Below are 56,548 nucleotides of genomic sequence, written 5' to 3'. Positions count from 1 at the left end.
GGACAATGGCGTGATGAAGATGCGCCCGCTGGACAAGGGGCTCGTCATTGATCCCGGCAAGACCGTGAGGCTTGCGCCCGGCGGCAATCATTTGATGCTCCAGGAGCTGAAGGGCGCGTTCAAGCAGGGCGACAAGGTGCCAGTGACGCTTCAGTTCGAGAAGGCCGGCAAAGTCGCAGTCTCCCTCGACGTGCAGGGCGTCGGCGCGCAGGCGCCGGGCGATGCCGAGCATTCAGGTCATATGGACATGAAGAAAATGCCGGATCACTCGGGGATGAAGATGAAGTGAGACGGATCCGAACTCTCGGGAGGCTGAACATGTCGAAGCTATTCCGCCTGATCCTGATTGCTGCGTTCGCCGCCTCGCCGGCGGCGGCGCACGTGTCGCTCGAGACCAAGCAAGCCACGGTCGGTGCGTCTTACAAGGCTGTGTTCACAGTGCCCCATGGTTGTGCGGGTTCGCCCACGGTGAAGATCCGCGTGCAGATCCCGGAAGGGGTGATCGCAGTGAAGCCGATGCCGAAGGCAGGCTGGACCATCGATGTCGTCGAAGGCAAATATGCCAGCGAATATGACTATCACGGCAATAAGGTCTCGTCCGGCGTCAAGGAGGTGGCGTGGGCCGGCGGCAAGCTGCCGGACAAGAACTATGACGAGTTCGTCATGCATACGGTCCTCACCGACAAGCTCAAGCCGAACACGACGTTGTATTTCCCCGTTGTCCAGGAATGCGAGACCGGTGTCAGCCGTTGGATCGAGATCCCGGCTGAGGGGGCCGGGCATTCGCAGGAGGGCAAGTCGCCCGCCCCGGGTGTGAAGCTGCTGCCGAAACCCTGATGCGCCTGCTCGCCGCGCTCGCGACGCTGCTCCTGGTCGTCGGCTTTGCGACCGGGGCCTCGGCGCATGCGGCACTCGTCTCGGCCGAGCCGGCGAGCGGCAGCAGGCTCATGGCCGCGCCGGAGGCTGTGGTGCTGCGCTTCAACGAGGCCGTCACGCCCGGCGCGATCCGGCTGATCGATGGCGCGGGCAGGACACGGGACGATGTGCGCATCGACGCGTCGGGGGAGGCCATTTCGGTTGCGATGCCGCCGGACCTGCCGCAGGGTACGGCGGTCGTCAGCTATCGCGTGATTTCGCAGGACGGCCATCCCGTGGCCGGATCGGTGATCTTCTCGATCGGCATGCCGACGGGGACGAAGCCTCTCGCGAATACGGATAGCGGATTGAGCATACTCATCTGGCTGGCGCGGGTTGGTCTTTATATCGGGATGTTTGTTGGTGTCGGCGGTGCGTTGTTCGCGCGCTGGATCGCGTGGTCGACGACCAGCATGATCGTGCCGCGGGTGGCACTCGCGGTCGGCCTTCCGAGCGCGGTGATGTCCCTCGGTGCGCTGGGTGTCGATCTCCTCGGCCTGCCACCGGCAGCTCTTGCGACGGCCGCGCCTTGGAAGGTCGCGTTCGCGACCAGCGCAGGCCCCGCCTTGCTGGTCGCCGTCGCTGCGATGCTGCTGGCCCTGATGGCGCTGCGTGCTGCCTGGTACGCGCGCGCTCTTGCGTTTATCGCGTTCATCGGCGTCGGCCTGTCACTGGCCATGACCGGACACGCCGCAACGGCGCCACCCGAAATGTTGACGCGGCCGGCAGTCTTCCTCCACGGTCTCGGCGTCGCGTTCTGGATCGGGGCGCTCGCGCCGCTCGTTGTGCTGGTGTCAAAGCCGGCGGCCGCGGCCTTGCCTGTCGTAAACCGCTTCTCGCGCATCGCCGTGCCGGTCGTCGCCACGCTGGCCTTGACCGGCCTTGGGCTCGCTATCGTCCAGCTCGAAAGGCCTTCAGCGTTGGTCGAGACCCGCTATGGCCTCATCCTTTCCATCAAGCTCGCGCTCGTCCTCATGCTGCTCGCACTCGCCGCGCTCAACCGGTTTCACCTGAGCCCGGCGCTGGCAAGCGATCACAAGGCCGCCTCCGCCCTCAAGCGCTCGATCCTGTTCGAATGCGCGATCGCACTCGTCATCGTCGCGGTCGTCGCCGGGTGGCGCTTCACGCCGCCGCCGCGGACCATGCTTCCCGAGGCGCCGCTCGCGATCCACATCCACAGCGACAAGGCAATGTTCCAGGTGCTGGTCTCTCCTGGGAAGCCCGGCGTGGACGATTTTGTACTCCAACTCATGACCGGCGAGGGGACGCCGCTCGCGGCCAAGGAGGTGACGTTGACCTTGAGCCTGCCCGAGCGCGGCATCGAGCCGATGGAACGGGGTACCTCGCTGGGGCCGGACGGCTATTGGCATGTGCGCGAGGTCGAACTGCCTTTCGCAGGCCGCTGGCATATCCGGATCAATGCGCTGGTGAGCGACTTCGAAAGCATTACGCTGGAGGATGAACTCGAGGTGGCGCCGCCCTAGGCTCGCCGGCTTTGCATGGCATGCTGCTCCTCAAGCCAAACCTGAAGTCAACGGAAAATGACAGGAATTCCGCCGCGTTAGCGGCTTTTCCTCACTCGCGGTCTTGTGTTTTCGCTCCCAATCCGGTTTCACTGCAACCCGTCACTGATTCCTAGAGTGTTGCCATGCGGTTGTCGCGATTCTTTCTGCCCATTCTGAAGGAAAATCCGAAAGAAGCCGAGATCGTCTCGCATCGGCTGATGCTGCGCGCCGGCATGATCCGGCAGGAGGCCGCCGGCATCTATGCCTGGCTGCCGCTTGGCTTCCGCGTGCTCAAGAAGATCGAGCAGATCGTGCGCGAGGAGCAGGACCGCTCGGGCGCAATCGAGGTGCTGATGCCGACGCTCCAGCTCGCCGACCTCTGGCGCGAGAGCGGCCGCTACGATGCCTATGGTCCGGAGATGCTGCGCATCGCCGACCGCCACAAGCGCGAGCTGCTGTACGGCCCGACCAACGAGGAAATGATCACCGAGATCTTCCGCGCCTATGTGAAGTCCTACAAGAACCTGCCGCTCAATCTCTATCATATTCAATGGAAATTCCGCGACGAGCAGCGTCCGCGGTTCGGTGTGATGCGCGGCCGCGAATTCCTGATGAAGGACGCATACTCCTTCGACCTCAACGAGGCGGCGGCGCGGGTCGCCTACAACAAGATGTTCGTCGCCTATTTGCGAACCTTCGCGCGGATGGGGCTGAAGGCGATCCCAATGCGCGCCGAGACCGGCCCGATCGGCGGCGATCTCAGCCACGAGTTCATAGTGCTGGCAGAGACCGGCGAATCCGGCGTCTTCATCAATCGCGACGTGCTGGACCTGCCGGTGCCGGGCGAGGACGTCAATTATGAGGGCGATCTGACACCGATCATCAAGCAGTGGACCTCGCTGTATGCTGCTACCGAGGACGTTCACGATTCCGCACGGTTCGAGCGAGAGGTGCCTGCGGACAAACGAGTGAACACCCGTGGCATCGAGGTCGGCCAGATCTTCTACTTCGGTACCAAATATTCCGAACCGATGAAGGCGCTGGTCGCCGGTCCCGACGGCGTCGAGGTACCGATCCATGGCGGCTCCTACGGTGTCGGCGTCTCGCGCCTGCTTGGCGCCATCATCGAGGCCTGCCATGACGATGCCGGCATCAAATGGCCGGAAGCCGTCGCCCCGTTCCGCGCTGTGGTGCTCAACCTCAAGCAGGGCGATGCCGCGGTCGATGCAGCCTGCGAGAAGCTCTATGAGGAGCTCACCGCCAAGGGCGTGGATGTCCTCTATGACGATACCGACCAGCGCGCCGGCGCCAAGTTCGCCGCCGCCGACCTGATCGGCATCCCCTGGCAGATCATGATCGGGCCGAAGGGGCTTGCTGACGGCAAGGTCGAGATCAAGCGGCGAGCCGACGGCGCACGCGAGACCATGTCGCCTGCGGACGCGGTCGCCCGCTTGGTCGGCTGAATATTGTTCATCGCGCGATATTGCGGCCGCCAATCCGGCCACAATTGACCCCGAATCATGGGATTATCGAGCGATGGACGAGACCATGACCGAAACCGTGCAGACCGCGCCTTTTGCGCCATTCGAGTGGATGCTGTCGGGGCGCTATTTGCGAGCGCGCCGCAAGGAGGGATTCATCTCGGTCATCGCCGGGTTCTCCTTTCTCGGCATCATGTTGGGCGTGGCGACGCTGATCATCGTCATGGCCGTCATGAACGGCTTCCGCAAGGAGCTGCTCGACAAGATTCTGGGGCTCAACGGCCATATCCTGGTCCAGCCGCTGGAATCGCCGCTGACCGACTGGAAGGATGTCGCCGACCGCCTCAGCCAGGTCGAGGGCATCCGGCTCGCTGCTCCCGTGGTGGATGGCCAGGCGTTGGCGTCATCGCCATGGAACGCTTCGGGCGTCCTGGTGCGCGGCATCCGCTCCGACGACCTCAACAATCTCACCTCGATCGCCAAGAACATCAAGCAGGGCTCGCTCGAGGGCTTTGACGAGGGGCAGGGCGTCGCGATCGGCCGCCGGCTCGCCGACCAGCTGTCGCTGCATGCCGGCGACAGCGTGACGCTGGTGGCGCCGAAGGGCGCGGTCACCCCGATGGGCACAACGCCGCGCATCAAGCCGTACAAGATCGTCGCCGTGTTCGAGATCGGCATGTCCGAATACGATCTCGGCTTCGTGTTCATGCCGCTGGCCGAGGCGCAGGCCTACTTCAACCGCAGCAACGACGTCACTTCGATCGAGGTGTTCACCACCAACCCCGACAAGATCGACGCCTTCCGCAAGGCCGTGACGGAGGCTGCGGGCCGCCCGGTGTTCCTGGTCGACTGGCGCCAGCGCAACTCGACCTTCTTCAACGCGCTCCAAGTCGAGCGCAACGTGATGTTCCTGATCCTGACCATGATCGTGCTGGTTGCCGCCCTCAACATCGTCTCCGGCCTGATCATGCTGGTGAAGGACAAGGGCAGCGACATCGCGATCCTGCGCACCATGGGTGCCTCGCAGGGCTCGATCATGCGCATCTTTCTGATCACGGGCGCCTCGATCGGCGTGGTCGGCACGCTGGTCGGTTTCTTCGTCGGTCTCGTGATCTGCCTCAACATCGAGTCCATCAGACAATTCCTGTCCTGGCTCACCAGCACCGAGCTGTTCTCGCCTGAACTCTATTTCCTGTCGAAGCTGCCCGCCGAGATCGACGTCGGCGAAACCACGGCGGTCGTCGTCATGGCGCTGACGCTGTCGTTCCTGGCGACGCTGTACCCGTCGTGGCGCGCCGCGCGCCTCGATCCGGTCGAAGCGCTCCGGTACGAGTGAGGGGCTGATGGAGCAGCAGCATGGGGCGGATGATGTACCGGTCATTTATCTGCACGAGATAAAGCGGCAGTACGTGCAGGGCGAGATGCCGCTGACGATCCTCGACGGCGCCAAGCTGGCGTTGTGGCGCGGGCAGTCGGTCGCGTTGGTGGCGCCGTCGGGGTCCGGTAAGTCGACACTGCTGCACATTGCGGGGCTGCTCGAGGCGCCGGATTCCGGTGAGGTCTATGTCTCGGGCGCGCCGACCTCGCAGCTGCCCGACATCGAGCGCACCCAGCTGCGCCGCACCGATATCGGTTTCGTCTACCAGTCGCACCGGCTGCTGCCGGAGTTCTCGGCGCTGGAGAACGTGATGCTGCCGCAGATGATCCGCGGCCTGAAGAAATCCGAGAGCGTCAAGCGCGCCAAGGAGATCCTGGGCTATCTCGGCCTCGGCGACCGCATCACCCATCGTCCGGCGGAATTGTCGGGCGGCGAGCAGCAGCGCGTCGCGATCGCACGTGCGGTTGCCAACGCGCCGCGCGTGCTGTTTGCGGACGAGCCGACCGGCAATCTCGACCCCGGTACCGCCGAGCACGTGTTCCAGGCCTTGATGCAGCTGGTCAAGGCGACGCAGGTGTCGATGCTGATCGCGACCCACAACATGGAGCTCGCCGGGCGCATGGACCGGCGCGTCTCGCTGTCGAACGGCCAGGTGGTCGAGCTCGACTAAAATGCGAAAACAACCCCATGCACAGTAGCCAAGTGCTTGGCCGGACTTGCGAAAAGAATCGGCGACGGCGCTCGGCCGCGCCCCTGGGGCTCAAGGCCGGATCACCGTCAGTTTGAACGGCGCGCCATTGGCGGCGGCGTGTTCCACGGCTCCGTTGGCGTGGTCGAGATCGAACGCCGTCACCTCGTATTCGTCGAGCCTGAGCAGCCCGGCGCGCACCAGCGCGATCAGGCGGGTTGCTGCGTCCGGCGGGTACATCCAAACGCCGTGGATGCTGATGCAGTTGCGCATGATCCATGGGTAGGGCAGCTCGAGCCCTGCACCGCCCGCCATGCCGACGCCGCCCATGAGCACGACGCGGCCATACGGGCGCACCGTCATGACCGCCGCGCGCACCACATTGGTGCTGACCGAGGGCGGCATGATGTCGAGCACGCAGTCGATCGGACCTGATGCCGCGTGCTTCATGCTCTCGCGGTCGTCGTCCTCAACGCCGGCGAGCTTGACCGGCTTCACGCGGCTGCCGAAGCGGCGGACGAGGTCGGCCAGGGTTGTTTCGTTGCGGCCGGGCGCGACCACGCAGGCCGCGCCCATTGCCAGCGCGACCGAGACGGCCGCGCTGCCGAAATTGCCGGTGGCCCCGCTCACCAGCACGGTCTCGCCTGGTCGCAGGTTCGCGGCGAGGAAGCCGCCATAGGGCACGAGCAGTGTCCCAAGGGCGCACCATTGCGCCGCTGCCTCCGGTGTGATCGCGCCGAGACGTGTGACGTTCTCGGTGGGCACCCGCATCTGCTCGGCAAACGAGCCGTGGCGAAAATGCTGTTGCAGGCGCATGCCGCCAGGGCCGGCGGCCGTGAGCCCTTGCAGGGCAATGTCGGGCGCAACGGCATCGTCGCGCGAACGCACCGTCGGATCGCAGAACACCCAGTCGCCGATCGCAAGCCTGGTTGCGTCCGGGCCGACCGCGCGCACCCGGCCGATGCCGCCGGGGCCGGGGATCATCGGCAGTTCGAGCGCATAATTGCGTGTCCCGTCGAAGACCTCGTTCATGTAGGACAGCACGCGCGTGGCAACGACATCGACGATGACCTCGCCGGTTCCGAGCACCGGTTCGGGGGCATTCTCGATCACCAGTGGCGAGCCGAAGGATTTGAGTACGGCAGCTTTCACGATGTTTCACCTCTCAAGGTCGGGTGAAGCGCATATGCGCTGCCTTGGAGGGGACAAGAAGGCCTGGTATTATCCTAGTATTGCAAGGACCCTCCATGGCGGGAACGACATCATGGCCGACCCACGCCGCGTCGAATTCGGCGACTTCCTCAGGTCCCGCCGCGAAAAGCTGTCACCGAAGGCAGTAGGCCTTCCGGCGGGCCGGCGGCGGCGCACCGCGGGGCTGCGGCGTGAGGAGGTCGCGCAGCTCGCCGGCATCGGTGTCGACTGGTACATCCGCCTCGAACAGGGCCGCACCGTCAGCCCCTCGATCACCACCGTCGATGCGCTCGCCCGCGCGCTGCGTCTCAGCAAGACCGAGCATGCGCATCTGAAGGCGCTGGCGCGCGACGGCGCGAGGGCTGCCTTCGTGCCCGAGATCGTGCCGCCGCCGATCCGGCGGATGATCGACAGCTTGACCCAGCCCGCCTATGTCACTGGGCGGCGCTGGGACGTGCTGGCCTGGAACGCGGCGGCCGAGGAGATCTTTGGGTTCGGCCAGCTGCCGGAGCAGGATCGCAATACGTTGCTCCTGGTGTTGACGAACAAGCAGACGCGAAAATTCTACGGCGCGAGCTGGACCGACGTGGCCAAGAGCATGGTCGCAATGTTTCGCGCCACCCACGACGTCTGGGCCGGCGATCCCGCCTTCACCGAGCTGCTCACGCGGCTGCGTCAGGGCAGTCCGGAATTCGTCGATTGGTGGGAGGCGCACGAGATCCGGAGCACCGCCTCGGGCCTGAAGACCATGAACCATCCGACCAAGGGCGTGCTCCGGTTCGAGCACACGAGTTTTCAGGCCAACGACGATCCCGCGCTGAAGCTCGTGATCTATACGCCGGTGTAGGGCGGGATCCGCAAGCCAAATGCGTGTACGCGCATCCGCAACACGCCCTGGCAAAGCTGAGAGACGCCAGACCATACGATCGCTGGATTAGCCGGCGCCAGCGGCGGCGCGGCTCGGTCGGCGAGGGGACGCCGATTTCTTTGGCGGGAAATACGGATTCACGACACAGCCCGTCGAACGTCCGACGGCGAGATATCTGCACTGCTCGAGCGAACTGTAGCGACAATCGAAATAGCCGACGGGGCCGTAGATCTGCATGCAGACCGGATAGCGCGGATCGTAGGTCTGCGCGTGCGCAAGAGTGCTCGTAAGGAGCAATCCGATTGCGACGAGCATGGTCCACGCGCCGCGTATTTCAGCGCGGCAAGGCATAGCCCGGCGTCTGCGCGCGCGGACGATTTTGATACGCGTAGGGATCATCGCTCTGGCCTGCGAAGAACGGATTGGCGATGCAGGTCAGCGCGCGGCCGGATGCGCTCGCCTGACACTGCGCGTAGGTATCGAACCTGCAATTGCTCAGCCCCGGCCATTCGTCGCCGGTGAGGCAGAATGGATGGTGCGTGCCGAAGGCGCGCGCCGGCGAGCTCGCGCTGAGCCCGAGCGCAAATGTGGCGAGCCCGAGCGAAAATGTGGCGACAATGGGGAGAGTAGGCTGGACTCGCATCTGAATTCTCCAATCACGCGAATGTGCCCGCGACGTTGTTACGCGCGCGTGCAGGTTACGTCGTGTAGTCGACATTGGAACTCGTGAAAACACTTGTTTCAAAGGGTTTCCGGTGCGCTGCGCTAAATGTTCATTAATGAAGCGCGGCCCTTTGGCTCTAACTGTTGCGTCGCGGTTACAGCAATTCCGTCGATCGCTGATATGACGACGGCACGGCCCGGGGGCCTACTGAAGAAACTGGAACGGGAATCAAATGAAGAAGAATTTGTTGCTTGCCGCTGTCAGCCTGATTGCGCTCAGCGCGGCTGCGCCGGCGGTGGCTGCTGACCTGGCGGCGCGGCCTTACACCAAGGCTCCGCCGGCGGCGATCGCCGCAGTTTACGACTGGAGCGGCTTCTACATCGGCATCAACGGCGGTGGCGGTTCGGCTCGCACCACCTGGGACTTCGTTGGTGTCGGCCGCGAAGGCTCGCACGATGCGACCGGCGGCACGGTCGGTGGCCAGATCGGCTATCGCTGGCAGTCCGGCCAGTTCGTGTTCGGCGTGGAAGGCCAGGGCAACTGGGCTGACTTCACGGGCGACAACGTCAGCGCGCTGTTCGCCACCCGCAACCGGACCAAGATCGATTCGTTCGGTCTGATCACCGGCCAGGTCGGCTACGCCTGGAACAACGTGCTGCTCTACGTCAAGGGCGGTGCGGCTGTGGTCGGCGACAAGTACGAGATCTATGGCCTCGGCGGTCCCTTGCTCGCCTCATCGAGCGACACCCGCTGGGGTGGTACGGTGGGTGCCGGCCTCGAGTTCGGCTTCGCCCCGAACTGGTCGGTTGGCGTCGAGTACAACCACATCTTCCTGGCCGACAAGGACGTGACGTTCGCTGGCTTCGCTGGCACCGAGCGCATCCGTCAGGACGTCGACATGGGCCTCGTCCGCCTGAACTACAAGTTCGGCGGCCCGATGGTTGCCCGCTACTAAGACAAACCGCTTCGTTCAGGAAGCGTTCGTCGAAAAGCCCCGGCCATGCGCCGGGGCTTTTTTGTTATCAAGTTCAACGAGTTAACCATTCCCTTTCGGAATGATTGAGCTGGCTTGACTCCTGAGAACGAAATGAGAACAATGTTCTTCATACGTTCTAGCAAAAGGAGCGAGACATGTTCAGGGTTTTCGTGGAAGAAGCCGCCGCACTGGCCTCGATCACACTGTTCGTCGGGATGATCGCGATCTGGGCCCAGGTAATTCCGCAGCTCTAAAGGACGCGGTTGGGGAAAAGCGGGACGACGCGGCGGATTGGCCGCTCCGGCGTGGACTCTCGCGGCGCCACGCCGCACCATTGGGAGGCGAGTCGGCCGGGCGAGTGCATGATGCCTTGAGAAGCCGGCGACCGCTCCATCCCCCCTGCAAGAGGCCGTCACGCGACCATGCCGAGCGCCGGATTTGTCCACCTTCACGTTCACTCGGCCTATTCGCTGCTCAAGGGCTCGATCAAGATCGCCAAGCTCGCCGAGCTCGCCAAGAAAGACCACCAGCCGGCCCTGGCGCTGACCGACACCGACAACATGTTCGGTGCGCTGGAGTTCTCCGACAAGATGGCGGGTTCTGGCATTCAGCCGATCGTCGGCTGTGAGCTGGCGGTCGATTTCGGCGACCAGGATCCGAATGCGCGCAACGCGCTGGGGCCGTCGCGCCTGGTGCTGCTGGCGGCGCAGGAGCGCGGTTATCGCAGCCTGATGCGGCTGAACTCGCGGGCGTTCCTGGAGACGCCTGACACGCACGCGCCCCATATCAAGTTCGACTGGCTCCAAGGCGAGACCGAGGGGCTGATCGCGCTCACGGGCGGTCCGGATGGACCTGTATCGCTGGCGCTCGCCACCGGGCAGGCCGAAATTGCGGCGTTGCGCTGCGAGCGTCTCGCCAGCCTGTTCGGCAACCGCCTCTACGTCGAATTGCAGCGCCACAACACCGACAAGGAGCGGCGCATCGAGAGCGGCCTGATCGACATCGCCTATGCCAAGGGCCTGCCGCTGGTCGCGACCAACGAGCCGTATTTCGCCGCGACCGACGATTACGAAGCGCATGACGCGCTGCTGTGCATCGCCGGTGGGCGCCTGATCGCCGAGACCGACCGCGAGCAGCTCACGCCCGATCACCGCTTCAAGACCCGCGCGGAGATGGCGGTGCTGTTCGCCGACATTCCGGAGGCGCTGGCCTCGACGGTGGAGATCGCCGAGCGTTGTTCGTTCCGCCCGATGACACGCAAGCCGATCCTGCCGTTCTTCACCGTCGGCGCCGCATCGAGCTCGGATGCCGCCGCGGTCGAGGCCGCCGAATTGAAGCGGCAGGCGGAGGAGGGGCTCGCCAACCGCCTGCGCGTCCACGGACTGTCGCAAGGCACGACGGAGGAGACATACGCCAAGCGGCTTGCCTTCGAGCTGGACGTCATCACCCGCATGAAATACGCGGGTTACTTCCTGATCGTGTCGGACTTCATCAAATGGGCGAAGTCGCAAGGCATTCCGGTCGGGCCGGGCCGCGGCTCCGGCGCCGGCTCGCTGGTCGCCTGGGCGTTGACCATCACCGATCTTGATCCGATCAGGTTCGGCCTGCTGTTCGAGCGCTTCCTCAATCCCGAGCGCGTCTCGATGCCGGACTTCGACATCGACTTCTGCCAGGACCGTCGCGGCGAGGTGATCCAATACGTGCAGCAGCGCTACGGCCGCGACCAGGTCGCGCAGATCATCACCTTCGGTACGCTGCAGGCGCGGGGCGTGCTGCGCGATGTCGGCCGGGTGCTGCAGATGCCCTACGGGCAGGTCGACAAGCTGACCAAGCTCGTGCCGCAGAATCCGGCCGCGCCGGTGACGCTGGCGGCTGCGATCGAGAGCGAGCCGAAGCTCCAGGCGTTCCGCGACGAAGACCCGGTGGTGGCGCGCGCCTTCGATATCGCCCAGCGCCTCGAAGGCCTGACGCGTCACGCCTCGACCCATGCGGCCGGCATCGTGATCGGCGATCGCCCCTTGAGCGAGCTCGTGCCGCTCTACCGCGATCCCAAATCCGACATGCCGGTGACCCAGTTCAACATGAAGTGGGTCGAGCCGGCGGGCCTCGTCAAATTCGACTTCCTCGGCCTGAAGACGCTGACCGTGCTCGACGTCGCGGTGAAGCTCTTGAAACCGCGCGGCATCCACGTCGATCTGGCCACGCTGCCGATCGACGACGCCGAGAGCTACCAGATGCTGGCGCGCGGCGACGTGGTCGGTGTGTTCCAGGTTGAAAGCCAGGGCATGCGGCGCGCGCTGATCGACATGCGCCCCGACCGTTTCGAGGACATTATCGCGCTGGTGGCGCTCTATCGCCCGGGTCCGATGGCGAACATCCCGACCTATTGCGCGCGCAAGCACGGCGACGAGGAGCCGGAATACCTGCATCCCGTGCTGGAGCCGATCCTCAAAGAGACCTTCGGCGTCATCATCTACCAGGAACAGGTGATGCAGATCGCGCAGGTGATGTCGGGCTATTCGCTCGGAGACGCCGACCTCTTGCGCCGCGCCATGGGCAAGAAGATCCGCGCCGAGATGGAGAAGCAGCGCGAGATCTTCGTCGCGGGCGCGGTGAAGAACGGCGTGCCCAAGGGCCAGGCCGAGACCATCTTCGAGCTGCTCGCCAAATTCGCCGACTACGGCTTCAACAAGAGCCACGCGGCGGCCTATGCGCTGGTGTCCTATCACACCGCCTACATGAAGGCGCATTATCCGGTGGAGTTCATCGCGGCGTCGATGACGCTCGATCTCAACAACACCGACAAGCTCTCCGAATTCCGCTCCGAGGCGCAGCGACTCGGCATCAAGGTCGAGCCGCCGAACATCAATCGCTCGGGGGCGACCTTCGAGGTCGGCGAGAAGACGATCTATTACGCGCTCGCCGCGCTCAAGGGCGTCGGCATTCAGGCGATCGATCAGATCATTGCGGAGCGGACCAAGAACGGCCTGTTCACCTCGCTCGCCGATTTTGCCGCGCGGGTGTCGCCGCGCGCGATCAACAAGCGCATCATCGAGAGTCTTGCCGCCGCCGGGGCCTTCGACACGCTGGAGCCGAACCGGGCGCGCGTCTTCGCCGGCGCGGACGCGATTCTGGCCGCCTGCCAGCGCGCGCATGAAGCCGCGACGATTGGCCAGAACGACATGTTCGGCGGCTCGGCTGATGCGCCCAGCATCATGCTGCCGCAGGTCGAGCCCTGGCTGCCGGCCGAGCGGCTGCGGCGTGAATACGACGCGATCGGCTTCTTCCTGTCCGGACATCCGCTCGACGATTACGCCACCGTGCTGAAGCGCCTGCGGGTGCAGAGCTGGGCGGAGTTCTCGCGCGCGGTAAAGACCGGCGCGACTGCCGGCAAGGTCGCGGCCACCGTGGTCTCACGCATGGAGCGGCGCACCAAGACCGGCAACAAAATGGGCATCATGGGCCTGTCCGATCCGACCGGCCATTTCGAGGCCGTGCTGTTCTCCGAAGGCCTTGCGCAATATCGCGACGTGCTGGAGCCGGGCGCCGCCGTGCTGCTCCAGCTCGGCGCCGAGCTCCAGGGCGAGGACGTCCGCGCCCGCGTGCTGCATGCCGAGCCGCTGGATGATGCCGCCGCCAAGACGCAGAAGGGCCTGCGCATCTTCGTGCGCGACACCAAGCCGCTGGAATCGATCGCCAAGCGTCTCGCCGGGCCAGAGATGGCGCCCGCGAACGGTGCCGCGCCAAAGATCGGCAGTCCCGGCACCGCACCGCGCTCCAACGGCGACGGCGAGGTCTCGCTGGTGATGATGCTCGACCTGGAGACCGAGGTGGAGATGAAGCTGCCCGGCCGCTTCAAGGTCTCGCCGCAGATCGCCGGCGCGATCAAGGCGGTCGCGGGCGTCGTGGACGTGCAGCAGCTCTGACTTTTCCGGCACCAATTGCATTGGAGCGGCACAGGACAACCATGCTGACTGTGTTGCAATCAAAAGCTGTATTGCGCTAGCCTCACGCCCGGGTAGGCGGGGGCGTCGATGGTTTTGCGTGGGTTTTGCTGCTCATTGCGGCGGCTATGCTATGTGGCTGTCAAACAGAGCGGAGCGGGCTGGATTACGCGACCGCGATGCAGAAGATTGGAGCGCCGAAGGCGGGGCAGGCGCGCATCGTGGTGTTCCGCGAGAAGGGTTTCGGTGGCGTAGCCGACGCGGGCTGGGAGTTTGCGTTGGATGGTGCGGTGCTCAAGGGACTGAAGACCGGCACCTACCTCTACGTCGATCGGCCGGCCGGCCAGCATCAGTTTTTCGCGGCAGAGCCCGGTTTTCCCGGCGAGACGCGTCAGGACATCTCGGTCCAATCCGGCCGAACCTATTTCTATCTGGCCCGAAACAGCGACCGCAAGAACGCCGTGATCGCGAATGCCAGCACCGGATTGCTGGGATACGGCCTCACCCTGGCGATGACTTCGGCCTACAAGAATCCGGGCCCGGTGGATTTCTCGCCGGTTGATGAGGCGGCCGCGAGGACGACCGTCGCGGAGCTCCGGCTGGCGGAGTAGTGCGCTTTCATACTTTCAAGTGAGGCGGGCTTGCCGAACAGACGTTGGCTAGGGCCATCGGCTGCCGCAATCCGTTCAAATTCCGTTCAGGCTGCCACGGGCCTAGTGTACGGTAGGGACTTCAACAACAGCGGCGGACAAGCCATGCGTGGGACAAACCGAGTTTTTATTTTTGCCTTGCTGGCAATGCTGTTGCTTGCGGCCGCTAACATCGCGAGCCCCGCAAACGCGCAGCAGCAGGAGAAGCGCATCGCGCTCGTGGTCGGCAATGGCGCTTATGCCAAGTCGCCGCTGGCCACGACTGCGAACGATGCCGGCCTGATCGCGCAGACGCTGCAGGCCGCGGGCTTCGACGTCGTCGGCGCGCGCGATCTCGACGGCGACACGTTGCGCAAGAGCCTTCGCGATTTCATTCAGAAGGCGCAGGCCTCAGGCCCTGGCACCGTCGCGATGATCTATTTCGCAGGCTATGGCGTACAGCTTGGCGGCGAGAACTATTTCATCCCGGTCGATTCCAACATCACCCGCGACACCGATATTCCGACCGAGGCCCTGCGCGTCAGCGACTATATCCGCCAGCTCGCCGCCATTCCGCTCAAGGCGAGCATCGTCGTGCTCGATGCGGCCCGCGCGCAGCCCTTCATCGAGGGCGGCCAGCCGATCGCGAGTGGCCTTGCGCTGGTCGAGCCCGAGGCGAACATGCTGATCGCCTTCAATGCGGCGCCCGGCACGGTAGCGCCGGAGGAGGCGGGGCCCTACGGCATCTATGCGCAGTCGCTCGCCGAAATGATCCGCACCGGCGGCCTGCTGCTGCCCGAGGTATTCGACCGCGTCCGCCTGCGCGTCAACGAGGCCTCCAAGGGTGCGCAGGTGCCCTGGAACGAGCAGAAGATCACCACCCAGTTTTCCTTCTTCGAGCGGGCGCCGGACGCGCCGCCGCCGGAGGCCTCGCCCGACCAAGTCGCCGCGATCCGGAGCAAGCCGATCCGCGATCTCGGCGTGCAGGATGCCTACGCCGCCGCGCTCGAGCGCGACACGCTGGCGGCCTATGAGGAATTCCTCGCCGCCTTTCCCAATGATCCGCTGTCCAAGCGAGTCATGGCGATCGTCGCGGCGCGCCGCGAGGCGATCACCTGGCGGCGGACCTATCGGACCGACACGCCGGAGGCGTATTGGTCCTATCTGCGCCGTTATCCGCGCGGGCCGCATGCGGCCGATGCGCGCCGACGCCTTGCGATCCTCACCGCACCGCCCGAGCCGCCGCCGAGCTTTGCGATGATCGACTACGACGTGCCGCCACCGCCGCCGGAGGAGGTGGTCTATGTCGACCGCTCCGTGCTGTATTTCAGCGATCCCGATTTCGGCTTCGCGCCGCCACCACCGCCGCCGGTCTACTATTTGCCGCCGCCGCCGCCGGATTTCGTCGTGCTGCCGCCGCCGCTGCCCGTGGTCGGCCTGTTCGTGCTGCCGCAGCCGGTGTTCGTCCCAATCCCGGTGTTCGTCCGGCCGCCGGCCTATGTCGCGCCGCCGCCGAACAACATCATCTATGCGAACATTCATAATACGACGGTCATCAACACCGTGATCAACCGGCCGCCAGCGCCGCCGACCGGGGCAGCGCCCGCGCTGGGCAATCTGGCACCAGCCGTCGCCGGACGCGCCAACCCGGCAGGTCCAGCGGTGCCGCAGGCCGTCATCCAGCGCGCCGCCCTGATCCAGCAGGGCAAGGCGCCGATGCCGCCGAGTGCGACCATCCAGCCGACGGCGCGACCGGGGATCTCGGCACCGGCTCCTGCTCCCGCCAATGTCACTCCTGGTGCGAGACCGGGTGCACCCAGTCCGACCGCGACAGCCCCCGCCGGAGGTGCTCCTGCTGCCACGCCGCAAGCGCCGGCTCCGGCCAAGCTGCCGCAGGCCAATACGTTGCCTGCGCCCGGCACCGCTGGCGGACCGCCACCTCCGGGAGCGCCTGGTGCTGCCACGCCCCATGGCAGACCTGCTTCGACCGCGACGGCGCCTGCCGGCAACCCTCCGCCCACGCCGCCGCACGCGGCGACGGCGCCGGCAAACCCGACGGCTCCCGCGGGTCCGATGACCCCGTCAGCGCGGTTATCTAGGCCAGGGGCAACGATGCCGCCTGGAGCGGAGGTGCGCGGCAGGCCAGCCGGTCCGCAGCCGGGCGCAGTGCCGCCGGCTGCAGCCGCCGGTGGTAAGCCGGCGGTCCCAAGCACGGCCAAGCCGGCGGCGCCTCCACCGGCGCCAGTGGCGGCGCGAGAGCCATCCAGGGTTCAGGATCATCGACCGGCGCCGCCGCCGCAGGCGTCCAAGCCCGTTGCGCCGCAGCACCCCCAAGCTGTGGCGAGACCGACGCCACCGCCGCCGCCCCGTGTCGCGCCACCTTCGCCGCCGCGGGCCGCCCCTCCGCCCGTGGCCGTAGCTCGACCGGCGCCGTCGCCGCCCGTGGCCCGGCCCGCGCCGCCTCCGCCTGCGATGGCGCGACCGGCGCCACCTCCTCCGATCGCACGGCCTGCGCCGCCGCCACCCCCAGTCGCACGGCCGGCACCACCTCCCATGGCCGCCGCGCCGCCGCGCCCGGCGCCTCCACCGCGACCGGCCGGCCCGCCACCGAAGACCTGTCCGCCCGGCCAGCCGAAGTGCTAGGGATCTGAAAAGGGGGCGCCAGGAAGCGACTGAAGCTTTCGGGCGCCCTGGAGGACCCGCCTTATTTCCTTGCTTCTGGCCGAAATGGCGCTATATAGCGCGCCATCTCACACGGAAACATGGCTCACAAGGCCGTCCGGTGGCAACCGGGGCGAGAACGCTCCGTTTTGCTCACACGTTTCCGGAGGAACCAACCGGAGAATTAGAACGATGGCGCTACCCGATTTCACCATGCGTCAGCTGCTCGAAGCTGGCGTGCACTTTGGTCACCAGTCTCACCGCTGGAATCCGAAAATGGCTCCGTTCATTTTCGGCACCCGCAACAACATCCACATCGTCGACCTCGCCCAGACCGTGCCGATGCTGCATCAGGCCCTCCAGGCCGTCAGCGACACGGTTGCCAAGGGCGGCCGCATCCTGTTCGTCGGCACCAAGCGCCAGGCGCAGGACGGCGTTGCGGACGCGGCCAAGCGCTGCGCGCAATATTTCGTCAATTCGCGCTGGCTCGGCGGCACGCTGACCAACTGGAAGACGATCTCGGCCTCGATCAAGCGCCTGCGTCACCTCGATGACGTGCTGTCGGGCGGCGAAGCCAATTCCTACACGAAGAAGGAGCGCCTGACGCTGCAGCGTGAGCGCGACAAGCTCGACCGTTCGCTCGGCGGCATCAAGGACATGGGCGGCCTGCCCGACCTGATCTTCGTGATCGACACCAACAAGGAAGACATCGCGATCCAGGAAGCACAGCGGCTCAACATCCCGGTCGCGGCGATCGTCGACACCAATTCGGATCCCAAGGGCATCACCTATGTGGTGCCGGGCAATGACGATGCCGGCCGCGCGATCTCGCTGTATTGCGACCTGGTTGCGCGTGCCGCGATCGACGGCATCTCGCGCGCTCAGGGCGATTCGGGCATCGATATCGGCGCCTCGGCCCAGCCGGTCGTCGCCGAAGAGCTGCCGGCCGCTTCCTCGAGCGGCTTCCAGGGCCTTGCGGGTCCCCGGGGCACCGCCGACGACCTCAAGAAACTCCCGGGCGTGTCGGGTGCGATCGAGAAGAAGTTCAACGATCTCGGCATCTTCCACTATTGGCAGCTCGCCGAGCTCGACCACGACACCGCGCACAGGATCGGGGAAGAAGTCGGTCTGCCGAGCCGCGCGGATGCCTGGGTGGCCAAGGCCAAGGCGCTGACCGCGGAAGCGGAATAGTCAAAAAGAGCGATGGGTTGGCCGGATAGGGTCCGGCCACCATTTCAGTGACGCGAATTCCTGAGATGGACCGCGGCGGGGCGCCTCGATGCCGCGCCGCGGCGAACCGGCAGGCACAAAGGATTTTCAACGATGGCAACGATCACAGCTGCGATGGTCAAGGACCTGCGCGAGTCGACCGGCGCGGGCATGATGGACTGCAAGGCCGCGCTCACCGAAAACGACGGCAATATGGAAGCGGCGCAGGACTGGCTGCGCAAGAAGGGCCTGTCGAAGGCCGCCAAGAAGTCGGGCCGCGTCGCGGCCGAGGGGCTCATCGGCGCGCTCACCAAGGGCGCCAAGGGCGTCGTGGTCGAGGTCAACTCCGAGACCGATTTCGTGGCGCGCAACGGCCAGTTCCAGGGGCTGGTCAAGATGATCGCCCAGGTCGCGTTCGACGTCGGTGCTGATGTCGAAAAGATCAAGGCCGCCAAGGTCGGCGACGTCACGATTGAGACCGCGATCAATGACGCGATCGCCACCATCGGCGAGAACATGACGCTGCGCCGCGCCGCCCAGCTCGAAGTCAGCCAGGGCGTGGTGTCGAGCTACGTCCATGGGGCCGTCGTCGATGGCGCCGGCAAGATGGGGGTGATCGTGGCGCTGGAATCGCCCGGCAAGGCCGACGAGCTCGCCGCCCTCGGCCGCCAGATCGCGATGCACGTCGCCGCCGCCAACCCGCTGGCGCTCGATCCCACCGGCCTCGATCCGGCGGTTGTCAAGCGCGAAAAGGACGTGCTCGCCGACAAATACCGCCAGCAGGGCAAGCCCGAGAACGTGATCGAGAAGATCGTCGAGTCCGGCCTCAAGACCTACTACAAGGAAGTCTGCCTGCTCGAGCAGGCCTTCATCCACGACACCGGCAAGTCGGTGGCGCAGGCCGTGAAGGAGGCCGAAGGCAAGGTCGGCGGGCCCGTGAAGATCGCGGGCTTTATGCGCTATGCTCTCGGTGAGGGAATCGAGAAGCAGGAAAGCGACTTCGCAGCCGAGGTCGCGGCGGCCAGCGGCAAGAAGTAAGCGCCGGAACGTTCCTTCCGGCGTGCCGCCGGAAGCGGCGCCCGGACGAGGAAAGTGCTCATGACTGATCCGGTCTATCGTCGCGTCGTGATCAAGCTGTCCGGCGAATATCTCGCGGGACAGCAGGGTTTTGGTATCGACCAGGTGACCGTCGACCGGGTCGCGGATGATCTGATCGCCGCCCGCAAGCTTGGCGCCGAAGTGGCGGTCGTGATCGGTGGTGGCAACATCGTGCGTGGGGTCGAGGTGTCGTCCCGCGGCGTGTCGCGCCCGACCGGCGACACCATGGGCATGCTCGCCACCATGATGAACTGCCTCGCGCTGGAAGCGGCGATCGAGCGCAAGGGCACGCCGGCCCGCACGCTGTCGGCCTTCGTCATGCCGGAGATTTCCGAGCTGTTCACCCGCACCGCGGCGCACAAATACCTCGCCGAGGGCCGGATCGTGCTGCTCGGCGGCGGAACCGGCAATCCGTTCTTCACCACCGACACGACCGCGGTGCTACGCGCCGCCGAGATCGGCGCCCAGGCAGTGCTCAAGGCGACCAATGTCGATGGCGTCTACTCAGCCGATCCGAAGAAGGATCCGACCGCCACGCGGTTCGACCGTCTGACGCACTCGCAGGCCATCGAGGGTGGCTACAAGGTGATGGATGCGACCGCCTTCGCGCTTGCCCGCGAGACGTCGCTGCCTATCATCGTATTCTCGATCGCGGAGCCGGGCTCGATCGGTGCGATTCTGCGTGGCACCGGCCACGGAACCATTGTCGCCGGCTGACCGCTCGTCGTCGCGCCCGAGAGAAGGGCGCGGACCGGTCGCCGGGATTTGAAGGAGAAACGTGATGGCCACGGGTAGTTTCGACCTCAACGAAGTGAAGCGCCGCATGCAGGGCGCCGTGCAGGCTCTCAAGCACGAGCTTGGCGGCCTGCGGACGGGGCGCGCCTCGGCCTCGATGCTCGATCCGGTGCAGGTCGATGCCTATGGCACCCACATGCCGCTGAACCAGCTCGCCACCGTCAGCGTGCCGGAGCCGCGCCTGATCTCGGTGCAGGTCTGGGACAAGTCGATGGTCAAGGCCGTGGAGAAGGCGATCGTCGATTCCAATCTCGGCCTGTCGCCCGCGACCGAGGGCCAGGTGCTGCGCCTGCGCATCCCCGAGCTCAACGAGGAGCGGCGCAAGGAGCTGGTGAAGGTCGCGCACAAATACGCGGAAGCCGCCAAGGTCGCCGCGCGCCATGTCCGTCGCGACGGTCTCGACGTGCTCAAGAAGCTCGAAAAGAATCACGAGATGTCTGAGGACGATCAGAAGCGTCACGCCGACGAGGTGCAGAAGGCGACCGACGGCACGATTGCCGAGATCGACCAGCTGCTGGCCGCCAAGGAAAAAGAAATCCTCACCGTTTAAGGCATCGCCTTCATGTCCAACGCCGCCGCGCCCGCAACGGAAGGATCTGACCGGTCCGACGCGCCCGCGCATGTCGCCATCATCATGGATGGCAACGGGCGTTGGGCGGCTGCGCGCGGCTTGCCGCGTGCGGAGGGGCATCGCCGCGGCGTGGACGCGCTGCGCCGCGTGGTGCGCGCCTCGCACGAGCTCGGCATTCGCTATCTCACCATCTTCTCGTTCTCTTCGGAGAACTGGTCGCGCCCGGCGAGCGAAATCGGCGATCTCTTCGGCCTGCTGCGGCGCTTCATCCGCAACGATCTGGCGAGCCTGCATCGCGACGGCGTCAAGGTCCGCATCATCGGTGAGCGCGAAGGGCTCGAGAGCGACATCTGCGCGCTCCTCAACGAGGCGGAGGAGCTGACGCGCGACAACACGCGCCTCACGCTCGTCGTCGCCTTCAACTACGGCTCGCGGCAGGAGATCGCGAAGGCCGCGCAGAAGCTCGCGCGCGAGGTCGCAGAGGGCAGGCGGGATCCGGATACGATCGACGCCGAGACGCTTGGCGCGCATCTCGACGCGCCCGACATTCCCGATCCCGATCTCATCATCCGCACCAGCGGCGAGCAGCGCCTGTCCAACTTCCTGATGTGGCAGGCCGCCTATAGCGAGCTTGTCTTCGTGCCGATCCATTGGCCCGATTTCGACAAGGCAGCGCTGGAAGGCGCGATCGCCGAATTTGCCAGGCGCGAGCGCCGTTTCGGCGGCCTGGTCGCGAAAACCGCCTCGTGAGCGAACCCGACGCCGCACCGGCGGGCTCCGCGCCTGCCTCGAGCAATCTCGTGCTGCGGGTCCTCGCGGCGCTCGTGCTGGCGCCGCTCGCCATTGCGCTCGCCTACGCCGGCGGCTGGCTGTGGGCACTTCTCGTCACCCTGGTATCGATCGGGCTGTTCGCTGAATGGCTGATGGTGGTGGGCGCGGGTTCGGCCGCGCTGACGGGGACGGGGACCATCGTTATCGCCATCATGGGATTCTGCGTTGCCTTCGGCGCGCTCAGGACCGCTGTCATCGCCGGCTTCATCGGCGGCGTGATCGTGCTGCTGATCGCGCGGGGCAAGTTCGTCTGGGCGGCTGCCGGATTTGCCTATGCATCGGCGGCGCTGCTGGCCTCGATCCTGGTGCGGCAGGATCTCGTCAACGGCTTCGCCGCCCTGATGTTCGTGCTGCTCGTGGTGTGGGCGACAGACATCGGCGGCTATTTCGCCGGCCGCAGCATTGGTGGACCGAAGCTATGGCCGCGCGTCAGTCCGAAGAAGACCTGGGCGGGCGCTCTCGGCGGCTTTGTCGCAAGCCTCTTGGTTGCGGCAGGCTTCGCGGCGTGCGGGCTCGGAAAGCTGGCCCCATTGCTACTCGTCAGCGCTGCTCTATCGGTGGTGTCGGCCCTGGGCGATCTGTTCGAATCCGCGGTGAAGCGGCGCTTCGGTGTCAAGGATTCCAGTCACTTAATTCCCGGCCATGGCGGACTTCTGGATCGCCTGGACGGCTTTGTCGCCGCCATCCTGGCGGCATGGATTATCGGCTTTCTCCGCCATGGTGTGCATAGCGCCGGAAGCGGTCTTATGGTTTGGTGAGGATATGAGCGCAGTCCCATTGCGTAACAACAGGCTTGCTGCGTCCGACGTTCGCAGCGTCACGGTTCTCGGCGCCACCGGCTCGATCGGCGACAGCACGATGGATTTGCTTCGCGCCTCGCCCGAGCGCTACCGTGTCGAGGCGCTGACGGCGAACGGCAATGTCGCAGCACTGGCCAAGCTCGCGAAGGAATTTTCCGCGCGCTTCGTCGCGATCGCCGATAGCTCCAAACTCGGCGAGCTCAAGACTGCGCTGGCGGGCACCAGCACCGAATGCGGCGCCGGCGAAAGCGCGGTGATCGAGGCCGGTGCGCGTCCGGCCGACTGGGTGATGGCGGCCGTGAGCGGCGCCGCCGGGCTGAAGCCGGCGCTGGCCGCGGTCGATCGCGGTGCGCATGTCGCGCTCGCCAACAAGGAATGTCTGGTCTGCGCCGGCGATTTCTTCATGCAGCGCGCGGCAAAAGCCGGCGCCTGCATCCTGCCGGCCGATTCCGAACACAATGCGCTATTCCAGGCGTTGAGCTCAGGCAATCGCGACGAGCTCGTCCGCGTCATCATCACCGCCTCGGGCGGCCCGTTCCGGATCTGGAAGCCTGCCGACATCGAGCAGGCGACGCTCGAGCAGGCCCTGAAGCATCCAAATTGGAGCATGGGCCAGAAGATCACGATCGATTCCGCCTCGATGATGAACAAGGGGCTCGAAGTGATCGAGGCGTCCTATCTGTTTGCGCTCGCGCCCGACGAGATCGACGTGCTTGTTCATCCGCAGTCGATCATCCACGGCATGGTCGAGTTTTCCGATTGCTCCGTCGTGGCGCAGCTCGGTGCGCCCGACATGAGGACGCCGATCGCGCATTGCCTGGGCTGGCCCGACCGCATCAAGGGTCCGGCGGCCAAGCTCGATCTGGCCAAGATCGGCGTGCTGACCTTCGAGGCGCCGGATTTCGAGCGGTTCCCAGGTCTGCGCCTGGCCTACGATTCGCTCCGGACCGGGAAGGGAGCGACCACCGTCTACAACGCCGCCAACGAGGTCGCGGTCGCCGCCTTCATTGCCGGCAAGATCCGGTTTGGTGCGATCGCGCGCCTGGTCGAGGCGACGCTGGACGACTGGATACGTAGCGGGAACCAGGCGGCGATGACCTCGGCTGACGACGCAATATCCGTTGACCATGTTGCGCGAAATAGAGCTGCCGCCCTATTGCCTCAAATTGCCTTAAAGGCATCCTAGATGGTTCGGGCCAGGGCCTTGCGGCGCTGGATGAGGGGAATCGATGATCGACTTTTTCGTCCATAGTTTCAACACGTTGAGCCATGGGCTCCTCGGCTACGCGGTACCCTTCCTGTTCGTCCTGACCATCGTCGTGTTCTTCCACGAGCTCGGCCATTTCCTGGTCGCGCGCTGGGCGGGCGTTCGCGTTTTAACCTTTTCACTCGGCTTCGGACCCGAGCTGGTCGGTTTCAACGACCGTCACGGCACCCGTTGGAAGATCTCCGCAATTCCGCTTGGCGGCTACGTCAAGTTTTTCGGTGACGAGAGCGAGGCCTCGACCCCCTCGGCCGAAACGCTCGCCGCCATGACGGCCGAGGAACGCGCCGGCAGCTTCCACCACAAGAAGGTCGGCCCGCGCGCCGCCATCGTCGCGGCCGGACCCATCGCCAATTTCATCCTGGGCGCGCTGATCTTCGCCGGCATGGCGCTGTACTACGGCAAGCCGAGCACGATTGCGCGCGTCGACGGCGTCGTCGCCGACGGCGCGGCGGCTGCCGCCGGCTTCAAGGTCGGGGACGTTGTCGTCCAGATCGACGGCAAGCCGATCGAGAGCTTTGCCGACATGCAGCGGATCGTTGCGATGAGCGCGGGTTCAACGCTTGCGTTCCAGGTCAAGCGGGACGGCGCCATCGTATCGCTGACCGCGACCCCCGCGCTGCTTGAGCGCAAGGATCCGTTCGGCAACCGCCACCGCGTCGGTGTGCTCGGTGTCGAGCACAAGTCGCAGGCCGGTGAGGCTTCGACCGCCCCCGTGGGCGTCGGCGAAGCGCTCAAGATCGGCGTCGAGCAGGTCTGGTTCATCATCACCAGCACCTTCAAGTTCCTGGGCTCGTTGTTCGTCGGAAACGGCAATCCCAACGAGGTCAGCGGCGTCCTGGGAATCGCAAAGATGTCGGGGCAGGCGGCCAGCGCCGGGTTCCAGTTCGTGATCAATCTGTGTGCGGTGCTGTCCGTGTCGATCGGTCTGCTGAACCTGTTCCCGATTCCGCTGCTCGATGGCGGCCATCTGATGTTCTACGCGGCAGAAGTTGTCCGCGGCCGGCCTCTGTCCGAACGGACTCAGGAAATGGGGTTCCGAATCGGGCTCGGTTTGGTGCTGATGTTGATGGTGTTTGCGACCTACAACGACATCCTTCGGATGGCGGCGTCCTGATAGGGGCGTTTTTGTGGCGTTGCTGTTGAGCAACGTCTTGCAATGAAATTGAAATCACGGCGCTTTCGGCCGTTTGCGGCGTCCGGGAAATTGGCTACAAGCGGCGTGAACTTGGGGAATCTTCCAGACCGGTGTTGGGTGGGTCTGGTATGGAATGATAAGGGCGCGTTGCGCGATGAAGTTTGGACTGCGACTCCGGGGGGGCTTGCTCGCAACCCTGATCATGTTCGGCGCGCCGGTGATTGCCCCGGTTGGGGCTGTTTTTGTGTCTTCGTCTGCGCTCGCGCAGACCGTGCAGTCGATTTCCGTCCAGGGGAATCGCCGTGTCGAGGTGGAGACAATCCGCTCCTATTTCAAGCCGGGTCCGGGCGGCCGCCTGGATCAAGGCGCCATTGACGACGGCCTCAAGGCGTTGATCGAAACCGGCCTGTTCCAGGACGTCAGGATCAATCGCGGCCCCGGCGGCCAGATCATCGTCTCCGTGGTGGAAAACCCGGTGATTGGGCGCGTCGCCTTCGAGGGCAACAAGAAGATCAAGGACGAGCAGCTCACCACTGAAGTCCAGTCCAAGGCGCGTGGCACCTTCTCCCGCGCCATGGTGCAGTCCGACACGCTGCGAATCGCCGAAATCTATCGCCGGTCCGGCCGTTATGACGTGCGCGTCACGCCTGAGATCATCGAGCAGCCGAACAATCGCGTCGACCTGATCTTCACGATCGAGGAGGGCGCCAAGACCGGCGTCAAGTCGATCGAGTTCGTCGGCAACAATGCGTTCTCGTCCTATCGGCTGCGCGACGTCATCAAGACGCGCGAATCGAACCTGCTGAGCTTCCTCGCCAGCGGCGACATCTACGATCCCGATCGCGTCGAGGCCGACCGCGACCTGATCCGCCGCTTCTATCTCAAGCACGGCTTTGCCGACGTCCAGGTCGTGGCCGCGCTCACCGAATACGATCCGGAGAAGAAGGGCTTCAACGTCACCTTCAAGATCGAGGAAGGCGCGCAATACCGCGTCGGCGCGGTCGACTTCCGCTCCAGCATTCCGAACTTCGATCCTTCGTCGATGCGCGGCTATTCGCGCGTCAATGTCGGCTCGCTCTATAACGTCGAATCGGTCGAGAAGTCGGTCGAGGAGATGCAGATCGAGGCTTCGCGCCGCGGTTTCGCCTTCGCAGTCGTTCGTCCCGGCGGCGACCGCAATTTCGAGGCGCACACCGTCTCCGTCGTTTTCAACATCGACGAGGGCCCGCGCACCTATATCGAGCGCATCAACCTGCGCGGCAACACCCGCACGCGCGACTACGTGATCCGCCGCGAGTTCGACATCTCGGAAGGAGATGCCTATAACCGCGCGCTGGTCGACCGCGCCGAGCGGCGGCTGAAGAACCTCGACTACTTCAAGAGCGTGAAGATCACGACGGAGCCCGGCTCGTCGAGCGACCGCGTGATCCTGGTCGTCGACATGGAAGAGAAATCGACCGGCGACTTCTCGATCTCGGGCGGCTACTCCACGACCGACGGCGCGCTGGCCGAGGTCTCGGTCTCCGAGCGCAATCTGCTCGGTCGCGGCCTGTTCGCCAAGGCGGCGGTGACCTATGGCCAATATGCGCGCGGCTACTCGCTGTCGTTCGTCGAGCCGTATCTGCTCGACTACCGCGTCGCGCTCGGCCTCGACCTCTATCAGCGCCAGCAGCTTTCAAACAGCTACATCTCCTACGGCACGAAGACGCTCGGCTTCTCGCCGCGCCTCGGCTTCTCCTTGCGTGAAGATCTGTCGCTCCAGCTGCGCTACTCGATCTACCAGCAGGAAATCACGCTGCCGAGCTACCTGGCGAACTGTAACAATGTGGTCGGTTCGGCCGCGTTCAACCCGAGCCCGGCGTTCTCCGCGGCCACCGGTATTCCTCTGGCTGCCTCAACCAACGGCCTGGGATGCTACAGCGATGGTGAAGCCTCTCTGCCGGTGCGCAAGGAGCTTGCCAACGGCAAGACCTTGACTTCGGCGCTGGGCTACACGCTCACCTACAACACGCTGGACAACAACAAGAACCCCACGGACGGTCTGCTCATCGATTTCCGGCAGGATTTCGCCGGCGTCGGCGGCGACGTCAGCTATCTGAAGACCGTGGCGGACGGAAAGTATTACGCCCCGCTGGTGTCTGATATCGTCGGCATCGTCCGTCTCCAGGGCGGTGTTCTGACCAAGATCAACGATGATCTGCGGATGCTCGACCACTTCCAGATGGGCCCGAACCTCGTCCGTGGCTTCGCCCCGAACGGCATCGGCCCGCGCGATCTGAATCCTTTCGGTACGCAGGACGCGCTCGGCGGCACCAAATATTGGGGCGCTTCGCTCGAGTTGCAGATGCCGTTTTGGTTCCTGCCCAAGGAAGTGGGTCTGAAGGGCGCGGTCTATGCCGACGCCGGCGGTCTCTACGATTATAAGGGACCGACAAGTTGGGCCTTCAACGGCGTCTCTGGCACTAACGAGGTCAATGCGCCCGGCTGTATCCCGTCGACTATCAATCCGACGAGCACCGGAACTTGTACCGGCCTCGTCTACGACGACAGCAAGGTGATCCGCTCGTCCGTCGGTGTCGGCTTGATCTGGCAGTCGCCGTTCGGTCCGCTGCGCTTCGACTACGCCGTGCCGCTCAGCAAGGGCAAGTACGACCGCACGCAGGAGTTCCGGTTCGGCGGCGGCACCACGTTCTAATTCGATCAGCACGGCACGATCCGGATCACTGGAGCCGGTTTCCGAAAGGGATCGTGCCAATCCTGGAGATGAGGCATGATGCGGCTTGGCCGCTTCATGCCGAAGCCGGACCGCGACGGGGTGGAATGGCGCAGCCGACCTTCTTCACAAAGCCGCCTGCCTCAGCGCTGGCCGACATCGCTGCGCTGGCCAAGGCGCAACTGGTCGACCCCGCGAGAGGCAACGACACCATGACGGGTCTGGCGTCGCTCGACGAAGCCGGACCGATGCATCTGGCGTTCTTCGACAACCTGAAATACGTCGATGAGCTGAAGGCGACCAAGGCGGGGGCGTGTCTGGTGAGCCCGCGCTTTGAAGCCCGGGTGCCCGCACATGTGGCTGTGCTGCGGGTGGCGCAGCCTTTCCGCGCCTTCGTCAGGCTCGCGCGGGAATGGCATGGCGATGCGCTCAGGCCGCAATCCTGGATCGGCAACGACGGCATCGCGCCGTCAGCCATCATCGATCCCACGGCCCGGCTCGAAGACGGCGTAATCGTCGATCCCCTCGCCGTGATCGGCCCGAACGTCGAGATCGGCAGCGGCACCGTGGTCGGCGTCGGGGCGGTGATCGGCCCCGGCGTCAAGATCGGCCGGGACTGCAATGTCGGCGCCCGCACCGCCATCCAGTGCGCCCTGATCGGCAATGACGTGCTGATTCACCCCGGCTGCTCCATCGGCCAGGACGGCTACGGCTTCATCTTCTTCGGGCCCGAAGGCCACCTGAAGGTGCCGCAGACCGGCCGCGTGCTGATCCAGAACAATGTGGAGGTCGGCGCCGGCACCACCATCGATCGCGGCTCCTTGCGCGATACCGTGATCGGCGAGGGCACCAAAATCGACAATCAGGTCCAGATCGGCCACAATGTGACCATCGGCCGGAATTGCCTGCTGGCGGCTCAGATCGGGCTGGCGGGCAGCCTGACCATCGGCGACAACGTGGCGCTCGGAGCAAAGGTTGGCATCAACAACCACCTCAAGATCGGCGATGGAGCCCAGGTCACCGCGATGAGCGGCGTCAAGGACGACATCCCGCCGGGCGGACGCTGGGGTGGTTTTTTTGCCAAACCGACCAAGCAATGGTTCAAGGAGATCATCGCGGTGGAGCGTCTGGTGCGCGACAGCAAGGTCGATCCGAAGGACGAGGGACGGGAATGACGCAGGAATCGCCTGTTAAGTTCGAGCTGGTGGATATCAATGCAATCCTTCAGACCCTGCCGCACCGCTTTCCGATGCTCTTGATCGACCGCGTGATCAACATCCGTGCCGATTATAGCGGCATCGGCATCAAGAACGTCACCTTCAACGAGCCGGCCTTCCAGGGGCACTTCCCCGAGCGCCCGGTCTATCCGGGCGTCATGATGATCGAAGCGATGGCGCAGACCGCTGGCGTGATCGGCATCAAGTCGGTCGAGGGCACCGAGAAGCCGCGGGCGGTCTACTTCCTCACCATCGACAAGTGCAAGTTCCGCAAGCCCGTGCTGCCCGGCGATACCATCGAATATCACATGCGCTCGCTCGGCCGCCGCAAGGCCATGTGGTGGTTTCACGGCGATGCCAAGGTCAACGGGCAGGTGGTTGCGGAAGCCGACGTCGGCGCCATGCTGACGGATTGAGCGCGCTCGTCATGCCCGGCAATCGTAGCGGCTGCCGGCCACCTCGCGGCTGATATTCCGATTGAAGAACTGACCCATGGACGGTGCGCCCAGAAGGCCCTCGACCGTCTCCGCCGCCACGCCGCAATAACGATCGTACCTGCCGTTGATGGCGACGACGAGGTCCTGCTGCGCCCGGTCGTAGCAGACGCGCTGAAGCATCGTGCTGCGGTTGATGTCGCGGCATTCGAACGTCGCCAGATCCACGGGGCCGCGTTGGTCGGTCTCGATCGTCTCGGAGACGACCGGTGTGGCCACGAGCTGTGCGAGCAACAAGGCAAGGGCTCTGACCACGACCGCTGAAGCTCCGCATGAACTTGCTGATGAGCCGGGAAGGCCGCCGCCTTCTCCAGCACATGAAACACGGCGAGATGATACGTCACTGGACAGATCGGGCATAGTCGCGCTAACCACCCGAAAACCGAGCGACTTCAATACATAACCTGACCTTCTTGACGAGTAAGATTGGCTTGATGAGCAAGATTGATCCCACCGCACGGATCGCGGACGGCGCCGTGATCGGCGATGGCAGCGAGATCGGACCCTATTGCATCATCGGCCCGAACGTCGTCATCGGCGCGAACTGCAAGCTGATCGGACACGTCACCGTCATCGGCCACACCTCGCTCGGCGATGGCTGCGTGATCTCGCCGTTCGCAGTGCTGGGCGGCGCTCCGCAGGATCTCAGCTACAAGGGCGAGCCGACGAAACTCGAGATCGGTTCCGGCTGCACCATCCGGGAAGGCGCGACGATGAATGTCGGCACGATCAAGGGTGGAGGGCTGACGCGAGTCGGCAGCGGCGGCTATTTCATGAACAACAGCCATGTCGGCCATGATTGCGTGGTCGGCGACAACGTGATCTTCGCGACGTCAGCGACACTCGGCGGTCATTGCGAGATTGGCGACGCCGTCTATATCGGCGGCCTGTCGGCGGTGCACCAGTTCACGCGCGTCGGCCCCTATGTCATGGTCGGCGGCGTGTGCGGTGTCCGCGACGACGTCATTCCATACGGGCTGGTCAACGGCCAATATGCGGTCCTGGAAAGCCTCAATGTGATCGGCATGAAGCGGCGCAAGTTCACCAAGGAGCGGCTTGCAACCGTGCGTGGGTTCTACCAAAAACTCTTCCATGGTCCCGGCACGTTCGCCGAGCGGCTGGAGGCGGCGCGGCCGCTCGCGGGCGAAGACCCTGCGATCGCCGAGATCCTCGACTTCATCGGCAAGGGCAAGCGCCCGCTCTGTCTTCCCGCCATCGCGAAGTGATCCTCGGATGGCCGCGGGCATGACATCGGCGGCTGCGGAGGTTTCCTCACCGGTCGGCATCGTCGCCGGCGGCGGCGCCATGCCGTTCGCGGTCGCCGAATCGCTTGCGGCGCGCGGCATTACGCCGGTGCTGTTTCCGCTGCGCGGGGCTTGCGATCCGGCGCGGGTCGAGAAATTCCGCCACCGCTGGATCTCGGTCGGCCAGCTCGGCCGCGCGATGCGGTTGTTTCGCGAAGAAGGCTGCAGCGACCTGATCTTCATCGGCACATTGGTCCGCCCTTCGCTGTCCGAGATCCGGTTCGACGTCAAGACGCTGCGCCTGCTCGGCAACGTCATTCGCGCCTTCCGCGGCGGCGACGATCATCTCCTGTCCGGCGTCGGCCGCATGCTCGAGCAGGACGGCTTTCGCATGGTCGGCATCAAGGACGTCGCGCCCGATCTCCTGATGCCCGACGGCTGCATCAGCCGCGCCTGGCCGAGTGACGCCAGCAAGACCGACATCGAGCGCGGCCGGGCGGTGCTGAGCGCGCTCGGTCCGTTCGACATTGGGCAGGCCGCGGTGGTGATCGACGGTCACGTCGTGGCGATCGAGGACATCGAGGGCACCGACGCGCTGCTCGCGCGTGTCGCGCGGCTGCGTGAGGAGGGTCGCATCCGCGCGGCCATGGGCCGCGGCGTGCTGGTGAAGGCGCCGAAGAGCGGCCAGGACCTGCGCTTCGACCTGCCGACGATCGGACCGCGCACCATCGACGGTGTTGCCAAGGCCGGCCTTGCCGGCATCGCCGTCGTCGCCGACAACACCATCGCCGCCGAGCCGCAGGCGATGATTGCGCTCGCCGACGCAAAATACCTCTTTGTCATCGGCCTGCCGGCGTGATGCAGGGCCGCGATCGCAAGCGCAAGATCTTCCTGATCGCAACGGAGGAATCCGGCGACCGGCTCGGCAGCGCCTTGATGCAGGTGCTGCGCCAGCGGCTCGGCGACGGCGTTGAGTTCGTCGGCGTCGGCGGCCGCACCATGGCGCGCGAGGGGCTCGAGACGCTGTTTCCGATCGAAGAGCTGTCGATCGTCGGCTTTGCCGCCGTCGTTCAGCAATTGCCGAAAATCCTGCGGCTGATCCGCAAGACGGCCGATGCCGTGCTAGAGGCCGCGCCCGACGCGCTCGTCATCATCGACAGCCCCGATTTCACCCATCGCGTCGCCCGCCACGTGCGTGCCCGCAATCACGCGATCCCGGTCGTCGACTACGTCTCGCCGCAGCTCTGGGCATGGCGGCCGGGACGGGCGCGGACCATGCTCGGCTATGTCGACCATGTGCTCGGCCTTTTGCCGTTCGAGCCGGAGGAATACCGCAAGCTCGGCGGGCCGCCATGCAGTTATGTCGGACATCCCCTGGTCGAGCAATTGGCGTCGCTGCGGCCGAACGCGGAGGAGCAGGCGCGTCGCGACGGCGAGCCGCCGGTGCTCCTGGTGCTGCCCGGCAGCCGCCGTAGCGAGATCCGGCATCACCTCGACGTCTTCGGTGCAGCACTCGGACGGTTGCAGGCGGAGGGGCGCGCCTTCGAGCTGATGCTGCCGACCATGCCGCACCTCGAAGCGACCATCCGCGAGGGCATCGCGAATTGGCCGGTCAAGCCGCACATCGTGATCGGCGAGAACGACAAGCGCGCCGCTTTCCGCATTGCCCACGCGGCGCTGGCGAAGTCCGGCACGGTGACGCTCGAGCTCGCGCTGTCGGGCATTCCGATGGTGACGGCCTATCGCGTCGGCGCGATCGAGGCCTTCATCCTGCGCCGCGCGATCCGCGTCTCCTCGGTGATCCTCGCCAATCTGGTGATCGGCAAGGATGTGATTCCCGAATTCCTGCAAGAAGACTGCACGCCGGAGAAGCTGGCACCGGCCCTCGCTACCCTGCTGACGGATTCGCCGCTGCGGCGGGAGCAGGTCGAAGCGTTCGCACGACTCGATCAGATCATGTCGACCGGCAACAAGTCGCCGAGCGTGCTCGCCGCCGACATCGTGCTCGCGACGATGCGCAAAGGCAGGCCGGTGAGCTAGCCGAGGCCGCCGTCGACCTGGAAACATTGACGCGTGATGCGCTGGCTCTCGTCCGAGGCGAGGAACAGCGCCATGTTGGCGATGTCGTCGGGTGTCACCGCATCGGGAACGGCCTGGCGCGCGCGCATCTCGGCGATGGCCTGCTCGTCCGGATACCACAGCCGGCGCTGGCGCTCGGTGATCACCATGCCCGGCGCGATCGCGTTGACGCGAATGCGGTCGGGCCCGACCAGCCGGGCCAGCGAGTTGGTGAAGCCGACGATCGCCGCTTTCGCCGCGGCATAGGCCGGCAGCGCCGGTGCGCCGCGCATCCAGGCGATGGACGACATGTTGATGATCGAGCCGCCACCGCGCGCCTGCATCTGTGGCACCACCGCCTGTGCTGCGAAGAAGACGTGCTTGAGGTTGACGCCGATCATCCAGTCGAACTCGGCCGGCGTTACCTCGGAGAGAACCTGGCGTTGATCGTTGGCGGCGTTGTTGACGAGAACGGCGGCGTCGCCGAGCGAACGGTGGACCTCTGCCATCGCGGTGCGCAAGGCGTCGATGTCCAGGAGATCGCAGGGCACGAACAGCGGCGTGGTCCCGCGCGCTGCCGCCACTTCCCGCACCAGCGTTTCACCGGCATTCGTATCGATGTCAAGGAAGGCGACGTGGGCCCCCTGGCCCGCGAAGGCCCGTACGAAGGCGGCGCCAATGCCGCTGGCGCCGCCGGTAATCAACACCACGCGGCCCGCCAGGCCGGAATAGGTGGTCTTCGTCATGCGATCAGTCGCTCCGTTTCGGGGTCGAAAAGGCAAATACGGCGCGTGTCGAGCGCAAAGGAGGCGGACGCGCCGGGCGCGGGGCGGATATCGGGCGAGACGCGCGCCATCGCGGGCTCGCCCCCGAGCCGCAGCAACACCATGGTCTCGGCTCCGGTCGGCTCGACCATTTCTACCGGCGCATCGACGAGGACAGGCGCATCGCCGGAAAATGCGCGGCTGCCTTCGGCAATGCATTCCGGCCTGATGCCAAACACCACTTCGCGACCGACGTAGGATGCCGCGGCGTCATATCCTCGAAGGCGAAGACGAACCTCCTCCGGCCGCCCGGCGCCGATCACGACCACCGGCCCGTCATTCCCGCTCTCGAGCCGTGCCGGCATCGTGTTCATTGGCGGCGAACCCATGAAACGCGCCACAAACAAATTGGCCGGGTAGCGGTACACGGTATCGGGGTCGGCGAATTGCTGCACGCGACCCTGATGCATCACGGCGATCCGCGTCGCCATCGTCATCGCTTCGATCTGGTCGTGGGTGACATAGACGATGGTGGCGCCGATCCGCTGGTGCAGCCGCTTGATCTCCATCCGCATTTCGACGCGCAGCTTGGCGTCAAGATTGGACAGCGGCTCGTCGAACAGGAAGAGCAGGGGATTGCGCACCAGCGCCCGCCCCATCGCCACACGCTGGCGCTGGCCGCCGGACAATTGCGACGGCTTGCGGCCGAGCAGCGGCTCGATCTGGAGCAGCTTGGCCACGTTCGCGACCGCCTTCTCCTGCTCGGCCTTCGGCACATGACGGCATTCCATGCCGAAGGTGATGTTCTGGCGCACCGTCATCGACGGATAGAGCGCGTAGGACTGGAACACCATGGCGATGTCGCGGTCCTTGGGCGGGATGTCGTTGACGATGCGCCCGCCAATCTCGATCGTCCCCGTGCTCGGTCGGTCGAGCCCGGCGACGATGTTGAGCAGCGTGGACTTGCCGCAGCCGGATGGCCCGACGAGGACCGTGAACTCGCCGCTCTCGATGTCGAGATCGACGCCCTTCAGTACCTCGAAGTTGGCGTACCGCTTGGACAGGGCGCGAATGCTCAGTGCTGCCATGACAAATCCATCATTTCACTGCGCCGGCGGTAAGGCCGCGCACGAAGTACCTGCCGCCGAGGAGATAGATCAACAAAGTGGGCAGGGCTGCGATGATCACTGCCGCGCTCTGCACGCCGTGCTGGGGGATATCTGCGACCGCAGCAGACAGCGCGATGAGAGCGGCCGTGACGGGCTGCTGTTGGCCGCTTGTGAACGTCACGCCATAGAGAAACTCGTTCCAGATGTGCGTGAACTGCCAGATCACGGTGACGATCAGGATGGGAGCCGAGACCGGCAGAATAATGCGCCAGAAAATACGAAAGAACCCGGCCCCGTCGATGCGCGCGGCCCTGATCAATTCATGGGGCACGGCGGCATAGTAGTTTCGGCAGAACAACGTGGTGAAGGACAGCCCCTGGATCGTGTGAATCAGCACGAGGCCCGTCAGTGTGTTGATGAGACCGATGTCCCGCAGCACGATTGTCCAGGGAAGCAATCGCATCTGTTGGGGAAGGAAGAGGCCGAGGGTCACGATGCCGTAGATCCAGGTATCTCCGCGAAAACGCCAGAGCGACACGGCGTACCCGGCGATCGCACCGAGCATGGTCGAGAAAATCGTCGCGGGAATCGTGATGAGCGCCGAGTTCAGCATGTACGGCCTGATGCCGGCGCAGGTCTCGGCCACGCAGAATCCGCTCCAGGCAGTTGCGTAATTGCTCCAAGCCCAGTGTTTCGGCCAGCCGATCATCGACGCCTGCGCGATTTCCTCATTGGTGCGGAGCGAGTTCAGCACGACAACGACCAATGGCGTGAGCCAGGCCGCCGCGATCAAAAAAACGATGAGATAGATCGATATCCGGCTTGGTGCGAAGGTTCGGTCACGCATGAGTAGCACGCCGCCGCTGGACATAACGCCACGCTGCATAGGGCAGCAGGACCGCGAGAAGAATGAGCAACATGAGCACCGCTGCCGCCGCCCCCCGGCCGAGCAGGCTGCGCTGGAACATCAGGTCGTAGACGACAAGGGCCGGTAGCTGGGTCGCGATTCCCGGTCCGCCGTTGGTGAGCGCGCGGACGAGGTCGAAGGCCGAAATCGCAAACTGCAGCTGCACCACGACCACGGTGATGGTGATCGGCCACAGCGTCGGCAAAATGACGCGCCGGTAGATTCGGATCGGCCCGGCGCCGTCGATCTGCGCGGCCTTGATGATGTCGGCGTCGACAGATCTGAGGCCGGCAAGAAAGAGCGCCATGGCAAAGCCGGAGGATTGCCAGATCGCAGCGATGACAATGGTCCAGATGGCCATGTCGCGGTCGATCAGCCAATCGAACTTGAAGGAGGTCCAGCCGAGGTCGTGGACCAGTTTCTGGATCCCGATGCCAGGACTGAGCAACCAGCTCCAGACCGTGCCCGTGACCACGAACGACACCGCAAGGGGGTAGAGGAAGATGGATCTCAGCAGGTTCTCGCCGCGAATGCGCTGATCGAGCAGGATCGCAAGGACAAGGCCGGTCATCACGCTCAGCAGCACGAAAGCGCTGCCGAACAGTAGGAGATTATCGAAGGCGATCTGCCAGTTCCGAGATGCCGCGACCGCCGTGTAGTTGCGCAGACCCACCCAGCCCGAGACCGGGACCAGAGTGGATGGCGTGAACGATATCCAGATCGTCCACAGCGAGAACGACACGAGGTGCACAGCGGACAGCAGCAGCGGCACCCAGATCATCAGATACTCAGGCAGCCGGCGCACCGCGCCAGCAATCGCCGGCCGGGCGGGCCGCGTTGCTATGGAGACGGTATCGATCAACGCGCGCCCTCGACGGCCTCGGCGAGGCGGGTGACCGCCTGCTCCGGCTTGATCGTCTTGTTCTTCACATATTCGGTGATCACGTCGATCATCGCAGCGGTCATGCCGTTCTCCTGCGCCATATTGTGCGCGAGGCTCAGGACCGCCTGATTGCTGGCGATAGCGTCTTTCAGAGCTGCTGCGGTCCGCCGTTGACCATCCGACCAGCCTTCACCGGAAAGATCGACATCGGTGCGCACGGGTATCGATCCCGTAATCTGCGAATACATCGTCTGGATCGCTGGATCCATGACGAGCTGGGCCATCAGCGTCTGGCCGGCCTGGAGGTCGGGCTCCTTGCGCTGCCAGAATATGAACGCATCGGCATTCAACAGAAAGACCGGCTTGGTATTGTCGCTCGGGCCAGGGGCGATGATGAAGTCGTCGAACTTGAAACCGGCGTTGCGCAACACGCCCTGTGCCCACCCGCCCATGATCATCATGCCCATGTCGCCGTCGACGAAGCGCTTCAGGTTGGTCGAAAAGTGTTGAGCACCGACATTGGGATCCATCCAGTCGGCGATCTTGCGCACCTGTGCGAAGGCAGCGCCTACCTCGGGCCCGTTCAACGCCTTCTCGTCAAGATTCATGATGGCTGCGCGGTAGGAGGCGGGACTGATGCCGGCGAGAGCGGCCTCGAATTTCTGGCCATCGTCCGGGCGGGTACCACCGTTGGCGATGGGATAAGTGACGCCGCCCGCTTTCATTTTCTCGGCAAGGTCGTTGAAGTCGGCCCATGTGACGGGGATCTTGCCGGCCTTGGCCTTGTCCATCGCGCGCTTGGAGAGAAACAGCATGTTGGTGCTGTAGATCTGCAGCGGCAGTGCAATCCATTTGCCGCCCGGCTTGTGCAATCGTGCAAGATCAGGAGCGACAACCTTTTCGTAGCTGGCGGCGGCAACTAGGTCGTCGAGATTGACGGTTGGAGCAATCTTCGACCAGGCCGCAATCTCCGGGCCTTTGAGCTGCGAACAGGCCGGTGGATCGCCGGCCATGATCTGAGCGCGTAGCTTGTTCATCATCTCCGTGGTGAACCCGGGGACGGGCGAGTGCTGCCAAACCCCGCCTTTCTCCTCGAATTTCTTGCCGAGCGCGGTGATAGCCGCCCCATCGCTGCCTGCGGACCATTGCGAGATCGCGGTCAGGCGCGGCTTGACCGCGCCTTGCGCGCGGGCAAAGGCCGGCAGCGCGAGCGCGGCAGCAGATCCAGCGAGCAGACGACGCCTGGTTGTTGTGATCGGCATGGCAAGTTCCTCCGTTTCAAGTGCTTTGCGCGTTGAGGCCGAACGACTTAGGGCATGTCAGGCGGCCTCCCTCGATGCGGCGGGCATGCCGCCGCGGCTGGCCAGGCAAAAGGCGGCGAAGGCGAGGGCAGCCTGCGGATCGTTGCCGGTCGAGGGTGGCACGAAAGCGATGGACACTTGCGCCAATGTCCGGCCGCCCAGCAGGCAGGCGTCGATCCCCTCGACCACGGCATTGCGATCGTCGTCGGAGAGAAGCGATGGCCAGCCGCTGATGGCGACGCCACCGCATGGCTTCACGTTCAGCGTGTTGCCGATCGCAAGGCCAAGCCGGAACAGCCGCCGCCGCAGCTCCTGGCGCACCCGCCCCGAGCGCGGGATCGTGTGCACCCATTGGCTGCCGGGCTGGAGCAATTCGGCGTCGGAGATATCGAGGAGCTCGGCCATGGCGGTGAGCGAAGTATAGGCCTCGACGCAGCCGAGATGGCCGCAGCGGCAGCGCGGTCCTTCCGGTCCAAATACCATGTGGCCCAGTTCGACCGGCTGGAGTGCATCAGCTTCAGTCGGGTCATCCATCCAGGCGCCGGCAACGCCATGGCTGACAAAGACGAACAGATGCGTGCCGCTGAATGGATAGTTCTGCGTGCGGCAGCGGTGAAAAGTGGCGTGCGCCACCACGGAATTGGTGAATTCCAGCGGCACGCCGGCAAACATCTCGCCGATCATGCCGCTGATGCGCCCGACGTCGCAGGGGATGATCGGATTGCCGGATATGGTCAAGCGGCCAAGGCCCGGAATGGAGACGCCGATCTGTGAGAGTGTGATGTGGCGGCGGCGCGTCCAGTCGCGCAGCAATGTCATCGCTTCGCGGAAGACGCGGCCGACCGTCTCGACCGTCGGCGCCTTCGGCAACGGCAGACGCTCGGTGTAGTGCAGTTCGCCGGAGAGACCGCCGACGCCGACGCTGAGCCATTGGGCGGTCAGCTCAACGGCTGCGAGCGCGACCGAGCCGTCGAGGGACACGAGGCCCGTCGGGCCGCCGACATAAGGGGCAGGGCGCCGCACTTCCTCGATCAGGCGTTCGGCCTTCAGGTCGAGCAGGATGCGCGACAGGCTCGCCTCGGACAGGCGCACCGCCTTCGCCAGCGGCGGCCGAAACGAGCCGCCCGACTGCAGCAAATGAGTCAAAATGGCAGCGCGCGTCTGCCGCCGACTTCTCGGCTGGTCCGGCATTTCCATCCCAGTCGTCATTCTTACTTAGTGTAAGAATTTGCCCGCGGAGCGTTTCGGCTGTCAAGCGATTACCGCTCCGATGCGCCGACTTGTTGTTGTGCGCGGCAGCAAGTTGTGCCGGTGGGAAACTCGCTGCCGGTGGTTCGCTCAGCGATTGGCGCGTCATCGTGGATGGCCCAACAAAAACGGCGCCATTGTGAGATGGCGCCGTTTCGAAAGCCGTAATGGCCGAACTTATTTGCGGGTGGCGATCGGCACGTAGTCGCGCTTGGCGACGCCGGTGTAGAGCTGGCGCGGACGACCGATCTTCTGATGCGGGTCCTCGATCATCTCGCTCCACTGGCTGATCCAGCCGACGGTGCGGGCGACCGCGAACAGCACGGTGAACATCGAGACCGGGAAGCCCATCGCCTTCAGCGTGATGCCCGAATAGAAATCGACGTTCGGATAGAGCTTGCGCTCGATGAAGTACTGGTCGCTGAGCGCGATCTTCTCGAGCTCCATTGCCACCTTCAGCATCGGATCCTCGCCATGGCCGGTCTCCCTGAGCACGGCGTGACACATCTTCTGCATGATCTTGGCGCGCGGATCGTAGTTCTTGTAGACGCGGTGCCCGAAGCCCATCAGGCGGACTTCAGAGTTCTTGTCCTTCACCTTGGCGATGAACTCGGGGATTTTATCGACCGTGCCGATATCGTAGAGCATGTTGAGCGCGGCTTCGTTGGCGCCGCCATGCGCCGGGCCCCAGAGGCAGGCGATGCCCGCCGCGATGCAGGCGAACGGGTTGGCGCCGGAGGAGCCGGCGATGCGCACCGTGGAAGTCGAGGCGTTCTGCTCGTGGTCGGCGTGCAGGATGAAGATCTTCTCCAGCGCGTCGGCGAGAACCGGGCTCACCTTGTAGTCCTCGCAGGGCACCGCGAAGCACATGTTCAGGAAGTTCTCGGCGAAGCCGAGCGAGTTCTTCGGATAGATGAAGGGCTGGCCGACCGTGTACTTGTAGGCCATTGCCGCCAGCGTCGGGATCTTCGCGATCATGCGCATGGAAGCGATCATGCGCTGCTTCGGATCGTTGATGTCGGTGCTATCGTGATAGAACGCGGCGAGCGCGCCGACGGCCGCAACCATGATCGCCATCGGATGGGCGTCGCGGCGGAAGCCCTGGAAGAAGCGAGCCATCTGCTCGTGCACCATCGTGTGATGCGTCACGCGGTGGTCGAAATCCTTCTTCTGCGCGGCGGTGGGCAGGTCCCCGTAGAGCAGGAGATAGCAGGTCTCCAGGAAGTCGCCGTGCTCGGCAAGCTGCTCGATCGGGTAGCCGCGGTATTCCAGCACGCCCGCGTCACCGTCGATATAGGTGATCTTGGACTGGCAACTCGCCGTCGAGGTGAAGCCCGGGTCGTAAGTGAACAGGCCGGACTGGCCGTAGAGCTTGCCGATATCGATGACATCAGGTCCGACGCTGCCGCTGAGGATCGGAAGATCGTAATTCTTGTTTCCGACCGTCAGCGTGGCGGTCTTATTGCTTGGTTTTGCGTCCATCGTAGGTCCCCGATGTGTGGTGAAACGGGCCGGAGCCGGAGCCCCAAAGGAGATCGTTGGGGGCAGGCCGGATGTTCCAGAATGTACGGGGAGATGGGTATATTATTGCTGTGTGCGCTGCAAGATCGCCGCACGCATGGTCGACTTACGTCGTAGACTGATCTTTAAGCCGGCCCAGGCTCTCCTGGCGTCCAAGAACGTCCAAAACCTCAAAAATACCAGGTGAGGTGGTCCGTCCCGTCAGCGCGGCCCGCAAGGGCTGGGCGACCGCGCCGAGCTTGAGACTATTTTCCTCGGCAAAACTGCGCAGCGCAGCTTCCGTGCTGGCGCCGCTCCATGTCTCGACTTTCTCCAGCGCGGAATGAAGCTGGCCGATCAGCTTGCGGTTCTCGGCTGTCAGCAGCGCCTGCGCCTTGGCATCGAGCTGCAGCGGGCGGTCGGCAAAGATGAAGTAGGCGCCATCGATCAGCTCGATCAGCGTCTTGGCGCGCTCCTTCAGGGCCGGCATGGCCTTCAAGAGCTGCGCTCGCGTGTTGTCGTTTAACTTGGCCTTGATCTCGTCGCGGCTGGGCACGACGTGATTGAGCACATCTTCGAACATCTTCACGAGTGATTGATCGTCGGCATGACGGATGTAGTGGCCGTTGAGGTTTTCTAGCTTGGCGAAATCGAAGCGGGCGGCGGCGCGGCCGACGCCGGCGAGGTCGAACGCTGCGATCATCTCCTCGGTCGAGAAGATCTCCTGGTCGCCATGGCTCCAGCCGAGCCGGACGAGGTAGTTGCGCAGCGCCGCCGGCAGGTAGCCCATGGCGCGATAAGCATCGACGCCGAGCGCGCCGTGGCGCTTCGACAGCTTCGAGCCGTCCGGGCCGTGGATCAGGGGGATGTGGGACATGCTCGGCAGCGTCCAGCCCATCGCATCGTAGATCTGCTTCTGGCGGGCGGCGTTGATCAGATGGTCGTCGCCGCGAATGACATGGGTGACGCCCATGTCATGGTCATCCACGACCACGGCGAGCATGTAGGTCGGATTGCCATCGCCCCGCAGAAGTACGAGGTCGTCGAGATTCTCGTTCTGCCAGACCACGCGGCCCTGGACCTGGTCCTCGATCACGGTCTCGCCGGTCTGCGGCGCGCGCAGGCGAATGGTGGGCTTCACATCGGTCGGGGCGGTCGCCGGGTCGCGGTCGCGCCATAGGCCGTCATAGAGGCGAGTACGGCCCTCTGTGCGCGCCTTCTCGCGCATGGCGGCGAGCTCTTCGGCCGTGGCGTAGCAGCGATAGGCTTTGCCGTCGGCGAGCAGCTGCTCGGCGACCTCGCGGTGGCGGGCGGCGCGGGCGAACTGGTAGATGACCTCGCCGTCCCAGCCGAGCTCAAGCCATTTGAGTCCATCGAGTATGGCAGCGATGGCGGCCTCGGTGGAGCGCTCGCGGTCGGTGTCCTCGATCCGCAGCAGCATCTTGCCGCCGTGCTTCTTCGCATAGAGCCAGTTGAACAGCGCCGTGCGGGCGCCTCCGATATGGAGGAAGCCGGTCGGCGAGGGAGCGAAGCGCGTGACGACGGAATCGGTCATTCTTGGCAGGGCCTATGCATGGGAAGCGGTGGTGTATAGCAGGAACGGGACATAACTAAAGCCCGTCGGCCGACCTCGTGGGCCTTGGCGCGGCCACACGAATTTGGCAGAAGAACCGCTGATTTCCCTACAGGATTTTCGTAATGACAGAACCGGTGGCGACTGAGGTTGGGCGCGATTTCATTCGTGACATCATCCAGGCCGATCTCGATCAGGGCAAGTACAAGGAGATCGTGACCCGGTTCCCGCCGGAGCCGAACGGCTATTTGCATATCGGCCACGCCAAGTCGATTGCGCTCAATTTCGGCATCGCGCAGGAGTTTCCGGGCCGCTGCCATCTGCGCTTCGACGACACCAATCCGGTCAAGGAAGAACAGGAATATATCGATGCGATCCAGGCCGACGTGCGCTGGCTCGGCTTCGACTGGGGCAAGAACCTGTTCTTCGCCTCCGACTATTTCGATCGCCTCTATGAATGGGCGGAGCAGCTGATCCGCGACGGCCTCGCCTATGTCGACGACCAGACCCAGGAGGAGATCCGCCTCTCGCGCGGCACGCTGACCGAGCCCGGCAAGAACTCGCCGTTCCGCGACCGCAGTGTTGCGGAGAACCTCGACCTGTTCCGCCGCATGAAGGCCGGCGAATTCCCGAACGGCGCACGCGTGCTGCGGGCTAAGATCGACATGGCCGCGGGCAACATCAATCTGCGCGATCCCGTTCTGTACCGCATCCTGCACGCGCATCATCCGCGCACCGGTGACGCGTGGTGCATCTATCCGAGCTACGATTATGCCCACGGCCAGTCGGATGCGATCGAGGGCATCACGCACTCGATCTGCACGCTGGAGTTCGAGGACCACCGCCCCCTCTATGACTGGTTCATCGACAAGCTGCCGGTGCCCTCGAAGCCGCACCAGTACGAGTTCGCGCGGCTGAACCTGACTTACACGCTGCTGTCGAAGCGCGTGCTGACCCAGCTCGTTCGCGACGGCCATGTCGCGGGCTGGGACGATCCGCGCATGCCGACCATCGCGGGGATGCGCCGCCGCGGCGTGCCGCCGGCCGCGCTGCGCGAATTCGTCAGGCGCATCGGCGTTGCCAAGTCCAACAGCGTGGTCGATGTCGGCATGCTCGAGTTCTGCATCCGCGAGGAGCTGAACCGCACAGCGCAGCGCCGCATGGCGGTGCTGAAGCCGCTGAAAGTGGTGATCGAGAACTATCCGGAAGGGCAGGTCGAGGAGCTCGAGGCGATCAACCACCCGGATGACCTCAGCGCCGGCACGCGCAAGATCAGCTTCGGCCGCGAGCTCTATATCGAGCGCGACGACTTCATGGAGAACCCGCCGAAGAAATTCTTCCGCTTGTCGCCAGGCAACGAGGTGCGCCTGCGCTATGCCTATTTCGTCAAGTGCACCGGCGTGATCAAGAACGACGCAGGCGAGGTGGTGGAGCTGCGCTGCACCTACGATCCCGCGACCAAGGGCGGCAACGCGCCCGATGGGCGCAAGGTCAAGGCGACGATGCACTGGCTGCCGGCAGCGACGTCGAAGCCTGCTGAAATCCGCATCTATCACCAGCTGTTCTCCAATCCGAGCCCGGACGCCTCGAATTTCGCGGCCGATCTCAACCCTCAGTCGCTGGAGATCCTGTCCGATGCGCGGATCGAGGCATCGGTCGCGGAGAGCAATTCGACCGAGCCGATGCAGTTCGAGCGCCAGGGCTATTTCGTGCGCGACAAGGACTCGACGCCGGGCAAGCCGGTGTTTTCGCGCACCATCGGTCTGCGCGACACGTTTGCAAAGGAAGTCGCGAAAGGTTGAGGCACCCATGAGCAACGAAACCGACGCCATCGTTTCCGCCATCATCGCGAAATGGTGCGCCGGCTTCGCGACGCTTGATGCAGCCGCGCTGTCCTCGCTCTATGCGAGCAACGCGTTCTTCTTCGGCTCCAACCCGAAACTCTACCGGGGCAGGGACGGCGTTGCGGACTATTTCAACGGCCTGCCGCGATGGCGCAAGCCGAGTGCGATGTTTTCCGAGGTGCATGCCGCGCAGGCAGGTCCTGACCTGATCAACATGGCGGCAACCGTCTCGTTCGATCTCGCCGGCGAGCGTCCTGATCTCGTCGTCAAGATGAGCTGGGTCCTCATCCGCGAGGACGGCGCGTGGAAGATCGTCAACCACCATGCCTCGTCAAAGGAACCGCTGATCTGACGAGCGGGCGGCACACGGCATCGTCATTTTCGCGTGGGAAACGAACGCGCGCCTCTGACGTTGGGGTGAATCCAAACGAGGGTCCATCCATGCAGAACATCGCAGAACATATGGAAATCATCGGCGCCGATGGCGTCCATATCGGCACCGTCGATCGCGTTGAGGGCAACCGCATCAAGCTGACCAAGAAGGACAGCGGCGAGGGCCGCCACAAGGGCCACCATCATTTCATCGATAAGGGTCTCGTTGCCGACGTCGAAGGCAACAAGGTCCGCCTCTCGGCCAAGGCCTCGGTCGCCGTGACCATGGAAGAGGAAAAGTAGGGGCGTCCAAGTTCGTTCCTGATCCGTACCGCTATTCGCACAGCCGCACGTTCCGGTAGCCTCTGCACCTATCGCGTATCGTAAGGTGCAGGAAATGGCGGAGCTTGGCCGGCCAGTGCGCTCCCAGGGAGTTGCCGGAACGTGGCCGGTTGGCCGCGCCGCGCCCGCTGGCGGCTTTGCGCCGGCGGGCTTTGGCGTCTGGCCCGCGATCGTCGAGACGGCGCGCGAATGGGTGCGTGCCGAGGCCGGCGCCGGCCGGCTGCTGCCGTGGCTGCCGGTCGCCTTCAGGCGGCATCGCGCTCTATTTCGCTGCCGATCAGGAGCCGGTGCTGTGGGTCGTTGCCGCGACCGCCATCGCGCTCATGCTCGGCGCCGTCCTGTTGCGGCGGAGTCGGCTGTTCGCGCCCGCGATCATGATCGCGGCGGTCGCGGCTGGCTTTGCCATGGCGACCTGGAAGACGGCGCGCATTGCCCATACGGTGCTGGCCAAGCCACTCTATTCGGTATTGCTGTCGGGCTACGTCGAGACCCGCGACATCCGCGAGCGCACGGATCGCTTCGTGCTGCGCGTCACCGCCACGGAGGCGCAGCGCAGCGACGTCAGGCTCGAGCGCGTCCGCCTCTCGGTGCGCAAGGGGATGGCACCGCAGGTCGGCAGTTTCGTGCAGCTGAAGGCGCGCTTGATGCCGCCGATCTCTCCCGTGCGCCCGGGCAGCTACGATTTCTCCCGCGACATGTTCTTTCAAGGCATCGGCGCCTCTGGTTTTGCAATGGGCGCGATTACGGTGGCAGCCCCGCCGGAGACCGGCGGCTTGCGGCTGCGCTACGCAGCCTTCATGCAGGGCTTGCGTGATGCGATCGATGCACGCATCCGTGCGACGCTCGAGGGCGACAACCGTGCGATCGCGACCGCGCTGCTCACCGGGCGGCGCGATGCCATCACCACGCCCGTCAACGACGCCATGTTCATCTCGGGGCTTGGGCCATGTGCTGTCGATCTCCGGCTAACAGGTAGCCTGAAGCGTCACGAGCATTCAGGACACGTCAACATCCACAGATATCAATGGCTTAGTCGGCACTAGCACGTGACTGTCGGCCTCAGCAGTGTTCACTATTGGTCAAGTTGACGCGTCCCCGTGCTTCCCAAAAACGAGGACTGCTTCCCATGATTTCGGATAGAGCAAATAAATGGACTGACGCCTCGGTCCGCAAATTGGTCGCGCCGGCTGACAAGTCGGATTTCATCCACTGGGATCCTGAGCTGCCTTCCTTCGGTGTCCGGCTCCGAGGAGGGCGAAGCTCGTTCGTTGTTCAGTACCGGATCGGCCGGAAGCAGCGGCGCGAGAGCCTTGGGGACGTGCGGAAGCTGGAGCTGAAGGACGCTCGCGAGATCGCGCGGAAGCGGTTTGCCCAGGTCGAGCTCCACATTGACCCGGTAGCCGATCGGAAGCGCCTGGAGGCAGAGCAGGCAGCAGAGGCCGACACCTTCCTGAAGGCGGCAGAGGAATATCTCGAGACCCGCGTGTCCAAGATGCGGCCCAACACCTACATCGCTGCCAAGCGGTATCTGCTCGACCACTGCACGCCGCTGCACAAGAAGGGCGTCACGAAGGTGACTTTCTCGGACGTCGCGGGGCTGCTGCGCGATCTCGTCCGCGACCATGGTCCGACCTCGGCGGCCCGCGCTCGCGGCACCCTGGGGGCCTTCTTCGTCTGGGCAATGCGTCAGGCCAAGGTGAGGGCCAATCCGGTGATCGGGACGGAGAACCCGATTGAGGGCAAAGAGCCGCGCGATCGCGTCCTGACCGACGACGAGATCCGGGCGATCTGGCGCCATTGCGGTGACGATGACTTCGGCCGCATCGTGCGGGTTCTGCTCCTCACAGCCTGTCGGCGCGACGAGATCGGCGCGCTCCGCTGGTCGGAGCTCGATTTGGATGCCGGAAAAATCACGTTCCCCAAGGAGCGCATCAAGAGCAAACGCCCGTTTGTCCTGCCGCTGCCCGAGACTGCTCGCGGCATACTGCGGGAAGTACCGCGTCGGCACGGCCGGGAGACGGTCTTCGGAGGCGGCCCAAGCGGTTTCAACGCCTGGAGCTATAACACCCTCCGGATCAACGCCGCGATTACCACGGCCGCCGGCAAGAGCTTGGCACCATGGCGCCTGCACGACCTGCGCCGCACGGTTCGGACGCGCTTGGGCAAGCTGGGCGTGCTCCCGCATATCGCCGAGCTGGTCCTGAACCATGCCGGCCACAAGTCAGGCATCGGCGGGGTTTACGACCATCACTCCTACGAGGCGGAGATCGGAGAAGCTTTGCGCAAGTGGGAGGCTTACTTGCTGGCGATCGTCGCGCCGGCCGACAACGTCGTCCAGCTCCGTCGGGCTGAGAGCTGAAAGATGGGAAGGCCTCCTTCCAAGTTTGTTTCCGATCCTCGGCACGTCGGGGACCAGAAGCGCAAGCGCGAGGACTATTTCACGCGCGCAGAGCTTGTCGCTCTGGAACAGTCGTGGATGCTTGGCAACCCGGGCGCTGGGAAGGAGGCCTTCTATCGATGGTATGCCGAGACTTACTTCGGACTTGGGCCCGACAAGATTGGGCGAGCCGAAATGGAGCGTGTGCGTCAGTTGTTTCGCGGCGCCAAGGTTCGCGCGCGCGATGAAGGTTGGTTCAAGGATTGAGAGGCCGAGTTATTTTACGGTTACAGCCTAGCGCGCGCTGAATACTCCTTTGGCATCTTAGATGCTCAGGGAGCGTTTCGTGACCGACGACCTCGCACTATCCGACATTCGGATGCTCTCGTTCGATGAGTGGTGCCGCCTCAATGGCTTCAGCCGTAGCACGGGGCAACGCCTATTGCGTGATGGCAAGGGTCCCCAGTTTGTAAGGATCTCCACTCGCCGCATTGGCGTGACGATCGGCGAAAATCGCCGATGGCTCGCATCTCGCATGACTGAGACGGCGGCCTGATCATGGGAGCACGCAAGCCGGAGCTCGCCGAGCCGGTCGTTGTCGACCAGTTTTGGGCCAACCGTCGCCACGACGCGATCATCACCGAGCTGTCGACATACCAGGGACACAACCTCATCAACGTGCGCAAGCACGCGATGCATCGCGACGGCAAGCTAAAGCCGACCCCAAAGGGCATCGCCATCAAGGTCACGCGTCTGCCCGATCTCGCGAAGGCTATCAATAAAGCCCTGGCAAAAGCCCAGGAGCTTGGCTTGCTGGACGCGAGCAATACCGAATGAGCAACGTCGGCGCATTCGAAGAGCTTTGCCAGGACTATGTCGGCTGGTGGCTCGATGGCATCCTGGAAAAAACCGACGCGGTCGACTGCGCTCAGCGGCACGCTGAGCTGTGGGGTGTCGTTGACGAGATCGGCCAAGACGAAGTGCAGGCGATTATGTCGCTAGCCTTCTCGCCGGCTGAAGGTTTGCAGTCGGACTATGCGAGCAGGCTTGTCATGCAGTGGGAGCTTGCTGATCCTCGCGACCGCTGGCGCTGGACTGGCGAACTGCCGCCCATGCAGCAGGTCCCCGCGATCGAGAAACTGCCGTATCGCACGGCGCAGTCCACGATCGACGCCTTCCACTACGTCGTGCGCGAAGGTGATCCCGAGCGGCTGGCCACGTGGCTTCGCAACCATCCCGCTGATGTGCCGACACTCGTCGGGATGCTGGAGGTTGCTTGATGCTGGACCCTGCAACGCGAGCGATGGCCCTCCAAGTGTTCGAAGACTTTGGTTTCAGGGGTGAAGTCACATCCCACGACGAGCCGCCGCCTGTCGATTCGTTCGAAGCTTTCGGTGGCGATCCGACGGAGCCACAGTCGGTAGCGGCGACGGTTGAGGTGGGCAGGCCTGCCTACGCTGCGAACTCACCGGTGGCTCCGCTGGCCCTTGTCAGCCCATCGGCGTGGCGCGGTACCGCGCTGCTGCGCATGCGCTGGCTCGCCACAAGCCGGATCCCTGCGAGTGACGCCACGATCCTCTCCGGCGACGGCGGCGGCGGCAAGACCACGGTGGCGCTGCAACTTGCCGTTTCCGTCGCCTGTGGCCTCGGTGACTGGCTCGGCACCACCGTAGAAGCTGGGCCCGTGATCTTTTTCAGCGCCGAAGAGCCGGACCACGAAATGCGTCGGCGGCTGGTCCGCGTCGCCGAGAAGCGCGGCCTCGATCCGGACGAGATCGAGGGCCTGCACTTCCACTTCGCCAGCCCAGAAAAATGCCTGCTAGCTGTGTCACGGCCCGACGGGGTCATGGTCCCGACGCCACTGTTCGAGGCGCTGACTACTGCTGCAGGGCAAATCCGGCCGGCCTTGATCGTGGTCGACAGCATCGCCGCGACATTCGGCGGCAACCAAAACGACCGCGTCAGCGCTCGCACCTTTGTCAGTCTCTTTCGGCGGCTCGCCCAGGACTTCGATTGCTCGGTACTGCTACTCGACCATCCGAGCTTGTCCGGCATCACCAGCGGCACCGGCCGCGGCGGCAGCATGGATTGGCAGAACGCAACCCGGGCGCGCCTGCATCTCGAGACCGTGCAGGGAGACGACGGCAGCACCGGCCGCGTGCTCGAGGTGAAGAAATCGAACTACGGGCCGACCGGCGAGAAGGTGAAGCTGCAGTGGGAGGATGGCTGCTTCGTCATAGAGGGCACGGCCAGCGCTCCGCACCAGGCCGCCGGCAACGCGGTCGCCGAGCAGCGCTACCTCGAATGCCTCGACGCGGTGACGACGCAGGGTCGCCACGTCTGTCCCGGCAAGGGCCGCGGCTTCGCGCCCAAGGAGTTCGCCGAGATGCCACAGGCCGATGGCATGACCGCGCGCGCCTTCCAGGCAGCCCAAGAGCGCCTGTTCGCCGCCGGCGTCATTGAGGCCGTGCCCTACGGCCCGCCATCCCGCGGGACCAAACGCATCGCGCGGAAGGCCTGATCATGCCTGCGATCACCCTGCGATCCACCCAAATCACCCTGCGATCATGCTGTGATCACCGTACCGATCACCCTGCGATCCGGCTTCGATCATCTGCGATCACCCTGTGTTCAATCCCCCCATACCCCCGGGCGGATCGCAGCCCCGCCTTGGGCCGGTGGGCCCGTCGGTCCGGCGACCCGAAAAAGGGAAGGGAAGCAAGAGGGGGAAAAGCACCTCGTTATCGGCATGCGTGCCGTAACGCCGAGGTCAGGGCCGATCGGCGGTGCATTATGCGATCGATCGACTATGGCCCTAACGCGTTAGTAACAGTTACCCTGGGGTATTCCTCGCTTCCCGGGCGCTTCCCGCAGTCTCGTCACACATTGCTGCCCGACCGCAAACGCTTGATTGCGCTCGCTCCTCAGCGTTGCCGACCGCTTTGTCCCAATCATGTGGCGTCGGTCGGGAAAGGGTTTTCGCGCGCGCTCTCTCATGAACTTCAACACTCTTGGAAGCTGACGCGCGCGAGGAAGCCGGCAGATCCCGTGCCCGATAGCCATGGTTTGGCTCGACGAAATCCAGGATCGAGGGGGGTGGGGGGAAATCCCGCGCGCTATCCGATTTTTACCTGCCCGTTCTTTTTCGCGCCAGTCTCCCAAAAATTCGGCCGCCATCTTCCGCAAACATCGTTGAGCATTGTCTAACGTGAAACCTCGCCTCATCGCATCACGCGAGCAGTTGCTCCAGGCCGTCCGCGACCGGCGGGACGAGCTCGACCTGAGCCACGAAACGCTCGACGGCATCACGGGCCTGCAGGGCGGCTACGTGAGCAAGCTGCTCGCCGACCCACCGATGAGGGGTTTTGGTGAAATGTCGCTCCAGGCCCTTCTGGACGCGCTGGGGATGCGTATCGCGTTTGCGGTGATCGTGGAGGACCCAGAACGGGCGGAGCGCGTGCGGTCGCGCTGGCGGCCTCGGAAGCGGCGTCCGCCGAAGCAGAAGCCATCCGCCCCCAGCTCGCCACCGGAAACATTGTGGTGCGTTGCTAGCGATCCGCAAATCATTGCGAATGCTGGCAACACAAAGCTAGCAGAGGTCGACGATGGCAAATACGAAGATGATCGGCGCGCGGATCAAGCCTGATCTCGAGGAGCAAGTGAAGGAAATCGCCGCACGCGATCGGCGCACAGTCTCCGATTGGATCCGGTGCCGGCTGGAGGACGCGGTCGCCGCGGCGCGTCGGCAGGATCAGCACAGCAGCGAGGCAGCGTGAGGATCGTGGACATGTTCCGAAAGAAGTCCGCCGAAACCGCCGCAGAGCAACCAAAGCCGCAAGCCGACGCATCGGTGGCGCGCGCGCTCGCCGTCAGGGAGAAGCTCGATTGTGCCGAGGGCGCCCTGGCTGAGCTCGAGGAGCAGGGGGCGGAATACGCGCTGCAAGCAGCCGAGCGAGAGCCCGGCGCGGCGGACAAGCTGGCGGCCCACCGTGGCAGGATCGATGCTGCCAGAACGGCTGTTGCCGAGCTGCGCGCCGCCTTGCAGCTGGCGTTGCGTCAGGACGCCGAGACGGAGGGCGCTCGGCAGGCGGCCGCGCGCGAACAGCAGCTGCGGGATTTCGCGGCGACGGCAGAGGAGTGGACGCGGCTCGGCATCGAGCTGTCTGGACATCTCGAAAAAGCGGCCGACTTGCGCATCAAACTCGGCACGCTCTCGGAGGAGCTGCAGCGGAAACTTCCCATCGGCATTGTTCCGCATCCGATCGATTTCAAGTCCATCGACATCCTGGTGGGCGGCGTCGCGAACCCGGTAGCCATTGACGCTCTGCTCGCCGGCGAGATGTTCAAGCACGGCCGGCCCAATGCATTCCTGCCGGGCGCGCGGCCGCCGCATGCTCTGCTGGCGCACGATCGGCCTGCCATCGAACCGGCGGCCACCGCCTTCCGGCGAGCCGGCGCGTACTTCGTCGGGCTTCTGCGCGACGCGCTTAAATCTCACATTTCGGAGGCAGCATGACCGATCACCTTCAGCCGCCGGCAGCCGCCGCCGAGGCCCGCGCCCAGATCGATGCGCTCACGAGCAACGCCGAATTCGGCTCAAAGCTCTTATCAGGCGATGTCGCAGCGACGCAGCAGTGGAACGACCTGCATGGCGTGCTGGGAAAGGGCGGCGACGAAATCGAGAACGCCATGAACGGCGTGATCCTCGGAGCCGACACGATCCCCGACGGCGATTCCAAGCGGCTCGCCGAGGGCGCGTCTTGGATGCGCAGTCTCGGCTTGTCCGACGGAGTGGTGCGGGAAGCTCTGGAGGGCGCCGGCGTCAGCAAGGAGGAATACCGCATGGTTTCGGACTGGCGGACCCGGCACATGAATGATCCGGCATTCTCCAAGCGCTTCTTGGCTGGAGACGCCGAGGCAGTCCGGCTGATGACTACGGCAAACGTGGTGCTTTCAAACGGTATCAAGGGCGAACGGAAGGGCTTCTGAACATGATGTACGAATATGAAATCGATGTCGTCGACCCCAAGAGCAACGAAGAGCGGCAAGTCACCGTGTCCGTCACGCCTCTGCAGCGCGCGCGGGCGAAGCGTAGCAGTGACTGGATGCGCGCAATCCAGGATCTCGCGCGACCGCTGATCCCGGCCGGCTTTATGCCGATCGGCAATCGCGTCCGTTTGGTTCAGTGAACAGGAGCATCGGTCATGGCAACCGTGTCATCCGAAAACCGAGCCCACAACGCAACGTGCACTGATAGCGAGATGTCCCGGCAAGCCGCGGTGGCGGCTGCCTACGCCGCTGGCGGTGGAAGCGCCGTCATAGCGGCAGCGATCAGGACTGCGGAGATCGCGCACTACCGCCGGATCATTGCCTCGTGCAAGGCGAACGGTCTGCCTTTTTCCAACTTCACAGTAGCGCTTGTCGACCTCGGCACCGGCGGCGCGTAACGGATATCAAGCTCCAGGGCATCTTTGATCGCCCGCATCCACGGCGGCCGGGACGTCGAGAGATGACCGATGCTGAACTCTCGGGCACGATTGGGAGTCAGTGCCAGGCTTTCGAGCGCGCTCTCCCGCGACCAAGGTGCGTTCGGCCTTGCATTACATATGATCCCTTGTATATTCACGTTATGTTCTTTTTGTGCCACGAGAGAACTGAATGAGGAACATTCTCAAGACAGTTCTTTTTGTGGCGGCCTTTTCGCCCGCTCTAATCAGCGTAGGTGCTGCCCGTCTATTTGCTGGCAGCTCCTTTTGGGACGCGATCTACTATGTTGTAGCGGGTTGCATCGGCAGCCTGGCGGTTGTTTACGTTCTTTCTGCGCTCATGTGGAAAGGCGAGGCATTTCCGTTTACTGCGAAGAAGATCGAATCGAATGATGTCCTCGTTTTGGGAGTTGTGGTAACCTACATTTTCCCGTTCCTCGTCAGGGCTTCTGAAATCACGATCAGCATCGTTATTCTTCTGGGGTTCGTCGTGTGGGCAATTTTTTGGTTCACCGATGCAACGGTACCTAGCCCGTTGCTGCGAGTTTTCGGTTTCAGGTTCTATAAAGCGGAGTCAGCAAGCGGCATGGTGTACACGTTGATCACGCGGCGCGAGATCCTTGACCCACGCGAGGTCAAAGCCGTCAAACGAATTTCCGGATCGATGCTTTTGGAGATCGTTGAGTGAATCTATTCGCGTTGATGAGTGATCGTCGAATTGTCCGAATTCCGCTGACGGCCGATGTACAGCGCGAGATGGATGAGATCTTTAACAATCAAGAACAGGCATTTAGAGTCTCCAGTGAGGAGCAGATCGCCTTCGATGGGAAATACAAGCCGGACGACGGCGAATGTCTTTTCATTGATGACTACGACGATATTGATGGGCTCCACGAGGCGATCGCAAATCCTCTCGGTGTCCCGCAGATCGCGCCCGAGGCAGAGCAGTTCGAGATGATCAAGGCTCTCTTCATGGGTAAAACCCAGGACGGAAAGCGGATCGCGCTAATCCAGAATTTCGACAGAAGGAGGATCCTTTCCAATAAAGGGTTCGCGATTTTTCATTCAGCCGACGTCTTCAAAAAGGTGGAAGGCGTGGGGCTGACCATCGGGGCCAATCTCTCGGCCATTCTAGAAAACAATCGCCTTTCATTTTTTAGCTTTCACTCCGCGCGCCAAGTTTTTGATCTCACTCAGTACTATATGGAGGCGACTGATGAGGATCTAAATGAATTTGCTCGGAGCGAAGCGCTAAAAATAAGCGACTTGGCGGCGTTCATCGCGACCTCCGACAATTGGATAAGACGCAAGGTAGCGCTTGTTATGCAGAGCGGCATCCTTGACAGAATTGATTTCGAGGCAACAAAGGCGTCTGCTCTGGTTTTCGGGATCAACCTCGAAACAGAAGTTAACGGTGACAAAGTGGCGCTATTGCTACCTGCACAGAAAGCCGAGCTCAAAAAGCTGCTCCGATTTCTAGACGAGGACTACTTCCAGTCTGTGCTTTCGAGCACCCCGCATTTGTCGAACTCCAAACGGCGCGTCTAGCTTCATAGTGGCATCCTTGCCAAGACCCGCGCAGCCATTCCGCCACTGCCGCCACCTATCCAGCCGCAAACCGGAGAGTGAGCGCAGGGCGTGGCAATGGGCGAGACTGCAAAATCACGACGTCTACCACTGGGCACGTGCAGGTGCGGTTTATTGGCGAAGACTCGAACATCAGCATCAACACCGATACGCGATGCGTCCGCTATGGCACCGGAACGGCTCCTGCCAACGCGGCAGCTCTGACGGGCGAGCTTCGGCAACACGCAGGTGATCTCGACCGCGGCCGCGCCGTATTCCTTCCACCTCGGCGGCGTCGCGTTCCTGCGGTCGAGACGGCCTATTGGTTCGACATGGGCCTGGGGACGAATGGCGGAACGGCTAGTTTGACCAACGTGAACTGCACAATCGTCGAGTTCTAGAGCGGCAACTTCCGGAGGGCGTTGCGAGCTTTTGAGCGAGCTCAGTGGCTAGGACGCTCAAGCAGTAGTTTCATCACCTCGAACAACTCGCTTGGTATGGCATTTGGAACGTCCGCGAATACGTGAGTCACGATATGCTCCATCAAAACACCGGTTCGCTGCCTGGTGATGCTCTTAAGATATGGAAAAGCGCCAGCTAACTTGTTCTCGAGTTCGTGATCGTCGGTTGTCAGGTATCGCGTGTCGATTTCAAGTCTTAGGCCGCCAACATAGTTGGTCGGCGTTGTGGCCGTTGGCGGCCCTCCAAAAACTCTTCGGGTTATACTTTCAACCGCCGCTTGCGCCAGTGTCCGATCAAGAGCCGCAAAAGAGATAAAGCCAGCATCCGGCCCAAGACCCAAAATGCCGCGCTCTTGAGGAAACTGTTTGCAGATGAGAAGCGCAATGGCCAGCGGATCGAGCACCACGTTTTCCAAGCCGTTTCTTCTACCTGCAGCTAGAACGGCGATCCGATCCGACGGCTGATGATGGCCATCCCAGTCTAAGAGACCGTAAGCCGATTGATTGCCTGCAGCGCTCAAATCTTTCACAATTCGTTTGACGACTTCACAACCTGTGTTCCGATCTTGACCGGTAGCCGAGCGAGTGCCTGTCGCTATGAACTCCAGGGAACGCTCGGACTGCAAGCTGGCTTTCAGCAGTTTATAGATCCCATCGTAGACCCTTGCGTCCGTCGAGCTCTCAACGAAGACCTGTCTCCGGCCCTCGAAGGAAATGGCAAGCGTTGGCACGCCCACAGTCAGCAAATTGAGAGCTTCAGCCCGCGAGCTCCGATGAACACCCGGAAGCGATGGCGTCATCACGTAGATAGATTCGTCCGCGGCCAGGGCGACTGTCGAAGGCGAATGCGTGGCCAAGATTACTTTGATGTTATGAGAGGCGACGAGGGTGTCACGAATTGTGTTGAGTAGACTTCGTGTCATGGAAGGGTGGAGAGGGGCATCCACCTCATCAAGCAGTAGGATCTTCGGATAATTCGTCAGTTGTCGACGGTCGCTCGAGTAGTAGAGGCAGAACGCAAATGCCATCAAGATCTTTTCACCTGAGGATAGCGTGCTGAAGGAAATCGTTACGCCCGATGACCGTTTCGTGAGTTCTGGTTGAAAGGGCGCGAAGCTTGTTGGGTCGGGACGGTTGATGGTGAAGTCCAAGCCTGCCGACTCAAGCGAGGCATTCACAAAATCCCAGGGCGCAGCTCCATATCTTCGATTAAATTCATCATCAGAGAGGAACGAGACGTCCTTCTGCCCCTTCTGGTTTGCAAGCTGCGCAAGCTCGTTTGACAAATGGACGTCGCGATATGCCACGAACAGTCGCGCAAAGGATTGCTGAAATAGATTGACCTCACCCCAGGAAGAAGCACTGGTGGAGAAGAAGTCGGACTGCTCCAATTCGAAGACGTGCTTGGCATGGACCTTTGCGATACTACGGATCCTTGAGCGCATAGGGTCCGGTATGCGCAACAAGAATTGTTGATCTGCTTGCTCTAGCGCCTGTTGCAGGGCACTGAAGAGGGTCGGTGCGCGGTCAGCTCGACAAAATTTACCAATGGTTTCTGGCGTAAGCTTAGCCGCAGCGAGTGGTTGCGCAACGTACTCCTGCGGAAAGCCGTGCGATCGAACGAAACTACGGAGCGCGTCGGTATATGCGGGAGGTGTGCTGCGTGCCGCTTGCCAGTTCTGAAATGCCTCGGTCCGCTCATTCTTCAGCGCTTCAGTTGAGAAAATACCCGTATCTTGAGGGACCATAGAGTTGAAGTCGAAAAGCCTGATATCGTTGGCTAACCCCGGTGCGCAATCCGCCACAAGGTTTCCATTCGCAAGTGCCTGCAGAAAGTGAGTTTTGCCTGCACCGTTGACGCCGGTGAGGACTGTAAAATCGGGGAGGTTGGTTTCGGGGAAAGAAGTGATGGAAAGATATGTCGATCTGAAGGTGATGCGCATTCGAGAACTTCGCTTGGTGTGTGCAGGTTGAATAGTGTTGGGCGTTAGGGTTACGCAAGGACAACCGAGCCGTCCGCCACAACATGCAGACGAAGGTGCGGCCTCCGATGCGGTTCATTCGGAGGCCTAGCGTCGACTGCTGATAACCCCACTGAGCAGCGCGAGCATCAGTATATACCAGCAGATTCTAAACCATCGGCGCGTCCATAGCACGGAGAGCGCAACTGGACACGAAGCAGCCCCGAGAGCGAGCACGAGAAATATCATCTCTGCTCGATTGCGCTTGAGGATAGTCCGAAGTGTCTCGTAACCTGCTGGCGAGTTCAAGAGGTTGGTCCAGCACAAATCGGTGGATTGACACCCGTCATCCTTTGACCGGCCGCGACTCAGGAGCCGCCTTCGGCTCCGCAATATCGTGCTCTGTGGAGGCGCTCGTCGCGACTAGAGCGTTAGCCCATCGGACTGAATCGCTGGGGATTCACAAATCAGCGTTTTGATGATTCAAGCTTGCCGCCGGGATTGGAGGCCGGCGGGCATGGC

53 protein-coding genes and 1 pseudogene (1 of these 54 cut by a window edge) are annotated in these 56,548 nt (G+C 63.8%); 41 read left to right on the top strand and 13 right to left on the bottom strand.

Annotated features, from left to right (window positions below):
• The 6 genes from IVA98_RS31340 to IVA98_RS31315 form a co-directional block, all read left to right on the top strand.
• On the top strand, positions 1 to 289 hold the 3' portion of the coding sequence (locus tag IVA98_RS31340) for a copper chaperone PCu(A)C (RefSeq protein ID WP_247294745.1). The gene continues 245 nt to the left of window position 1, outside the view; only the last 289 of its 534 coding nucleotides appear in the window; the start codon falls outside the window, past its left edge; it ends in the stop codon at positions 287 to 289.
• 29 nt (positions 290 to 318) lie between these two features.
• Positions 319 to 837, top strand: a complete 519-nt coding sequence (locus IVA98_RS31335; protein ID WP_247294747.1) for a YcnI family copper-binding membrane protein — start codon at positions 319 to 321, stop codon at positions 835 to 837.
• Complete coding sequence (locus tag IVA98_RS31330) at positions 837 to 2,399, top strand: copper resistance CopC/CopD family protein (RefSeq protein WP_247337416.1); 1,563 nt, start codon at positions 837 to 839, stop codon at positions 2,397 to 2,399. Before IVA98_RS31335 ends, IVA98_RS31330 begins: the two co-directional genes overlap by 1 nt.
• 164 nt (positions 2,400 to 2,563) lie before the next feature.
• Complete coding sequence (proS, locus tag IVA98_RS31325) at positions 2,564 to 3,883, top strand: proline--tRNA ligase (protein WP_247356227.1); 1,320 nt, start codon at positions 2,564 to 2,566, stop codon at positions 3,881 to 3,883.
• Positions 3,884 to 3,956: 73 nt separating this feature from the next.
• Positions 3,957 to 5,237, top strand: a complete 1,281-nt coding sequence (locus tag IVA98_RS31320) for a lipoprotein-releasing ABC transporter permease subunit (RefSeq protein WP_247275918.1) — start codon at positions 3,957 to 3,959, stop codon at positions 5,235 to 5,237.
• A gap of 7 nt (positions 5,238 to 5,244) precedes the next feature.
• Positions 5,245 to 5,949 (top strand): ABC transporter ATP-binding protein, encoded by a 705-nt coding sequence (locus tag IVA98_RS31315; protein WP_247294755.1) that lies wholly within the window; start codon positions 5,245 to 5,247, stop codon positions 5,947 to 5,949.
• Between the two features lie 90 nt (positions 5,950 to 6,039).
• On the opposite strand, the gene IVA98_RS31310 is transcribed toward IVA98_RS31315, so the two are convergent.
• Positions 6,040 to 7,119, bottom strand: a complete 1,080-nt coding sequence (locus IVA98_RS31310) for an alcohol dehydrogenase catalytic domain-containing protein (RefSeq protein WP_247337422.1) — start codon at positions 7,117 to 7,119, stop codon at positions 6,040 to 6,042.
• Between the two features lie 112 nt (positions 7,120 to 7,231).
• On the opposite strand from IVA98_RS31310, the gene IVA98_RS31305 reads away from it, so the two are divergent.
• On the top strand, positions 7,232 to 8,005 hold the full coding sequence (locus IVA98_RS31305; protein WP_247337424.1) for a helix-turn-helix transcriptional regulator: 774 nt from the start codon (positions 7,232 to 7,234) through the stop codon (positions 8,003 to 8,005).
• An 87-nt stretch (positions 8,006 to 8,092) separates the two neighbouring features.
• Here the strand turns inward: IVA98_RS31305 and IVA98_RS31300 are convergent, their stop codons facing one another.
• Positions 8,093 to 8,341 (bottom strand): DUF3551 domain-containing protein, encoded by a 249-nt coding sequence (locus IVA98_RS31300; protein ID WP_247335675.1) that lies wholly within the window; start codon positions 8,339 to 8,341, stop codon positions 8,093 to 8,095.
• A 19-nt stretch (positions 8,342 to 8,360) separates the two neighbouring features.
• Positions 8,361 to 8,669, bottom strand: coding sequence for a DUF3551 domain-containing protein (locus IVA98_RS31295; RefSeq protein ID WP_247335676.1), 309 nt, complete (start codon positions 8,667 to 8,669; stop codon positions 8,361 to 8,363).
• 253 nt (positions 8,670 to 8,922) lie between these two features.
• Here IVA98_RS31295 and IVA98_RS31290 point away from each other — a divergent pair, with 253 nt between their 5' ends.
• The 15 genes from IVA98_RS31290 to fabZ all read left to right on the top strand — a co-directional run bounded on the left by IVA98_RS31290 (position 8,923) and on the right by fabZ (position 28,952).
• Positions 8,923 to 9,645: an outer membrane protein gene (locus IVA98_RS31290; protein ID WP_247275926.1), complete on the top strand. Its 723-nt coding sequence runs from the start codon at positions 8,923 to 8,925 to the stop codon at positions 9,643 to 9,645.
• A 443-nt stretch (positions 9,646 to 10,088) separates the two neighbouring features.
• Positions 10,089 to 13,592: a DNA polymerase III subunit alpha gene (dnaE, locus tag IVA98_RS31285; protein WP_247356216.1), complete on the top strand. Its 3,504-nt coding sequence runs from the start codon at positions 10,089 to 10,091 to the stop codon at positions 13,590 to 13,592.
• A 197-nt stretch (positions 13,593 to 13,789) separates the two neighbouring features.
• Positions 13,790 to 14,221, top strand: coding sequence for a DUF2846 domain-containing protein (locus tag IVA98_RS31280; RefSeq protein WP_247335678.1), 432 nt, complete (start codon positions 13,790 to 13,792; stop codon positions 14,219 to 14,221).
• 144 nt (positions 14,222 to 14,365) lie between these two features.
• On the top strand, positions 14,366 to 16,882 hold the full coding sequence (locus IVA98_RS31275) for a caspase family protein (protein ID WP_247356214.1): 2,517 nt from the start codon (positions 14,366 to 14,368) through the stop codon (positions 16,880 to 16,882).
• A 210-nt stretch (positions 16,883 to 17,092) separates the two neighbouring features.
• Entirely contained in the window at positions 17,093 to 18,091 is a 999-nt protein-coding gene (locus tag IVA98_RS31270; protein WP_247294776.1) for a 30S ribosomal protein S2, read from the top strand.
• A 132-nt stretch (positions 18,092 to 18,223) separates the two neighbouring features.
• Positions 18,224 to 19,147 carry a translation elongation factor Ts gene (gene tsf / locus IVA98_RS31265; RefSeq protein ID WP_247294778.1) on the top strand — a complete coding sequence of 308 codons (924 nt, stop codon included), beginning with the start codon at positions 18,224 to 18,226 and terminating at the stop codon, positions 19,145 to 19,147.
• Between the two features lie 60 nt (positions 19,148 to 19,207).
• Positions 19,208 to 19,924, top strand: coding sequence for a UMP kinase (gene pyrH, locus IVA98_RS31260; RefSeq protein WP_247275932.1), 717 nt, complete (start codon positions 19,208 to 19,210; stop codon positions 19,922 to 19,924).
• Positions 19,925 to 19,988: 64 nt separating this feature from the next.
• Positions 19,989 to 20,552 (top strand): ribosome recycling factor, encoded by a 564-nt coding sequence (frr, locus tag IVA98_RS31255; protein WP_247335682.1) that lies wholly within the window; start codon positions 19,989 to 19,991, stop codon positions 20,550 to 20,552.
• A 12-nt stretch (positions 20,553 to 20,564) separates the two neighbouring features.
• Entirely contained in the window at positions 20,565 to 21,323 is a 759-nt protein-coding gene (locus tag IVA98_RS31250; protein WP_247335683.1) for an isoprenyl transferase, read from the top strand.
• The gene (locus IVA98_RS31245; protein ID WP_247294785.1) at positions 21,320 to 22,162 is read left to right on the top strand and encodes a phosphatidate cytidylyltransferase; all 843 of its coding nucleotides are present in this window, start codon (positions 21,320 to 21,322) and stop codon (positions 22,160 to 22,162) included. Before IVA98_RS31250 ends, IVA98_RS31245 begins: the two co-directional genes overlap by 4 nt.
• Positions 22,163 to 22,166: 4 nt before the next feature.
• Positions 22,167 to 23,390: a 1-deoxy-D-xylulose-5-phosphate reductoisomerase gene (gene dxr / locus IVA98_RS31240; protein WP_247294788.1), complete on the top strand. Its 1,224-nt coding sequence runs from the start codon at positions 22,167 to 22,169 to the stop codon at positions 23,388 to 23,390.
• A 43-nt stretch (positions 23,391 to 23,433) separates the two neighbouring features.
• Positions 23,434 to 24,585, top strand: coding sequence for an RIP metalloprotease RseP (rseP, locus tag IVA98_RS31235; RefSeq protein ID WP_247294792.1), 1,152 nt, complete (start codon positions 23,434 to 23,436; stop codon positions 24,583 to 24,585).
• Between the two features lie 175 nt (positions 24,586 to 24,760).
• Positions 24,761 to 27,301, top strand: a complete 2,541-nt coding sequence (bamA, locus tag IVA98_RS31230; RefSeq protein ID WP_247294794.1) for an outer membrane protein assembly factor BamA — start codon at positions 24,761 to 24,763, stop codon at positions 27,299 to 27,301.
• Between the two features lie 125 nt (positions 27,302 to 27,426).
• Positions 27,427 to 28,494, top strand: a complete 1,068-nt coding sequence (lpxD, locus tag IVA98_RS31225) for a UDP-3-O-(3-hydroxymyristoyl)glucosamine N-acyltransferase (RefSeq protein WP_247294796.1) — start codon at positions 27,427 to 27,429, stop codon at positions 28,492 to 28,494.
• Positions 28,491 to 28,952, top strand: a complete 462-nt coding sequence (fabZ, locus tag IVA98_RS31220; RefSeq protein WP_247275940.1) for a 3-hydroxyacyl-ACP dehydratase FabZ — start codon at positions 28,491 to 28,493, stop codon at positions 28,950 to 28,952. The genes lpxD and fabZ overlap by 4 nt, the downstream gene beginning before the upstream one ends.
• A gap of 9 nt (positions 28,953 to 28,961) precedes the next feature.
• Here fabZ and IVA98_RS31215 read toward each other — a convergent pair whose 3' ends face one another.
• A complete protein-coding gene (locus IVA98_RS31215) occupies positions 28,962 to 29,285 on the bottom strand; it encodes a KTSC domain-containing protein (RefSeq protein ID WP_247294799.1) in 324 nt (107 codons plus the stop codon).
• A 179-nt stretch (positions 29,286 to 29,464) separates the two neighbouring features.
• Between IVA98_RS31215 and lpxA the strand changes: the two genes are divergently transcribed.
• Genes lpxA through lpxB form a run of 3 tightly spaced genes read left to right on the top strand, consistent with a single transcriptional unit; the run spans position 29,465 to position 32,314 of the window.
• A complete protein-coding gene (gene lpxA, locus IVA98_RS31210; RefSeq protein ID WP_247294800.1) occupies positions 29,465 to 30,256 on the top strand; it encodes an acyl-ACP--UDP-N-acetylglucosamine O-acyltransferase in 792 nt (263 codons plus the stop codon).
• 19 nt (positions 30,257 to 30,275) lie between these two features.
• Positions 30,276 to 31,133 (top strand): LpxI family protein, encoded by an 858-nt coding sequence (lpxI, locus tag IVA98_RS31205; RefSeq protein ID WP_247356317.1) that lies wholly within the window; start codon positions 30,276 to 30,278, stop codon positions 31,131 to 31,133.
• Positions 31,130 to 32,314 carry a lipid-A-disaccharide synthase gene (gene lpxB / locus IVA98_RS31200; RefSeq protein WP_247294803.1) on the top strand — a complete coding sequence of 395 codons (1,185 nt, stop codon included), beginning with the start codon at positions 31,130 to 31,132 and terminating at the stop codon, positions 32,312 to 32,314. Before lpxI ends, lpxB begins: the two co-directional genes overlap by 4 nt.
• On the opposite strand, the gene IVA98_RS31195 is transcribed toward lpxB, so the two are convergent.
• From IVA98_RS31195 to gltX, 8 genes are all read right to left on the bottom strand, one after another.
• Positions 32,311 to 33,078: an SDR family NAD(P)-dependent oxidoreductase gene (locus IVA98_RS31195; protein ID WP_247335684.1), complete on the bottom strand. Its 768-nt coding sequence runs from the start codon at positions 33,076 to 33,078 to the stop codon at positions 32,311 to 32,313. The genes lpxB and IVA98_RS31195 overlap by 4 nt on opposite strands.
• Positions 33,075 to 34,184: an ABC transporter ATP-binding protein gene (locus IVA98_RS31190; protein ID WP_247294808.1), complete on the bottom strand. Its 1,110-nt coding sequence runs from the start codon at positions 34,182 to 34,184 to the stop codon at positions 33,075 to 33,077. The genes IVA98_RS31195 and IVA98_RS31190 overlap by 4 nt, the downstream gene beginning before the upstream one ends.
• Before the next feature lie 10 nt (positions 34,185 to 34,194).
• The gene (locus IVA98_RS31185) at positions 34,195 to 35,052 is read right to left on the bottom strand and encodes a carbohydrate ABC transporter permease (protein WP_346657751.1); all 858 of its coding nucleotides are present in this window, start codon (positions 35,050 to 35,052) and stop codon (positions 34,195 to 34,197) included.
• Entirely contained in the window at positions 35,045 to 35,893 is an 849-nt protein-coding gene (locus tag IVA98_RS31180) for a carbohydrate ABC transporter permease (RefSeq protein ID WP_524536439.1), read from the bottom strand. Before IVA98_RS31180 ends, IVA98_RS31185 begins: the two co-directional genes overlap by 8 nt.
• A 77-nt stretch (positions 35,894 to 35,970) precedes the next feature.
• The gene (locus IVA98_RS31175) at positions 35,971 to 37,257 is read right to left on the bottom strand and encodes an ABC transporter substrate-binding protein (RefSeq protein WP_247356212.1); all 1,287 of its coding nucleotides are present in this window, start codon (positions 37,255 to 37,257) and stop codon (positions 35,971 to 35,973) included.
• A gap of 57 nt (positions 37,258 to 37,314) precedes the next feature.
• A complete protein-coding gene (locus IVA98_RS31170) occupies positions 37,315 to 38,493 on the bottom strand; it encodes an ROK family transcriptional regulator (RefSeq protein WP_247294819.1) in 1,179 nt (392 codons plus the stop codon).
• Between the two features lie 228 nt (positions 38,494 to 38,721).
• On the bottom strand, positions 38,722 to 40,026 hold the full coding sequence (gltA, locus tag IVA98_RS31165; protein WP_247294822.1) for a citrate synthase: 1,305 nt from the start codon (positions 40,024 to 40,026) through the stop codon (positions 38,722 to 38,724).
• Between the two features lie 145 nt (positions 40,027 to 40,171).
• Positions 40,172 to 41,599, bottom strand: coding sequence for a glutamate--tRNA ligase (gene gltX / locus IVA98_RS31160; protein ID WP_247294823.1), 1,428 nt, complete (start codon positions 41,597 to 41,599; stop codon positions 40,172 to 40,174).
• A gap of 143 nt (positions 41,600 to 41,742) precedes the next feature.
• Between gltX and IVA98_RS31155 the strand changes: the two genes are divergently transcribed.
• The 16 genes and pseudogenes from IVA98_RS31155 (at position 41,743) to IVA98_RS31080 (ending at position 53,586) form a co-directional block, all read left to right on the top strand.
• Positions 41,743 to 43,419 (top strand): glutamine--tRNA ligase/YqeY domain fusion protein, encoded by a 1,677-nt coding sequence (locus IVA98_RS31155; protein ID WP_247294826.1) that lies wholly within the window; start codon positions 41,743 to 41,745, stop codon positions 43,417 to 43,419.
• 7 nt (positions 43,420 to 43,426) lie between these two features.
• Entirely contained in the window at positions 43,427 to 43,813 is a 387-nt protein-coding gene (locus IVA98_RS31150) for a YybH family protein (RefSeq protein ID WP_247335691.1), read from the top strand.
• A gap of 89 nt (positions 43,814 to 43,902) precedes the next feature.
• Complete coding sequence (locus IVA98_RS31145; protein WP_247275955.1) at positions 43,903 to 44,136, top strand: DUF2171 domain-containing protein; 234 nt, start codon at positions 43,903 to 43,905, stop codon at positions 44,134 to 44,136.
• Between the two features lie 94 nt (positions 44,137 to 44,230).
• A pseudogene (locus IVA98_RS31140) lies at positions 44,231 to 45,141 on the top strand (DUF4131 domain-containing protein); the annotation flags it as partial.
• Positions 45,142 to 45,301: 160 nt separating this feature from the next.
• Positions 45,302 to 46,534 (top strand): tyrosine-type recombinase/integrase, encoded by a 1,233-nt coding sequence (locus tag IVA98_RS31135; RefSeq protein WP_256468192.1) that lies wholly within the window; start codon positions 45,302 to 45,304, stop codon positions 46,532 to 46,534.
• A gap of 364 nt (positions 46,535 to 46,898) precedes the next feature.
• Positions 46,899 to 47,108 carry a helix-turn-helix transcriptional regulator gene (locus IVA98_RS31130; protein WP_235884683.1) on the top strand — a complete coding sequence of 70 codons (210 nt, stop codon included), beginning with the start codon at positions 46,899 to 46,901 and terminating at the stop codon, positions 47,106 to 47,108.
• A 2-nt stretch (positions 47,109 to 47,110) separates the two neighbouring features.
• Positions 47,111 to 47,389, top strand: a complete 279-nt coding sequence (locus IVA98_RS31125; protein ID WP_247294831.1) for a transcriptional coactivator p15/PC4 family protein — start codon at positions 47,111 to 47,113, stop codon at positions 47,387 to 47,389.
• Entirely contained in the window at positions 47,386 to 47,832 is a 447-nt protein-coding gene (locus IVA98_RS31120) for a hypothetical protein (RefSeq protein ID WP_247356208.1), read from the top strand. The genes IVA98_RS31125 and IVA98_RS31120 overlap by 4 nt, the downstream gene beginning before the upstream one ends.
• A 191-nt stretch (positions 47,833 to 48,023) precedes the next feature.
• Positions 48,024 to 49,073, top strand: a complete 1,050-nt coding sequence (locus IVA98_RS31115; protein WP_247356207.1) for an AAA family ATPase — start codon at positions 48,024 to 48,026, stop codon at positions 49,071 to 49,073.
• A 687-nt stretch (positions 49,074 to 49,760) separates the two neighbouring features.
• Positions 49,761 to 50,198 carry a helix-turn-helix domain-containing protein gene (locus IVA98_RS31110; RefSeq protein WP_247356196.1) on the top strand — a complete coding sequence of 146 codons (438 nt, stop codon included), beginning with the start codon at positions 49,761 to 49,763 and terminating at the stop codon, positions 50,196 to 50,198.
• 141 nt (positions 50,199 to 50,339) lie between these two features.
• Positions 50,340 to 51,068 (top strand): hypothetical protein, encoded by a 729-nt coding sequence (locus IVA98_RS31105; RefSeq protein WP_247356194.1) that lies wholly within the window; start codon positions 50,340 to 50,342, stop codon positions 51,066 to 51,068.
• A complete protein-coding gene (locus tag IVA98_RS31100) occupies positions 51,065 to 51,541 on the top strand; it encodes a hypothetical protein (protein ID WP_247356186.1) in 477 nt (158 codons plus the stop codon). Before IVA98_RS31105 ends, IVA98_RS31100 begins: the two co-directional genes overlap by 4 nt.
• A 2-nt stretch (positions 51,542 to 51,543) precedes the next feature.
• On the top strand, positions 51,544 to 51,741 hold the full coding sequence (locus IVA98_RS31095; protein ID WP_247356178.1) for a hypothetical protein: 198 nt from the start codon (positions 51,544 to 51,546) through the stop codon (positions 51,739 to 51,741).
• Between the two features lie 72 nt (positions 51,742 to 51,813).
• Entirely contained in the window at positions 51,814 to 51,999 is a 186-nt protein-coding gene (locus tag IVA98_RS31090; RefSeq protein ID WP_247356177.1) for a hypothetical protein, read from the top strand.
• A 211-nt stretch (positions 52,000 to 52,210) separates the two neighbouring features.
• The gene (locus tag IVA98_RS31085) at positions 52,211 to 52,726 is read left to right on the top strand and encodes a KwaA family protein (protein ID WP_247356176.1); all 516 of its coding nucleotides are present in this window, start codon (positions 52,211 to 52,213) and stop codon (positions 52,724 to 52,726) included.
• Positions 52,723 to 53,586: a Kiwa anti-phage protein KwaB-like domain-containing protein gene (locus IVA98_RS31080; protein ID WP_247356175.1), complete on the top strand. Its 864-nt coding sequence runs from the start codon at positions 52,723 to 52,725 to the stop codon at positions 53,584 to 53,586. The genes IVA98_RS31085 and IVA98_RS31080 overlap by 4 nt, the downstream gene beginning before the upstream one ends.
• Positions 53,587 to 54,046: 460 nt before the next feature.
• Here the strand turns inward: IVA98_RS31080 and IVA98_RS31075 are convergent, their stop codons facing one another.
• Positions 54,047 to 56,008 carry an ATP-dependent nuclease gene (locus IVA98_RS31075; protein ID WP_247356174.1) on the bottom strand — a complete coding sequence of 654 codons (1,962 nt, stop codon included), beginning with the start codon at positions 56,006 to 56,008 and terminating at the stop codon, positions 54,047 to 54,049.
• Positions 56,009 to 56,548: the final 540 nt, after the last annotated feature.

It is taken from the genome of Bradyrhizobium sp. 160, assembly GCF_023073735.1.
GTDB lineage: Bacteria > Pseudomonadota > Alphaproteobacteria > Rhizobiales > Xanthobacteraceae > Bradyrhizobium.
The sequence above is the reverse complement of the archived record's forward strand: the minus strand, read 5'-3'. Positions and strand labels throughout refer to the sequence as shown.

What these genes read in the sequence shown, in the direction of transcription:
- IVA98_RS31305 (WP_247337424.1), top strand. Translation starts at nt 7,232, where the DNA reads ATGGCCGACCCACGCCGCGTCGAATTCGGCGACTTCCTCAGGTCCCGC.
- gltX (WP_247294823.1), bottom strand. Translation starts at nt 41,599, where the DNA reads ATGACCGATTCCGTCGTCACGCGCTTCGCTCCCTCGCCGACCGGCTTC.
- IVA98_RS31075 (WP_247356174.1), bottom strand. Translation starts at nt 56,008, where the DNA reads ATGCGCATCACCTTCAGATCGACATATCTTTCCATCACTTCTTTCCCC.
- pyrH (WP_247275932.1), top strand. Translation starts at nt 19,208, where the DNA reads ATGACTGATCCGGTCTATCGTCGCGTCGTGATCAAGCTGTCCGGCGAA.
- IVA98_RS31175 (WP_247356212.1), bottom strand. Translation starts at nt 37,257, where the DNA reads ATGCCGATCACAACAACCAGGCGTCGTCTGCTCGCTGGATCTGCTGCC.
- IVA98_RS31330 (WP_247337416.1), top strand. Translation starts at nt 837, where the DNA reads ATGCGCCTGCTCGCCGCGCTCGCGACGCTGCTCCTGGTCGTCGGCTTT.
- dxr (WP_247294788.1), top strand. Translation starts at nt 22,167, where the DNA reads ATGAGCGCAGTCCCATTGCGTAACAACAGGCTTGCTGCGTCCGACGTT.
- bamA (WP_247294794.1), top strand. Translation starts at nt 24,761, where the DNA reads ATGAAGTTTGGACTGCGACTCCGGGGGGGCTTGCTCGCAACCCTGATC.
- tsf (WP_247294778.1), top strand. Translation starts at nt 18,224, where the DNA reads ATGGCAACGATCACAGCTGCGATGGTCAAGGACCTGCGCGAGTCGACC.
- IVA98_RS31295 (WP_247335676.1), bottom strand. Translation starts at nt 8,669, where the DNA reads ATGCGAGTCCAGCCTACTCTCCCCATTGTCGCCACATTTTCGCTCGGG.
- IVA98_RS31100 (WP_247356186.1), top strand. Translation starts at nt 51,065, where the DNA reads ATGACCGATCACCTTCAGCCGCCGGCAGCCGCCGCCGAGGCCCGCGCC.
- IVA98_RS31120 (WP_247356208.1), top strand. Translation starts at nt 47,386, where the DNA reads ATGAGCAACGTCGGCGCATTCGAAGAGCTTTGCCAGGACTATGTCGGC.
- IVA98_RS31090 (WP_247356177.1), top strand. Translation starts at nt 51,814, where the DNA reads ATGTCCCGGCAAGCCGCGGTGGCGGCTGCCTACGCCGCTGGCGGTGGA.
- IVA98_RS31275 (WP_247356214.1), top strand. Translation starts at nt 14,366, where the DNA reads ATGCGTGGGACAAACCGAGTTTTTATTTTTGCCTTGCTGGCAATGCTG.
- IVA98_RS31300 (WP_247335675.1), bottom strand. Translation starts at nt 8,341, where the DNA reads ATGCTCGTCGCAATCGGATTGCTCCTTACGAGCACTCTTGCGCACGCG.
- frr (WP_247335682.1), top strand. Translation starts at nt 19,989, where the DNA reads ATGGCCACGGGTAGTTTCGACCTCAACGAAGTGAAGCGCCGCATGCAG.
- lpxD (WP_247294796.1), top strand. Translation starts at nt 27,427, where the DNA reads ATGGCGCAGCCGACCTTCTTCACAAAGCCGCCTGCCTCAGCGCTGGCC.
- fabZ (WP_247275940.1), top strand. Translation starts at nt 28,491, where the DNA reads ATGACGCAGGAATCGCCTGTTAAGTTCGAGCTGGTGGATATCAATGCA.
- IVA98_RS31125 (WP_247294831.1), top strand. Translation starts at nt 47,111, where the DNA reads ATGGGAGCACGCAAGCCGGAGCTCGCCGAGCCGGTCGTTGTCGACCAG.
- IVA98_RS31145 (WP_247275955.1), top strand. Translation starts at nt 43,903, where the DNA reads ATGCAGAACATCGCAGAACATATGGAAATCATCGGCGCCGATGGCGTC.
- proS (WP_247356227.1), top strand. Translation starts at nt 2,564, where the DNA reads ATGCGGTTGTCGCGATTCTTTCTGCCCATTCTGAAGGAAAATCCGAAA.
- IVA98_RS31280 (WP_247335678.1), top strand. Translation starts at nt 13,790, where the DNA reads ATGCAGAAGATTGGAGCGCCGAAGGCGGGGCAGGCGCGCATCGTGGTG.
- IVA98_RS31335 (WP_247294747.1), top strand. Translation starts at nt 319, where the DNA reads ATGTCGAAGCTATTCCGCCTGATCCTGATTGCTGCGTTCGCCGCCTCG.
- IVA98_RS31085 (WP_247356176.1), top strand. Translation starts at nt 52,211, where the DNA reads ATGAGGAACATTCTCAAGACAGTTCTTTTTGTGGCGGCCTTTTCGCCC.
- IVA98_RS31155 (WP_247294826.1), top strand. Translation starts at nt 41,743, where the DNA reads ATGACAGAACCGGTGGCGACTGAGGTTGGGCGCGATTTCATTCGTGAC.
- IVA98_RS31170 (WP_247294819.1), bottom strand. Translation starts at nt 38,493, where the DNA reads ATGGAAATGCCGGACCAGCCGAGAAGTCGGCGGCAGACGCGCGCTGCC.
- IVA98_RS31185 (WP_346657751.1), bottom strand. Translation starts at nt 35,052, where the DNA reads ATGCGTGACCGAACCTTCGCACCAAGCCGGATATCGATCTATCTCATC.
- IVA98_RS31190 (WP_247294808.1), bottom strand. Translation starts at nt 34,184, where the DNA reads ATGGCAGCACTGAGCATTCGCGCCCTGTCCAAGCGGTACGCCAACTTC.
- gltA (WP_247294822.1), bottom strand. Translation starts at nt 40,026, where the DNA reads ATGGACGCAAAACCAAGCAATAAGACCGCCACGCTGACGGTCGGAAAC.
- IVA98_RS31105 (WP_247356194.1), top strand. Translation starts at nt 50,340, where the DNA reads ATGTTCCGAAAGAAGTCCGCCGAAACCGCCGCAGAGCAACCAAAGCCG.
- dnaE (WP_247356216.1), top strand. Translation starts at nt 10,089, where the DNA reads ATGCCGAGCGCCGGATTTGTCCACCTTCACGTTCACTCGGCCTATTCG.
- IVA98_RS31135 (WP_256468192.1), top strand. Translation starts at nt 45,302, where the DNA reads ATGATTTCGGATAGAGCAAATAAATGGACTGACGCCTCGGTCCGCAAA.
- lpxA (WP_247294800.1), top strand. Translation starts at nt 29,465, where the DNA reads ATGAGCAAGATTGATCCCACCGCACGGATCGCGGACGGCGCCGTGATC.
- IVA98_RS31270 (WP_247294776.1), top strand. Translation starts at nt 17,093, where the DNA reads ATGGCGCTACCCGATTTCACCATGCGTCAGCTGCTCGAAGCTGGCGTG.
- IVA98_RS31250 (WP_247335683.1), top strand. Translation starts at nt 20,565, where the DNA reads ATGTCCAACGCCGCCGCGCCCGCAACGGAAGGATCTGACCGGTCCGAC.
- IVA98_RS31315 (WP_247294755.1), top strand. Translation starts at nt 5,245, where the DNA reads ATGGAGCAGCAGCATGGGGCGGATGATGTACCGGTCATTTATCTGCAC.
- IVA98_RS31320 (WP_247275918.1), top strand. Translation starts at nt 3,957, where the DNA reads ATGGACGAGACCATGACCGAAACCGTGCAGACCGCGCCTTTTGCGCCA.
- IVA98_RS31180 (WP_524536439.1), bottom strand. Translation starts at nt 35,893, where the DNA reads ATGATCTGGGTGCCGCTGCTGCTGTCCGCTGTGCACCTCGTGTCGTTC.
- lpxI (WP_247356317.1), top strand. Translation starts at nt 30,276, where the DNA reads ATGACATCGGCGGCTGCGGAGGTTTCCTCACCGGTCGGCATCGTCGCC.
- IVA98_RS31195 (WP_247335684.1), bottom strand. Translation starts at nt 33,078, where the DNA reads ATGACGAAGACCACCTATTCCGGCCTGGCGGGCCGCGTGGTGTTGATT.
- rseP (WP_247294792.1), top strand. Translation starts at nt 23,434, where the DNA reads ATGATCGACTTTTTCGTCCATAGTTTCAACACGTTGAGCCATGGGCTC.
- IVA98_RS31095 (WP_247356178.1), top strand. Translation starts at nt 51,544, where the DNA reads ATGATGTACGAATATGAAATCGATGTCGTCGACCCCAAGAGCAACGAA.
- IVA98_RS31290 (WP_247275926.1), top strand. Translation starts at nt 8,923, where the DNA reads ATGAAGAAGAATTTGTTGCTTGCCGCTGTCAGCCTGATTGCGCTCAGC.
- IVA98_RS31150 (WP_247335691.1), top strand. Translation starts at nt 43,427, where the DNA reads ATGAGCAACGAAACCGACGCCATCGTTTCCGCCATCATCGCGAAATGG.